Origin of the sequence: Roseisolibacter agri (genome assembly GCF_030159095.1) — a bacterium.
In the GTDB taxonomy this organism is placed as follows: Bacteria; Gemmatimonadota; Gemmatimonadetes; order Gemmatimonadales; family Gemmatimonadaceae; genus Roseisolibacter; species Roseisolibacter agri.
This window is the reverse complement of record NZ_BRXS01000001.1, coordinates 799,925-855,522: the sequence shown is the minus strand read 5'-3', so window position 1 is coordinate 855,522 and position 55,598 is coordinate 799,925. Positions and strand designations below refer to the sequence as shown.

At 74.6% G+C, this 55,598-nt stretch carries 54 protein-coding genes (2 of these 54 running past the window's edge); 16 read left to right on the top strand and 38 right to left on the bottom strand.

Annotated features, from left to right (window positions below; translation table 11 throughout):
• Both hrpB and rosag_RS03425 read right to left on the bottom strand, forming a co-directional pair.
• A protein-coding gene (gene hrpB, locus rosag_RS03430) for an ATP-dependent helicase HrpB (RefSeq protein WP_284348630.1) crosses the window boundary here: on the bottom strand, positions 1-2,491 show its 5' portion. The gene continues 77 nt to the left of window position 1, outside the view; only the first 2,491 of its 2,568 coding nucleotides appear in the window; its start codon is at positions 2,489-2,491; its stop codon lies off the left edge, out of view.
• 129 nt (positions 2,492-2,620) lie between these two features.
• Complete coding sequence (locus rosag_RS03425) at positions 2,621-2,992, bottom strand: hypothetical protein (RefSeq protein WP_284348629.1); 372 nt, start codon at positions 2,990-2,992, stop codon at positions 2,621-2,623.
• 310 nt (positions 2,993-3,302) lie between these two features.
• On the opposite strand from rosag_RS03425, the gene rosag_RS03420 reads away from it, so the two are divergent.
• The 3 genes from rosag_RS03420 to rosag_RS03410 are packed head-to-tail and all read left to right on the top strand — an operon-like array spanning position 3,303 to position 5,027.
• A complete protein-coding gene (locus rosag_RS03420) occupies positions 3,303-3,710 on the top strand; it encodes a hypothetical protein (protein WP_284348628.1) in 408 nt (135 codons plus the stop codon).
• A gap of 16 nt (positions 3,711-3,726) precedes the next feature.
• Positions 3,727-4,155 (top strand): VOC family protein, encoded by a 429-nt coding sequence (locus rosag_RS03415; protein WP_284348627.1) that lies wholly within the window; start codon positions 3,727-3,729, stop codon positions 4,153-4,155.
• A gap of 59 nt (positions 4,156-4,214) precedes the next feature.
• Positions 4,215-5,027 (top strand): FRG domain-containing protein, encoded by an 813-nt coding sequence (locus rosag_RS03410; protein WP_284348626.1) that lies wholly within the window; start codon positions 4,215-4,217, stop codon positions 5,025-5,027.
• A gap of 192 nt (positions 5,028-5,219) precedes the next feature.
• Here the strand turns inward: rosag_RS03410 and rosag_RS03405 are convergent, their stop codons facing one another.
• Positions 5,220-6,194, bottom strand: a complete 975-nt coding sequence (locus tag rosag_RS03405) for an MBL fold metallo-hydrolase (protein ID WP_284348625.1) — start codon at positions 6,192-6,194, stop codon at positions 5,220-5,222.
• Positions 6,195-6,303: 109 nt separating this feature from the next.
• Between rosag_RS03405 and rosag_RS03400 the strand changes: the two genes are divergently transcribed.
• The gene (locus tag rosag_RS03400; RefSeq protein ID WP_284348624.1) at positions 6,304-6,747 is read left to right on the top strand and encodes a DUF6526 family protein; all 444 of its coding nucleotides are present in this window, start codon (positions 6,304-6,306) and stop codon (positions 6,745-6,747) included.
• Between the two features lie 23 nt (positions 6,748-6,770).
• Here the strand turns inward: rosag_RS03400 and rosag_RS03395 are convergent, their stop codons facing one another.
• A complete protein-coding gene (locus rosag_RS03395; RefSeq protein WP_284348623.1) occupies positions 6,771-7,142 on the bottom strand; it encodes a hypothetical protein in 372 nt (123 codons plus the stop codon).
• 180 nt (positions 7,143-7,322) lie between these two features.
• On the opposite strand from rosag_RS03395, the gene rosag_RS03390 reads away from it, so the two are divergent.
• Positions 7,323-7,682, top strand: a complete 360-nt coding sequence (locus tag rosag_RS03390) for a cupredoxin domain-containing protein (RefSeq protein WP_284348622.1) — start codon at positions 7,323-7,325, stop codon at positions 7,680-7,682.
• 348 nt (positions 7,683-8,030) lie between these two features.
• On the opposite strand, the gene rosag_RS03385 is transcribed toward rosag_RS03390, so the two are convergent.
• From rosag_RS03385 to rosag_RS03325, 13 genes are all read right to left on the bottom strand, one after another.
• Positions 8,031-9,347, bottom strand: a complete 1,317-nt coding sequence (locus rosag_RS03385; RefSeq protein ID WP_284348621.1) for a DUF1501 domain-containing protein — start codon at positions 9,345-9,347, stop codon at positions 8,031-8,033.
• Between the two features lie 65 nt (positions 9,348-9,412).
• Positions 9,413-11,077 (bottom strand): DUF1800 domain-containing protein, encoded by a 1,665-nt coding sequence (locus rosag_RS03380; RefSeq protein WP_284348620.1) that lies wholly within the window; start codon positions 11,075-11,077, stop codon positions 9,413-9,415.
• Positions 11,078-11,205: 128 nt separating this feature from the next.
• Positions 11,206-11,640 carry a type II secretion system major pseudopilin GspG gene (gene gspG, locus rosag_RS03375; RefSeq protein WP_284348618.1) on the bottom strand — a complete coding sequence of 145 codons (435 nt, stop codon included), beginning with the start codon at positions 11,638-11,640 and terminating at the stop codon, positions 11,206-11,208.
• A 67-nt stretch (positions 11,641-11,707) separates the two neighbouring features.
• Complete coding sequence (locus rosag_RS03370; protein ID WP_284348617.1) at positions 11,708-12,913, bottom strand: type II secretion system F family protein; 1,206 nt, start codon at positions 12,911-12,913, stop codon at positions 11,708-11,710.
• Between the two features lie 22 nt (positions 12,914-12,935).
• Positions 12,936-14,495: a GspE/PulE family protein gene (locus rosag_RS03365; protein ID WP_284348616.1), complete on the bottom strand. Its 1,560-nt coding sequence runs from the start codon at positions 14,493-14,495 to the stop codon at positions 12,936-12,938.
• 2 nt (positions 14,496-14,497) lie between these two features.
• Positions 14,498-16,339 (bottom strand): secretin N-terminal domain-containing protein, encoded by a 1,842-nt coding sequence (locus rosag_RS03360; RefSeq protein ID WP_284348614.1) that lies wholly within the window; start codon positions 16,337-16,339, stop codon positions 14,498-14,500.
• 89 nt (positions 16,340-16,428) lie between these two features.
• Entirely contained in the window at positions 16,429-17,070 is a 642-nt protein-coding gene (locus rosag_RS03355) for a hypothetical protein (RefSeq protein ID WP_284348613.1), read from the bottom strand.
• Positions 17,070-17,720, bottom strand: a complete 651-nt coding sequence (gene gspM, locus rosag_RS03350; protein ID WP_284348612.1) for a type II secretion system protein GspM — start codon at positions 17,718-17,720, stop codon at positions 17,070-17,072. The genes rosag_RS03355 and gspM overlap by 1 nt, the downstream gene beginning before the upstream one ends.
• Entirely contained in the window at positions 17,717-18,919 is a 1,203-nt protein-coding gene (locus rosag_RS03345; protein ID WP_284348611.1) for a PilN domain-containing protein, read from the bottom strand. Before rosag_RS03345 ends, gspM begins: the two co-directional genes overlap by 4 nt.
• A 32-nt stretch (positions 18,920-18,951) precedes the next feature.
• Positions 18,952-19,746 carry a type II secretion system protein GspK gene (locus rosag_RS03340; protein WP_284348610.1) on the bottom strand — a complete coding sequence of 265 codons (795 nt, stop codon included), beginning with the start codon at positions 19,744-19,746 and terminating at the stop codon, positions 18,952-18,954.
• Positions 19,743-20,327: a prepilin-type N-terminal cleavage/methylation domain-containing protein gene (locus tag rosag_RS03335; RefSeq protein ID WP_284348609.1), complete on the bottom strand. Its 585-nt coding sequence runs from the start codon at positions 20,325-20,327 to the stop codon at positions 19,743-19,745. The genes rosag_RS03340 and rosag_RS03335 overlap by 4 nt, the downstream gene beginning before the upstream one ends.
• Positions 20,327-20,641: a type II secretion system protein gene (locus tag rosag_RS03330; protein ID WP_284348608.1), complete on the bottom strand. Its 315-nt coding sequence runs from the start codon at positions 20,639-20,641 to the stop codon at positions 20,327-20,329. The genes rosag_RS03335 and rosag_RS03330 overlap by 1 nt, the downstream gene beginning before the upstream one ends.
• Complete coding sequence (locus tag rosag_RS03325) at positions 20,638-21,051, bottom strand: prepilin-type N-terminal cleavage/methylation domain-containing protein (protein ID WP_284348607.1); 414 nt, start codon at positions 21,049-21,051, stop codon at positions 20,638-20,640. The genes rosag_RS03330 and rosag_RS03325 overlap by 4 nt, the downstream gene beginning before the upstream one ends.
• 175 nt (positions 21,052-21,226) lie before the next feature.
• Between rosag_RS03325 and rosag_RS03320 the strand changes: the two genes are divergently transcribed.
• The 5 genes from rosag_RS03320 (at position 21,227) to rosag_RS03300 (ending at position 24,501) form a co-directional block, all read left to right on the top strand.
• Positions 21,227-21,691 (top strand): MaoC family dehydratase, encoded by a 465-nt coding sequence (locus rosag_RS03320; RefSeq protein WP_284348606.1) that lies wholly within the window; start codon positions 21,227-21,229, stop codon positions 21,689-21,691.
• A gap of 5 nt (positions 21,692-21,696) precedes the next feature.
• Complete coding sequence (locus rosag_RS03315; protein WP_284348605.1) at positions 21,697-21,960, top strand: hypothetical protein; 264 nt, start codon at positions 21,697-21,699, stop codon at positions 21,958-21,960.
• Positions 21,961-21,988: 28 nt separating this feature from the next.
• Positions 21,989-22,474, top strand: coding sequence for a DinB family protein (locus tag rosag_RS03310; protein ID WP_284348604.1), 486 nt, complete (start codon positions 21,989-21,991; stop codon positions 22,472-22,474).
• Complete coding sequence (locus rosag_RS03305; RefSeq protein WP_284348603.1) at positions 22,471-23,130, top strand: phosphoribosylanthranilate isomerase; 660 nt, start codon at positions 22,471-22,473, stop codon at positions 23,128-23,130. Before rosag_RS03310 ends, rosag_RS03305 begins: the two co-directional genes overlap by 4 nt.
• A gap of 99 nt (positions 23,131-23,229) precedes the next feature.
• A complete protein-coding gene (locus rosag_RS03300; RefSeq protein ID WP_284348602.1) occupies positions 23,230-24,501 on the top strand; it encodes an ankyrin repeat domain-containing protein in 1,272 nt (423 codons plus the stop codon).
• A gap of 90 nt (positions 24,502-24,591) precedes the next feature.
• On the opposite strand, the gene rosag_RS03295 is transcribed toward rosag_RS03300, so the two are convergent.
• Positions 24,592-24,906, bottom strand: a complete 315-nt coding sequence (locus rosag_RS03295) for a GlsB/YeaQ/YmgE family stress response membrane protein (RefSeq protein ID WP_284348601.1) — start codon at positions 24,904-24,906, stop codon at positions 24,592-24,594.
• Between the two features lie 177 nt (positions 24,907-25,083).
• On the opposite strand from rosag_RS03295, the gene rosag_RS03290 reads away from it, so the two are divergent.
• The 3 genes from rosag_RS03290 (at position 25,084) to msrB (ending at position 29,200) form a co-directional block, all read left to right on the top strand.
• Entirely contained in the window at positions 25,084-27,498 is a 2,415-nt protein-coding gene (locus rosag_RS03290) for a 3-hydroxyacyl-CoA dehydrogenase/enoyl-CoA hydratase family protein (RefSeq protein ID WP_284348600.1), read from the top strand.
• A gap of 2 nt (positions 27,499-27,500) precedes the next feature.
• Entirely contained in the window at positions 27,501-28,676 is a 1,176-nt protein-coding gene (locus rosag_RS03285) for a thiolase family protein (RefSeq protein ID WP_284348599.1), read from the top strand.
• An 83-nt stretch (positions 28,677-28,759) separates the two neighbouring features.
• A complete protein-coding gene (gene msrB, locus rosag_RS03280; protein WP_284348598.1) occupies positions 28,760-29,200 on the top strand; it encodes a peptide-methionine (R)-S-oxide reductase MsrB in 441 nt (146 codons plus the stop codon).
• 76 nt (positions 29,201-29,276) lie between these two features.
• On the opposite strand, the gene rosag_RS03275 is transcribed toward msrB, so the two are convergent.
• The 13 genes from rosag_RS03275 to rosag_RS03215 all read right to left on the bottom strand — a co-directional run bounded on the left by rosag_RS03275 (position 29,277) and on the right by rosag_RS03215 (position 44,754).
• On the bottom strand, positions 29,277-29,537 hold the full coding sequence (locus rosag_RS03275; protein WP_284348597.1) for a hypothetical protein: 261 nt from the start codon (positions 29,535-29,537) through the stop codon (positions 29,277-29,279).
• A gap of 119 nt (positions 29,538-29,656) precedes the next feature.
• Entirely contained in the window at positions 29,657-30,529 is an 873-nt protein-coding gene (locus rosag_RS03270) for a DUF1206 domain-containing protein (protein WP_284348596.1), read from the bottom strand.
• A 432-nt stretch (positions 30,530-30,961) separates the two neighbouring features.
• Entirely contained in the window at positions 30,962-32,041 is a 1,080-nt protein-coding gene (locus rosag_RS03265; RefSeq protein WP_284348595.1) for a phosphotransferase family protein, read from the bottom strand.
• Positions 32,038-33,258 carry an acyl-CoA dehydrogenase family protein gene (locus tag rosag_RS03260; protein WP_284348594.1) on the bottom strand — a complete coding sequence of 407 codons (1,221 nt, stop codon included), beginning with the start codon at positions 33,256-33,258 and terminating at the stop codon, positions 32,038-32,040. Before rosag_RS03260 ends, rosag_RS03265 begins: the two co-directional genes overlap by 4 nt.
• A gap of 7 nt (positions 33,259-33,265) precedes the next feature.
• A complete protein-coding gene (locus tag rosag_RS03255) occupies positions 33,266-34,555 on the bottom strand; it encodes a hypothetical protein (RefSeq protein ID WP_284348593.1) in 1,290 nt (429 codons plus the stop codon).
• Positions 34,556-34,659: 104 nt separating this feature from the next.
• Positions 34,660-35,475, bottom strand: a complete 816-nt coding sequence (locus rosag_RS03250; protein ID WP_284348592.1) for a TMEM175 family protein — start codon at positions 35,473-35,475, stop codon at positions 34,660-34,662.
• Entirely contained in the window at positions 35,472-37,277 is a 1,806-nt protein-coding gene (locus tag rosag_RS03245; RefSeq protein ID WP_284348591.1) for a CPBP family intramembrane glutamic endopeptidase, read from the bottom strand. The genes rosag_RS03250 and rosag_RS03245 overlap by 4 nt, the downstream gene beginning before the upstream one ends.
• Positions 37,274-39,427, bottom strand: a complete 2,154-nt coding sequence (locus rosag_RS03240; protein WP_284348590.1) for a S9 family peptidase — start codon at positions 39,425-39,427, stop codon at positions 37,274-37,276. The genes rosag_RS03245 and rosag_RS03240 overlap by 4 nt, the downstream gene beginning before the upstream one ends.
• Positions 39,428-39,556: 129 nt before the next feature.
• The gene (locus rosag_RS03235) at positions 39,557-40,840 is read right to left on the bottom strand and encodes a serpin family protein (RefSeq protein WP_284348589.1); all 1,284 of its coding nucleotides are present in this window, start codon (positions 40,838-40,840) and stop codon (positions 39,557-39,559) included.
• Positions 40,841-40,903: 63 nt separating this feature from the next.
• Complete coding sequence (locus rosag_RS03230) at positions 40,904-41,536, bottom strand: DUF4864 domain-containing protein (RefSeq protein WP_284348588.1); 633 nt, start codon at positions 41,534-41,536, stop codon at positions 40,904-40,906.
• A gap of 240 nt (positions 41,537-41,776) precedes the next feature.
• Entirely contained in the window at positions 41,777-42,778 is a 1,002-nt protein-coding gene (locus rosag_RS03225) for a hypothetical protein (RefSeq protein ID WP_284348587.1), read from the bottom strand.
• Between the two features lie 63 nt (positions 42,779-42,841).
• Positions 42,842-44,086: a 4-hydroxy-3-methylbut-2-enyl diphosphate reductase gene (locus rosag_RS03220; protein WP_284348586.1), complete on the bottom strand. Its 1,245-nt coding sequence runs from the start codon at positions 44,084-44,086 to the stop codon at positions 42,842-42,844.
• Positions 44,087-44,205: 119 nt separating this feature from the next.
• Positions 44,206-44,754 carry an inosine/xanthosine triphosphatase gene (locus tag rosag_RS03215; RefSeq protein WP_284348585.1) on the bottom strand — a complete coding sequence of 183 codons (549 nt, stop codon included), beginning with the start codon at positions 44,752-44,754 and terminating at the stop codon, positions 44,206-44,208.
• 96 nt (positions 44,755-44,850) lie between these two features.
• Between rosag_RS03215 and rosag_RS03210 the strand changes: the two genes are divergently transcribed.
• On the top strand, positions 44,851-45,591 hold the full coding sequence (locus tag rosag_RS03210; protein WP_284348584.1) for a CGNR zinc finger domain-containing protein: 741 nt from the start codon (positions 44,851-44,853) through the stop codon (positions 45,589-45,591).
• Between the two features lie 18 nt (positions 45,592-45,609).
• Here rosag_RS03210 and rosag_RS03205 read toward each other — a convergent pair whose 3' ends face one another.
• Positions 45,610-46,188 carry a sigma-70 family RNA polymerase sigma factor gene (locus rosag_RS03205; RefSeq protein WP_284348583.1) on the bottom strand — a complete coding sequence of 193 codons (579 nt, stop codon included), beginning with the start codon at positions 46,186-46,188 and terminating at the stop codon, positions 45,610-45,612.
• A 126-nt stretch (positions 46,189-46,314) separates the two neighbouring features.
• Complete coding sequence (locus rosag_RS03200; protein ID WP_284348582.1) at positions 46,315-46,989, bottom strand: TetR/AcrR family transcriptional regulator; 675 nt, start codon at positions 46,987-46,989, stop codon at positions 46,315-46,317.
• A 108-nt stretch (positions 46,990-47,097) separates the two neighbouring features.
• Between rosag_RS03200 and rosag_RS03195 the strand changes: the two genes are divergently transcribed.
• On the top strand, positions 47,098-47,676 hold the full coding sequence (locus rosag_RS03195) for a GNAT family N-acetyltransferase (RefSeq protein WP_284348581.1): 579 nt from the start codon (positions 47,098-47,100) through the stop codon (positions 47,674-47,676).
• Between the two features lie 110 nt (positions 47,677-47,786).
• Positions 47,787-49,103, top strand: a complete 1,317-nt coding sequence (locus rosag_RS03190; protein WP_284348580.1) for a phospholipase D-like domain-containing protein — start codon at positions 47,787-47,789, stop codon at positions 49,101-49,103.
• A gap of 22 nt (positions 49,104-49,125) precedes the next feature.
• Here rosag_RS03190 and rosag_RS03185 read toward each other — a convergent pair whose 3' ends face one another.
• The 5 genes from rosag_RS03185 to rosag_RS03165 form a co-directional block, all read right to left on the bottom strand.
• Positions 49,126-49,614, bottom strand: coding sequence for a hypothetical protein (locus rosag_RS03185; RefSeq protein WP_284348579.1), 489 nt, complete (start codon positions 49,612-49,614; stop codon positions 49,126-49,128).
• 46 nt (positions 49,615-49,660) lie between these two features.
• Complete coding sequence (locus rosag_RS03180) at positions 49,661-52,423, bottom strand: DEAD/DEAH box helicase (protein ID WP_284348577.1); 2,763 nt, start codon at positions 52,421-52,423, stop codon at positions 49,661-49,663.
• A 200-nt stretch (positions 52,424-52,623) separates the two neighbouring features.
• Complete coding sequence (locus rosag_RS03175) at positions 52,624-53,829, bottom strand: hypothetical protein (RefSeq protein WP_284348576.1); 1,206 nt, start codon at positions 53,827-53,829, stop codon at positions 52,624-52,626.
• Between the two features lie 254 nt (positions 53,830-54,083).
• Positions 54,084-55,163 (bottom strand): 6-phosphofructokinase, encoded by a 1,080-nt coding sequence (locus rosag_RS03170; protein WP_284348575.1) that lies wholly within the window; start codon positions 55,161-55,163, stop codon positions 54,084-54,086.
• A 165-nt stretch (positions 55,164-55,328) separates the two neighbouring features.
• Positions 55,329-55,598, bottom strand: the end of a protein-coding gene (locus tag rosag_RS03165) for a M14 family zinc carboxypeptidase (RefSeq protein WP_284348574.1). Its footprint extends 2,697 nt past the window's final position; only the last 270 of its 2,967 coding nucleotides appear in the window; its start codon lies beyond the right edge, outside the window — the gene reads right to left on this strand; the stop codon is at positions 55,329-55,331.

Below are 55,598 nucleotides of genomic sequence, written 5' to 3'. Positions count from 1 at the left end.
GGCCGCGCAGGTCGCGCCGCACGTCGAAGTAGCTCGAGCGCCAGAAGCCCGCGAGATCGCGCGTCACCTGCACCGGCCGGTGCGCGGGCGACAGCAGGTGCAGCACGAGCGGCACGCGGCCGCGCGCGACGCGCGGCGTCTCCTCGAGCCCGAACAGCTCCTGCAGCCGCACGGCGAGCACCGGCGCCTGCGGGTCCGCGTAGTCCACGCGGATGCGCGAGCCGCTGGGCACCGCGACGTGCGTCGGCGCGACCTGATCGAGCACGCCGCGCCGCGACCAGTCGAGCCGCGCGAGCAGCAGCTCGCCCAGGTCCAGCCGCCGCAGCTCGTCCCACCGCCGCAGCCCGACCAGTGACGGCAGCAGCCAGTCCTCGGCCGACGCCAGCAGCGCGTCGTCACTCACGTCGGGCCACGCGTCGCCGTCCCACGCGCGCGCGAAGGCGAGCCGCTCCCGCAGTCGCACGGCATCGTCGCTCCACGGCAGCGCATCCAATCCCGCATCGCGCACCTGCGCGAGCAGCACCGCCGCGACGCGCGCCGGATCCGCGTCGCGCAGCGCCGACTCCTCGAGCGTCAGCGCGCCCAGGCGCACGGCGCGCCGCGCGCGGACGGCGCCCGCCTCCGCGTCCCACGCATACTCCTCCACGCGGTCCAGCAGCGCGCCGTGCTCGCTCACCAGCTCCTCGACCGACACGGGCGCCGCCAGCAGGATGCGTCGCTCCTGCGTCGCCCCGCCGCCCAGCTCCGCGGCCACCAGCCACGGCTCGCGCGCGAGCGGCTGGCCCTCGGGCAGCACCGCGCCGCGGCCGTTGCGCAGCACGTAGCGCCCCACGCCCGCCTCGCGCCGCCGCGCGATGCGGTCCGGATACGCGAGCGAGAGCAGCCGCCCCGCCGACGCCGCGTCGTCGTGCGACGCGGCACCGCGCACGTCGAGCGCCTCGCGCAGCGCGCGTGACTCCTGCCGCGCGCGCCGCACGCCCTCGCGATCGACGCTCCAGCCGAGGAGCGTGCCGGGGACGTCGCCGCGCAGCATCAGGTCGAGGCGCAGCCGCACGTCCGCGTCCGGCGGCCGCGGCCCGTCGCCACGCAGCACGTCCCGCTCCGCCAGCAGCGCGGCCAGATCGCACGCCAGCGCCGCGAGGCCCAGCGCCCGCGCGCGCAGCGTCATGTGCGCGAGCCGCGGGTGCAGCGGCAGCGCGGCCATCTCGCGGCCGTGCGTCGTCACGCGCCCGCCCGCGTCCAGCGCGCCGAGCTGCGCGAGAAGGGTGCGCGCCTGCGCGAACGCGGCGGCGGGCGGCGCGTCCAGCCAGCGCAGCTCCGCGGGATCGGCGACGCCGGCGGCGGCCAGCTCCAGCGCCAGCGGCGCGAGGTCGGCATCGAGCACCTCCGGCGTCGCGTGCGCCAGCAGGCCGACGTGCTCCGCCTCGGGCCACAGGCGGTAGCACGCGCCCGGCGCGACGCGCCCCGCGCGTCCCGCGCGCTGCTCCGCGCCCGCGCGCGAGACGCGCACCGTCTCGAGGTGCGTCATGCCGGTGCGCGGATCGAAGCGGGGCACGCGCGCGAGCCCCGCGTCCACCACCACCCGCACGCCCTCGATGGTGAGGCTCGTCTCGGCGATCGCGGTCGAGAGCACGACCTTGCGCTCGCCCGGCGGCGCGGGATCGAGCGCCGCGTCCTGCTCCTGCTGCGGCAGGTTGCCGAAGAGCGCGCGCACGCGCACCTCGCGCGGCAGCGCGCCGTCGTCCAGCAGCTCGCCCACGCGGCGGATCTCGGCCGCCCCCGGCAGGAAGACGAGCACGTCGCCGTCGTGCGCGGCGAGCGCGGCGCGCACCGTCGCCGCGACCGCGCTCTCGACGCCGCCCGGTCCTGGCCGCGGTTCGGGGCGGCGGTCGCGCCAGTGCAGCTGCACCGGGAAGCTGCGTCCAGCGCTGGTGACGACGGGGGCGTCGGCGCCCTCGGCCGCGCCCAGCAGCGCCGCCACGCGCGCGCCATCCAGCGTCGCGGACATCACCAGCACGCGCAGCTCGTCGCGCAGCAGCTGCTGCGACTGCAGCGTGAGCGCGAGCCCCAGGTCGGCGTGCAGGCTGCGCTCGTGGTACTCGTCGAAGATCACCGCGCCGTACGGCTCGAGCGCGGGATCGTCCTGCAGCAGCCGCGTGAGCACGCCCTCGGTGACGACCTCGATGCGCGTGCGCGGCCCGATGCGCGACTCGTGGCGGATGCGGTAGCCGACCGTCGCGCCCACCGGTTCGCCGAGGGTCGCGGCCATGCGCCGGGCGGCGGCGCGCGCGGCGAGGCGGCGCGGCTCCAGCATCACGATCCGCCGCCCCGCGAGCCACGGCTCGTCGAGGAGCGCCAGCGGCACGCGCGTCGTCTTGCCCGCGCCGGGCGGCGCCTGCAGGACCGCACAGGCGCGGGCGCGCAGGGCGTCGCGCAGCGCGGGAAGCGCGTCGTCGATCGGGAGCGGCGGGAGGTTCGGCGGGAGGGGCATGAAGACGCGTCGGGCGCCCGCGAAAGCTAGCGGGCGCCCGACGCGAAACAGCTATGAGAGCAGGTCCAGCCGGTACGACTCTATGACGGCAACTCTATGGACCGCGCCACGTGCGCACGCGGCAGCAGGTCAGATGGCCGTGCCCACCGTGTCGGCGGGCTTCGGCTCCTTGTCGCGACGGAAGATCCATCGCACGAACCAGACGACGAGGACGATCGGGACGACGATCTTGATGGCCAGCAGCCCGAGCGAGAGCACGGCGCCCAGCACCGCGACGATCATCCCCACCGCGCCGGCCACCAGCAGCAGCGGCAGCCCGATGATGCCCAGCACGAGCGCGATCGGCAGCGCCACGACGCCGAGCACCGCGAGGATCGGGAGGCCGACGACCTTGAGGACGCCCGCGAGCGGCAGCGCGATGACCGCGAGCAGGGCGACCACGCCGCCGAGGCTCTTGGTCGCGAACCAGCGCAGCAGGAACAGCTTGAGCAGAGCAGTCATGTCGGCCTGGGTGAGGACAGTGGGGCCTACGCTCGGCCCGTCCGAAAAGTGTCAACGGGCGCTGAGCCGCGAAGGACGATGGGGCGGAGGACGGAACGGCGGAGGACGATGGAGCGTGAAACGGTGGAGCGGCCCCTTGGAGCTGACGCTTCGAGCCGACAGGTCCGCGGTACCGTATCGCGCCGTTCCGTCCTCCGCTCCACCGGCCTCCGCCCCATCGTCCTCCGCCTATCGGGGCGTGACGAGCGGGTGCATGTTCGACCCACTACGCTGGCTCCCCGTCGTCCCGCCCCCACCTCGCGGAGGTCCCATGCTGCGCAGCATCGGCGCCATCGCCCTCGGCTTCCTCGTCATCGGCTGTCTCGCGTTCGGCACGGACGCGGCCATCCGCAGCACCGTCCCACAGCACTTCGGCGCGGGCGGGCGGCTGGACGACGTGGGGCTGCTGCTCCTGACGCAGCTGTACGTCTTCGTGTATGCGACCTTCGGCTGCTGGCTGACGGCGCGCCTCGCCCCCTCGCGCCCGATGCGGCACGCGCTGATCCTGGGCGCGCTCGGGCTGGCGTTCAACGTCGCGGGGACGATCGCGATGTGGGACACCGCGCCGGCGTGGTACCACGTCGTCGCGCTCGCTCTCGTGATGCCGGCCGCGTGGCTGGGTGGATGGCTCCGGGAGCGCCAGCTCGCCCGCGGCGCCGGCCAGCTGGCCGCGGCCTGATCGAAGGCACCGCCCCGTGGACGCCCCCGCCCCGCCGGCGCGGGTCCTGGAGAGCTGCCTCTACGCGGCCGACCTCGCGGCGGCCGCGCGCTTCTACGAGGACGTGCTGCGCCTGACGCCCTTCGCCCGGGTCGAGGGGCGGCACGTCTTCTTCCGCTGCGGCCCCGGCGTCTTCCTGCTGTTCGCACCCGAGGTGACAGCGACGACGCCGGGCGCGGTGGGCGGCGTCCCGGTCCCCGCGCACGGCGCGCACGGACCGGGGCACGTCGCGTTCGCGGTCGCCGACGACACGCTCGACGGGTGGCGCGCGCACCTCGCGGCGCACGCCGTCGCCATCGAGGCCGAGATCACGTGGCCGCGCGGCGGGCGCTCGCTGTACGTGCGCGATCCGGCCGGCAACAGCGTCGAGCTGGCGTCGCCGAGCCTCTGGGGGCTGGCGCTCTGAGGTCGCGCCGCGGCGCGGGACACCGGCAGGTGCACGCGCGTTGCACCTGCGCGCAGGTCATGAGCATCCGCACGACCGAAGTCACGTCGCTGGGCGAGCTGGTGGACCGGCTCACGCCGGCGGAACCCGACCCCGTCACGGGGCGCCATCGCGACACGGGCGTCTACCGCGGCGCGGGCGACGCGAGCTGGCCCCTCTACACGAGCCTCGATCGGCTCGGCGGCGTCCGACCGGCGCACACCAAGCGCGGGCTCGAGGAGCACATTCTCCGCAACTTCGTGCGCTACTCGCGGCCGCACTTCGCGCAGGCGCACAACGCGTGGGAGCTGCTGGTCGCGGCGCAGCACCACGGGCTCCCGACGCGCCTGCTCGACTGGTCGTACTCCCCGCTCGTGGCGGCGCACTTCGCGACGCGCGACGTGTCGCCGCAGGCACCGGCGAGCGAGTGCGACCGCGCGATCTGGCGGCTGGACTGGCGGCGCATGCACCAGCACTTCGGCTTCCCCGAGCTGGCGCTGCTGGCCGACGACCTGGATCGGCTGCGCGACGCCGACGGCGACGGCCACTTCTCGCCGTTCGAGCTGATGCGCGGCGAGGGGATCGCGCCGTTCGCGTGCCTGATGGAGCCGCCGACGCTCGACGCCCGCATCGCCGCGCAGGCCGCGGTGTTCACCGTGTGCTCCACCGCCGACCGCCCGCTGGACACGTTCCTCGAGGAGCACGGGATCGCGGACGCGCTCACGCGGGTCGTGATCCCGGCCGCGCACGTGAGGCGCGTGCGCGATCAGCTGGACATGGTGAGCATGGACGAGCGGCGGCTCTTCCCGGACCTCGACGGCGTGGCGGCGCAGATGCGGCGGTACTACGAGTGATGTGTGCGGGACCCGAACGACAACTACAGACAGGATTTACAGGATTAAACGGACAAGATCTGATGTACGCTCCTCGCGGCGCATGGAGCTACGCGCGGCAGAGGAAGTAATCCGATCTTGTCCGTTCAATCCGTCAAATCCTGTCAAAGCCGTTCGCGGTTCGGGTCCGGCGCGACGGATACACGCGGGCGGTCAGCGACTTCTCCGCACCGAGCCCGCCAGCATCCCGACCATCACCGCGGACGCCGCGATGCCGATCGACGTCGCGTCGGGCACGGGGGGCGGCAGCTCGACGACGCCGCTCTCGTTGGTGATCGCGGGACGCCGCGCGTAGCGGCCGTGCGCCGGACGCGCGACGTGGTCGAAGTCGCGCGCGACCGCGCGCAGCTGCTCGCGCAGCGCGTCGCCCCGCATCGGCTGGCCGTGGCCGGTGATCGCGAGCGACGGATCGAGCGCGGCGAGGTCGCGCACCGACTCGCGCGCCGCGTCCCAGTCGCACGTGTAGTACATCGGCGGCCCGTGCAGCTCCACGCGCTGCGTCAGCACCGCGGTCGCCGACTCCTGCTGCGTCGTCACGAACGCGTCGCCCACGACCACCGTGCGGTCGGCGTCGCGCACGAGCGACACGTGGCCCGGCGAGTGGCCCGGCGTCGCCTGCACGCGCCAGCCGGGCGCGCCCGGGACCGTGCCGTCGGTCGGCAGCGGGCGCACGCGGTCGGCGAAGTCGAACGGCCCCGGCGGATAGAGCGGCGACAGCCGCGCCATCGCGCCGCCGCCGACGGTCGGATCGGGCGGCGGATAGGCCGCGCGGCCCGTGACGTACGGCAGCTCGAGCGGGTGCGCGTAGATCGGCACGTCCCACCGGTCGGCGAGCGCGCGCAGCGAGCCCACGTGGTCGAAGTGCCCGTGCGTGAGCACGATCGCCGCCGGCCGCGTGTCGCCGTAGCGTCGTGCGGCCGCGTGCGCGATGTGCGTCGCGAAGCCGGGGATCCCCGCGTCCACGAGCACCCAGCCGCCGTCGCCGGCCTCGGGCAGCCCCAGGAAGACGACGTTCACGATCCCCGTGCGCAGCCACGCGACGTCGGGCAGGAGCGGGATCGGGGCGCCGGCGAGGTCGCCGGGCGGACGCAGGCCGGCGTCGGGGAGATGGAGATCGGCGAGTCGCATGGAATCAGGGAAGGCGCCAGCCCCGGGCGTTGCCCGCGTCACGCTCGGACGCGAGTATCCGGGACGTCGCGGCGGTACAAGCCGCGTGCCCCACTCCCCATCGCCTCGCATGTCCTCGACGCCGCGCTCGCAAGACTACGCGACCCATCGCCGCTGGAACCCGCTGGTCCACTTCGTCCTCACGCCGCTGCTGATCGCGAACATCGTGGTCGCGGGCCGCGCGCTCGTGCGCGCGCCGTCGGCGGGGACGGCGTGGGCCGCCACGATGGCGGTGGCGCTCCTGCTCCTGAGCTATGCGGCGCGCGAGCAGGCGCTCGCGGTGCAGAACCGCGTCATCCGCCTCGAGATGGCGCTCCGGCTCGCGCGCGTGCTCCCCGCCGACCTCGCGGCGCGCATCGACGAGCTGCGCGTCGGCCAGCTGATCGGGCTGCGCTTCGCGTCGGACGCCGAGCTGCCCGCGCTCGTGCGGCAGTGCCTCGCGGGCGAGCTGCGCGGCGCCGACGCGGTCAAGCGCGCGGTGCGGGACTGGCAGCCCGACACGCTGCGCGCCTGACCCGGCATGCGATCAGCGTTTGATCAGCGGCGGGCGCGCACGCGGTCCCAGGCGTCGCGTGCGGCGTCCTTCGCCTCGTGCCACGTCTGCCGCGACTCGCCGCGCGCCGTGTCCCAGCCGCGCTCGAGGTCGTCCGAGACGTCGTCCCACTCGCGCCCCACGTGGTGCCGGGCGGCCGAGTGGCCGTAGCGGTAGGCGGGGCGGTAGTGGTCGTAGCCGCGGTCGGCCTGCACGTACGGGCGGCTCGCGTGATGCTCGCGCCAGTGCGCGTCGTCCTGGCCCCAGAGCTCGTCGGAGACGCGATCGGTCTCGTGCATGCTGCCGGACGTGCCCATGTTGATGCCCGGGTTGCCGGCGGCCATGTCGGCCACGCTGTTCCTCGTGAAGTCGGCCATCGTGCTCCTCCTGTGATCGGTTCGGACCCGTCCCGAAGGGCAAGCGCTGCACCCGCGCGTTGACGTCCGACCGGGTCCCGGCGTCCAACCGGTGCCCCAGGATTCCTCCCCTCTCCGATGCCCCTCCCCTCCGTGTCCCCGCACCCCCTGCCGCGCCGTTCGGCCGCCGCTGCGCTCGCAATGCTGCTCGCCCCCCTCGCGCTCGTCGCCGCGTGCGGCGGCGGCGACAAGGGCACCCAGGAGCCCCCGTCGACGACCGCGGTGCTGGTCGACACGCTCTTCACCTTCCCGTCGCAGTGGTCGTCGCCGCAGCTGACGCTGAAGGCCGGCGGGACCGTCGTGTTCATGTTCGAGGGCGGGATCGCGCACAACGCGATCTTCCGGCTCAACCCGGGCAACCCGCCGCTCGCCGGCGCGCCGGCCGACATTCCCCCCACCGTGAACGCGGTCGTGCGGCGCACCTTCGCGACCGTCGGGACGTTCCCGGTGAACTGCACGATCCACCCGGGGATGGTGTCGGAAGTGGTCGTCGTACCCTGAGGCGGCGTCACCCGCTTCTCCGCGCGGGCACACGACGGTAGGCGCCCGCGAAGCACGACGCGCGGCCGACCCGAGCGCCGAGCGCGGAGCGCCGACCACCTGATGCGGAGGTCACCGTGCCCGCGACGATGCGTGGGCGCGCGCGGCGGGGTGCGGCGGAGGCGACCTGCGAGATCACCAAGGAGACTCGCGCGTCGCAGCGAGGCTCCGCCGTGTGAGATCGCTGGGAGCCGGAGCCGTGCCCCGCCGCGCGCGCCGGCACGAGAGATCCCTCGCTGCGCTCGGGATGACGAAGGGCCGGCCCTGCAGCAGCAGGAGCCGGCCCTCGTGTCACGCGACCCGGGAAGGCTAGGCCGCGACGACGCCCCGGAACGTGGGGGTGTAGTCCGGGAACACCGTCGCCACGTTCGGATTCCCGAGCCGCTTGGCGACGATCTCCGCCAGCACGTCGCGGTGGTCGAGCGTGACGCGCAGGTCCTGCCCCGACTCCAGCTGCTCGCGCGCGAGGCCCGGCCAGTTCACCGTCAGCACGCGCCCGCCCGCGATCGCCTTGCCGAGGACGAACATCGCGCCCGCGCGCCCGTGGTCGGTGCCCGCGCTGCCGTTCTCGCGCACGTTGCGGCCGAACTCCGAGATCGCGACCAGCGTCACGTTGTAGTTGCCGCCGCCCTGCATCACGTCGGCCCAGAACGCGCCGATCGAGTTGGAGAAGTCGGCCATCGTGCGGTACATCGAGCCGGTCGCGACGTTGGGCGCCTGGTTCTGGTGCGTGTCCCAGCCGCCGATGTCCACCTGCACCGCCTCGATCCCGACGTCGGCCTTGATGAGCGCCGCCGTCGAGCGCAGCGAGCGGCCGAAGCCCGAGTTGGGATACGCCGCGCTGTTGGCCGGCCGGTAGTTCGCGAAGTCGATCGTGCGCAGCAGCTTGAGCGTGTTCGACACGTCGAGCGCCGCGCTGCGCAGCGGATCGATCGTCAGCGAGTAGTCGCCGGTGAGCCACTCGGTGCGCGCGTCGCGCGAGGTCGCGCTGCCGGCGATGCCGAAGTTCGTCGGGTCGGCGATGGGGAGCGCGCGCGGCGCGCCGTAGAGCGACTGCTGCAGCCCCGCCGAGAGGCCGAGCGCCCGCAATGGCGCGCTGGTGCGCAGCGGCGGGACCGTCGCCAGGTGGCGGCCCAGCCAGCCCGTGATCAGGCTCGGGTCGTTCGCCTTCCCGACCTCGATGAAGCGCTGCATGTCGAAGTGCGAGCGGTTGGCGACCGTCACGCCCGTCGCGTGCGTCACCAGCAGCTGCTTCGCCTGGAACGCGGGCAGCAGCCCCAACATCGCCGGCGCGAAGCCGAAGCGGTCGTCGAGCGCCGTCAGCTTGTTGGAGGACAGGCTGTCGGGCGCCGGGATCGCGATGTTCGGGCGCACGCCGTAGTAGTTGTTCCCCTCGAAGAACGGCGTGCAGAGCGACAGCCCGTCGGCGCCGCCGCGCAGGAAGACGCTGACGACGATGTCGCGCGCGCTCGTCTGGCTCTGCGCCAGCACGACGCGCGGCAGCCACGCGGGGAAGGTCACCGCCGCGAACGCCGCGCCCGCGCCGGCGACGAACTGGCGGCGCGACAGCGAGTGGTACTCGTCGCAGCCGGTGTCGGGCGTCTCGAAGTCGGGCAGCTCGCTCATGGTCCTGTTCTGCGCTCGGGCGTCGGAAGGGCGTGCGGAACGGCTGGCAGCGGGTCAGTACCGGGCTAGTACCACTGGAACGGCGACGACGCGAGCGCGAGCCCCAGCGCCTCGCGGATGCGCGTGGCGTTGTTGGGCGCGGGGCGCAGGTAGGCCACCAGCTCCTCGCGCAGCCGGTCCTGCAGCTCGCCGCCGAACATCATGCGGCCGATCTCGCTCGCGATCGCGTCCGCGTTGTTGAGCGCCTGCAGCGCCGTCACGTTGACCTGCATCTCCGCGCTGTTGAGCGACGACAGCGTGCTGGCCGCGTTCCAGCGCGGCAGCAGGTTGCCCGCCCAGAACTCCACCGTGTCGGGATAGCCCTCGGGCGTCAGCCACTGGAAGAGCGCCTGCCCCATCGCCGGCAGCTGGCGCGTCGCGGTGCCGACGCCGGTGCCCACCGTCGGGTTGAGCGCGCGCAGCGCCGACACCAGGAAGTGGAACGGCCGCTTCAGCTTCGCGGGCGCCTGCTGGAGGTGCGAGAAGTCGAGCGACGCGCGCACCATCGCCTTGATGTCGCCGCCGGTGCGCGTGTACGCGCCCGCCACGCGCTCGATCATCGCCGCCGACGGCTCGTACCACAGCAGGTGGCGGAGCATCTTCGTGGCGATGAACTTCGCCGTGCTCGGATGCGCGATCAGCATGTCGAGGACGGCGTCGCCCTCGGTCACGCCGTCCATGTTCGTGTTGTTGCGCGAGTCCATCGCCGGGAACGTCCGGCCCAGGAACACCTTCTGCGCGTAGTCGTGCAGCGCGGGGCTGAACAGGAACTCGCCGCGCCCGCGGATGGTCCACCCGGTCAGGATGCGCGACAGCTCCGCCACGTCGTTCTGCGTGTAGCCGCCGTCGACGCCCATCGTGTGCAGCTCCAGCAGCTCGCGCGCGTAGTTCTGGTTCGGCGCGCCGCGGCGGCTGACGTTCTGGTCCAGGTACACCAGCATCGCCGCGCTGTGGGCGCTCGCCTTCACGAGGTCGCCGAAGTTCCCCAGCGCGTGCTTCCGGATCACCTCGCGGTCGTCGAGCGTCTTGAGGTAGCCGACTTCCGGATAGTAGATCGTGAAGTGGTCGGTCCAGAACTCGACCATGCGCTGGTACAGCTGCCGCTTCGAGAACGCCGCGCGGTACACCGTCGCGTCCTGCAGCTGCTGCTGCAGCACGCCCAGCTCCAGCGCCGCCATCTCGGTGCCGGTCATCGCCAGCGACGGATACGTGCGCGCGACGAACGCCTCGGCCGCCGAGTCGTCGATCTGCTCGTAGGCGAGCTGGTAGTCGAGATAGCCGTAGTAGCCGAGGCGCTTCGCGCGCGCCGACTCCTCCGGCGTGAGGCCGAGCGTGACGCGGCGGGCGAGGCGGAGCGCCCAGTTCTCCCAGTCGTGCGTCGGCTCCAGCAGGTAGCTCGGCTGCCGCGCCTGGTCGACGCCGGCGAAGCGCCGCGGCAGCATCGGCGGCTGCGCGGTCAGGCGCTTGGGCGCGGTGCGCGGCGCCTGCGGGACCCGGGTGACGGGCGGCTGCGCGTCGGCGGCGTCCGTGAGGGCGGCGACGCCGGCCACGCTGGCGAGGCCCGACGCCGCGGTCGCGGCCGCGCCGCGCAGCAGGTCGCGGCGGCTGGCGGACGACGGCGCGTCGGTCGTCGGGGCGTCCGCGACGGGGGCGGCGTTCGCGGCGTCGCGGTCGAGCAGCGGATGCGACATCGGCTCCCTCGGGTGGTGCCGCGGACCGCGGCGGGCAGGCGGGCGGCCGGAGCCGACCGGTGGTGGGACCGGTGCGTCAAGTTCCGGTCGCAGAGGACCGGGTGTCAAGCAGCCGTGAGATCCCGACGTCAGGGTACGACCAGGTCCGCGTCCTCGCCCTCGCCACCGGACGCGCCGTCGCGGCCCAGCGTCACGAGGTCGTAGCCGTCGGGATTCTTGCGCCCCGGGCTGCGGTACTCGTAGGCCCGCCCCCAGGGGTCCAGCGGCACGTCCTTGCGCAGGTACGGCCCCCGCCAGCCGGCCGGCACCGGCGCACGCGTCGGGCGCTCCCGGAGCGCGCGCAGCCCCTGCTCGGTCGTCGGGTACCGCCCGTTGTCCAGTCGATAGCTGTCCAGCGCGGTGCCGAGCAACTCCAGCTGCGCGCTGGCCGCCGTGCCGCGCGCCTGCGACACGCGCCCGAGGATCTGGGGGGCCACCAGCGCCGCCAGCAGCGCGATGACCACCAGGACCACGAGCACCTCGAGCAGCGTGAACGCGCGACGGGAGCGAAGCCTGTGGAGCATCGAGCACCGGGTGGACGGCGGGGTGGGACGCGGCATCGACCCGAACGTTAAGCGAGGCATCGGCGGCTCACATGCGGCCGGGATCGACCGCGTAGACGGCCTGCAGGAGCGCCAGCGCGACGAAGCCCACGATCGCGCCGAAGAGGACGATCATCGCCGGCTCCAGCAGGGCGACCGCGGTCCGAAGCGCGCGCCGCACCTCGACGTCGTAGACGTCCGCGACCCGCTCGGCCATCGGGCCGAGGCGGCCGGTCTCCTCGCCGACGGCCAGCAGCTGCGCGGCGAGCGGCGGCACCACGCCCGAGAGCGCGGGCGAGAGTCGTTCCCCTTCGGCCACGCGGTCGGCGGCGCGCGACACGCCGGCCCCGAAGGCGAGGTTGGGCGAGGCGCCGGCGGCCACGCGCAGCGCGGGGAGCAGCCGCTCGCCGCCCGCCAGCAGCAGGCCGAGCGTGCGCGCCACGCGCGCGGTCGCCCAGCGGCGCTCGAGCGTCCCCACCACGGGGAGCCCGAGCCGCGCGGCGTGCCAGCGGACGCGGTTGGCCGGGACGGCCAGCCAGCCGCGCGCGCCCGCGACGCCGGCGACGGCCAGCAGCAGCCACGCCCACCATCCGCCGACGAGGACGCGGCTCGCCGCGACCAGCGCGCGCGTCGAGAGCGGGAGCGTCCCGCCCACCTCGCCGAGCATCGCGACGAAGCGCGGGACCACGACCAGCAGCAGCACCGTCACGCCGACCGCCGCGACGCCGGCCATGAGCGCGGGATAGAGCAGCGCCGCGCGCACCTGCGCCCGCAGCTCCGCCGCCTCGTCCAGGTGGTCGGCGAGGCGCGCGGCCGCCGGCGCGAGCGCACCCGCGGCCTCGCCGGCGCCGAGCATCGCGACGGCGAGCGGGCCGAAGACGGCGGGATGCTTCGACAGCGAGGCGGAGAGCCCCGCGCCGCCGCGCACCGCCTGTCGCACGTCGCCCAGCGCCGCAGCGACCGCGGGGTGCGCGGCCTGCTCGGTCGTGAAGGCGAGCGCGCGCTCCAGCGGCACGCCCGCCTCCAGCAGCGTCGCCAGCGTGCGCGCGAACAGCGCGGCGGATTCGGCGCGGCCGGCGCGCGGCGCGAGCAGGCGGCGCGCGGAGCGCGCGGGCGCCGCGTCCGCGTCGTCGAGCGCGATCGGCACCAGCGCGCGGCGGCGCAGGTCCTCCAGCGCGGCCGCGCGCGACGCCGCGTCGAGCGTGCCGTCGACCTCCCCGCCCTCGGCCGTCGCCGCACGGTAGCGGAAGCGCATCGCGCCGCCGTTCACGCGCCGGTCACGCCGCGTCGTCGAGGTGCGCCACGCGCAGCACCTCGTCGAGCGTCGTGCGTCCCGCGCGCGCCAGCCGCAGCCCGTCGGCCGCCAGCGGCACCAGCCCGTCGCGGCGCGCCTGCGCGCGCAGCGCGTCCTGCGGCGCGCCCGCGGCGATCAGCGCGCGCATCGCCTCGCTCACCGTCAGCAGCTCGTAGATGCCGGTGCGGCCGCGGAAGCCGGTGTGCGCGCAGGCCGCACAGCCGACCGCACGGCGCCAGCGCGGCGTCGCGTCGTCGATCGCCTCGCCGGCCAGCGCCTCCAGCGTCGCCAGCGTCGCCAGCGGCGACGCGTCGGGATCAGCCGGCTGCGCGCAGGCGTCGCACAGCACGCGCACCAGCCGCTGCGCGACGATCCCCTGCACCGTCGCGGCGATGAGGAAGCGCTCGACGCCCATGTCGGCCAGCCGCGCGACGCCGCCCACCGCGTCGGTCGTGTGCAGCGTCGAGAAGACGAGGTGGCCCGTGAGCGCCGCCTGCACCGCCGTCTCCGCCGTCTCGCGGTCGCGCATCTCGCCCACCAGCACGACGTCGGGATCGTGGCGCAGGATCGCGCGCAGGGCGCTCGCGAAGGTCAGCCCCACCGCCGGCTGCACCGCGACCTGCACGACGCCGGGCATGCGGTACTCGACCGGGTCCTCGACGGTGACGACCTTCACGCCGGGCGTGGCGACGCGCGCCAGCGCGGCGTACAGCGACGTCGTCTTGCCGGAGCCCGTCGGCCCGGTGACGAGCACGAGCCCCGTCGTGCGCGCCAGCAGCCGCTCGAAGCGCGCGCGCACCGGCTCGGGCATGCCAAGCGCCTGCAGGTCGCGGGCGCCGCCCCCGCCGCCGTGGTCGAGGATGCGCAGCACGACGCTCTCGCCGTGCAGCGCCGGCAGCGTCGCGACGCGCAGGTCCACCTCGCGCGGCGCGCCGTCGGCGCCCGCCACGCGCAGGCGCGCGCGCCCGTCCTGCGGGCGTCGGCGCTCCGCCACGTCGAGCCCCGCGAGCACCTTCACGCGGCTCACGACGCCCGCGCGCAGCGCGGGCGCGACGCGCTCCACGTCGCGCAGCACGCCGTCCAGGCGGAAGCGCACCCGCACGCCGTCGGCGGCGCTCTCGAGGTGCACGTCGCTCGCGCCGAGCCGCAGCGCGTCGCGCAGGAGCGCATCCACGACGGTGACGACGGGCGCTTCGTCGGCGAGCGCGCGCAGGTCCGACGTCTCCTCGCCGACGAGCAGATCGTTCGCATCGGCCGTCACCGTCGTCGTCTCGCGCGCGGCGGCGAGCACCGCGGCGCGCAGGTCCTGCGGCGGCACCGGCACGAGGCGCACCGGTCGCGCGAAACGGCGCGCCAGCGCGTCCACCACCGTCGCGTCGGGCTGGCCGCCGGCCGCGACGCGCAGCGCGCCGTCCTCCGCGAGGCCCAGCGGCAGCACGAGGTGCGCCTCCAGCCACGCCGACGGCAGCTCGCGCGCCATCGCGCCCGCCGCCGCCGCGCGCAGCTCGGCCGCCGCGTCCGACGCTTCGGGCGCGTGCTCCACCGTCACTCCTCGGGCGGCGCGGACGGCACGCTGTCGATGCGCCGCCGCGCGCGCTCGCGCAGCCGGTCCGCGTCGGCGTCCGCGCGCACGACGTGCGGCGTCACGAAGATCGCCAGCTCCGTGCGGTTGCGCGTCACGCTCGACTTCCGGAACAGGTTGCCGAGCCAGGGGATCTCCATCAGCAGCGGGATGCCCGTCTGCTCGACGAAGCGCTCGTCGCCGATCAGCCCCGCGATGACGACCGTCTGCCCGTCGCGCAGCACCGCGCGCGTCGCCGCCTCGCGCGTCGTGATCACGGGCGCGTTGAGCGCCGACGGCAGCGTCTGCGACGTCAGGGCGCTGACCTCCTGCAGGATCTGCACGCTCACGTAGTCGTCGTCGTTCACCGTCGGCACGATGGTGAGCGTGGTGCCGACGTCCTGGTACTGCACCGCCTGGTCGCGCGAGAAGTCGCCCAGCCGCGACGACGCCACGAACGGCACCTTGCTGCCCACCAGGATACGCGCCTCGCGGTTGTTCATCGCCAGGATCTCGGGCGTCGAGAGCACCTTCACCTGGTTGCGGGTCGAGACGGTGCGCAGCAGCGCGCGCACGTCGAGGTCGTCGAAGCGCAGCAGCCGCCGCACCAGCAGCCCCGGATTGCCGACGGGCAGCGTGTCGGCGACGCGGTTGCCGTACTGCGCCGCGCTGTTGGCGACGCCGCCGGTCGTGTTGCGCCCCTCGGCCGCCCAGTCGATGCCGAACTCCGTGCCGCGCCCCAGCGCGACCTCGGCGACCGTGACCTCCAGCATCACCTGCACCGGCCGCGCGTCCAGCGCCTCGATCGTCTCGCGCAGCAGCGGGAAGTTGGGCGGCTGCGTGCGGATGATGAGCGCGTTCGTCGGCGCGTTGGCGACGATCACAGTCTGGCCGACCAGCGCGCCCGCCGCCTGCGCGCCGCTGTCGGGGCGCGTGCCGTACGCGGTGGACGGCGGCGCGTCCGACGGCGTCCCCGCCGCGCGTGGCGCGATCGGCTGCGACGCATCGCGCGTGATCGCGCCCGGCGACGGCACCAGCTGCCGCTGCGTGAACTGATCGAGCTCGCGCTGCCGAAAGGTGTCGAGCGCGCGCCCGAGGCCGCGGTCCGCGAGCGAGCCGCCGCGGCCGCCCGCGCTCCCCAGCCCGAACAGCTGCCCGAGCGTCGCCGCGAGATCCTCGGCGCCCGCGTACTTGAGCGGCACGACGTAGGTGCGCAGCCCCGCCTCGCCCTGCGCGGGCGCGTCGAGCCGCGCCAGCACCTCCAGGTAGCGCGCGACGTTCGCGCCGCGATCCGTGATGAGCAGCGCGTTCGAGCGCGCCACGGGCTCGATGCGCGCCGTCGGCGACGCGAGCTGGCGCAGCGTGGCCGCGCCCTCGTCCGCGCGGATCCCCTGCAGCGGCACGAGCTGCGTGATGAGCCCCAGCGGCGGCGGATCGGACAGCGTCATCCCGACGCCCACGGGGCCCGTCGCCGGCGCGCGGTCGGCGGGCAGCACGCGCGCGACCGCGCCCTGCTGCACCAGCACCAGCCCGTGCGCCTCCAGGAGCGACTCGAGCACGCTCCCCACCTCGCGCGCGCCGAGCGCGGTCGCGGAGGTGAAGGTGACGCGGCGGTCCGGGACGTCGGAGAGCACGACGTTCAGCCCGAGCGCCGCGGCCAGCGACCGGATCGCGTCCGACAGCCGCGCGTCCACGAGGTTGAGCCGCGTGCCCGGCGTGACCACGGGCTGCTGCGCGCGCACCGTGGGTGGCGCGACGGCGAGCAGCGCAGCGGCGAGCACGTACGGTCGCGCGGACGCGAGCGCGTGACGGAGGGTTCGACGCACGGGAGGCGGAAGGGGGAACGAGCGTGGCGCAGGGACGTTCGCGCCGTGCAGGGGTGCGGCGGAAGGGGGCACGCGCCTCGCTTCCCGACTCACGGCACGCCCGGTCGCGGCATGCGCAGCGTCACGGTGCGCCCGTGGCCAACCAGCGTCACACGATCCGCTTCGACGCGCTGGACGCGCCAGCCGCCGGCCTGCGCGCCCTCGGCGTACAGCTGCGCGCCGGGCACGCGGGCGTCCAGCCGCAGCAGCGCGCGCGCGCCGTCCGCGCCGATGACCGTGCCGAAGAGCGCCGGCACCTTCCGGTCGCGCGCGCGCGCCGTGGCCTCGCGCGCGGCGTCGCGCGGCGCCTCCTCACCCACCGCGGCCGGCGCAGGCGTGGGCGGCTCCAGCGCGGGCAGCGTGCCCGGGACGTCCACGCTCGGATCCGGCAGCAGCCCTGGCGGCGGCGCCTGCGAGATGGTGACGTCGGCCATCGGGCCGAGGGCGTCGGGCGGGACCCAGCGCGCGCGCGGCGCGGTGCGCGTGGGCGCGAACGGGTTCGACTCCGCCACGCGCAGCGCACGCGCGGGATCTGGCGGCTCGGCACCGGCGCCGGTTGCGGGCGCGCTCGCGAGCACGGGCCGCAGCGGCGCCACGTCCACGCGCGCGGGCCAGAGCCAGAGCGCGGCGCCGATCGCGCCGATCGCCAGCGCGGCCACCGACAGCGCGTCGGCCAGACGTCGCGGCGCCATCATCGTGCGCCCCCCGACGCGGCCCACGGCGCGCGCACGCCCACCGTCATCTGCATCAGCGACTCACCACGCGGTCCCACGGTCGCCTGCACGCCGAGCGAGGTGACCTCGAGCAGCGTGGGGCCGTGCTGCAGCGCCTCGAGCAGCGCGGTGAAGCCGTAGACGTCGCCGATCGCCGAGAGCGTCGCGGGCACCGTCGCCGCGTCCTCCTCGGCCGCCGCGTCGCCCGCCACGTCGACGCGCTGCACCTGCACGCCGCTCTGCGCGGCGGCCTGCTGCAGCGCGGCCTGCAGCGCCGCGGCGGCCAGCGCGGACGTGCGCGCCGTGATCGGTCGCGCAGCCGCCGCCTCGGGCCGCGCCTCGCGCAGCCGCACCGCGGCGGCGAGCGACGACTCGGCGGCGACGAGCCCGCGCACGCGTGCCAGCTGCGCCGCGCGCGCGTCGATCGCCGCCTCGCGCGCGCTCCACCGCTGCGCGAACGGCAGCGCGACGTACGTGAGGAAGAGCGCGGCCGCGACGACGATCACGCCGATCGTGAGCGTGCGCCGCTCGCGCCGGCTGATGCCGCCGGCGATGCCGACGTTGCCGAGGGCATCGCGCGTGCGCGAGGCGAGCGTTGCCTCGCTCGCGGGTTCGAGCGGCGCGCTCATCGCGTGCGCCCGTCGGCGCGGAACGCGATCGAGAACGTCTCGACCGGCGTCCCGCGCTCCACGTAGCGGCTGCTCGGCGCCAGCGCTCTTACGTCGGCCAGGCGCGGATCGCCCGCGAGCCGCGGGACCAGCGCTGCCGCGTCGCGCGCCGTGCCCTCGACCGTCCAGGCGTCGCCCTGCATGCGGAGCGCGGTGATCGCCGCACCCTCGGGCAGCCGCTCGCCGAGCGCGGCGACGACGGCCAGCGGATCGACGCGGCTCGCGAGCAGCGCGGCGCCCGCGCTCGTGCCGGCGTCGAACGCCGTGAGCCGCGCCTGCAGCGACTCGGCTGGCGCCGCGCGCTGCAGCTCGGCGCGCAGCGCGCGCGCCAACGCATCGGCCTCGCGCTGCCGCTGGCGGTCGGCGGCGGCGAGCGCGAGGCCCACTGCCAGCCCGCACAGCGCGGCCGCGCGCGTCACGGCCGCCGCGCGCCGGCGCGACACGCCGTGCGCCAGGTCCTCGGGCAGCAGCTGCACCGCGACCGGTGCGCCGTCGACCCCCAGCGCGGCGCCGCGCGCGACGCGCCACGGATCGGCGGCGACCGAGAGAGCGGGGTTCTCGTCACCCGCGACCCAGCGCGGTGCGCGCCGCACGCTCACGACCTGCCCGCCGCGCACCTGGACCACGCCCTCCTCGTCGGCGGCCGCGGGGAGCCGGTGCTCGCCGTCGGTGGGCGTGCTGCCGACGGCCAGCGCGCGCGCGAGCGCCGTCGGCGCCGGCTCCACGCTCTCCACCGGGCCCCACGTCTCGAACGCGGCCGTCCACCGGCGCACCAGCTCGCGCGGCACCGCGAACGCCGGCTCGCCGCGCTCCGCGTCGGTGCCGGTCGGCTTCGCGGGCGCCGCGTCGTCCGCCAGCGCGACCACCACCGGCTCGCGCAGTGGGAAGACGCGCGACGGGTCGAGCGCGATCATGCGGCGGCGCGCGTCGCCCTTCACCGGCGGCAGCGACACGCGCTGCACGTCGAGGAACGCGAGCCCCACCGCGATGCCGATGCGCCGCGCGCTGCCCAGCGCCGCGCGCAGCTCGGCCACCGCGGCGTCGGGGTGCGCGGGATCCCACGCGACGTCCGCCGTGGCGCGCGCGGCGCGGCCGCGGCGGTCCAGGGCGACGGCGCGCACGCGGTCGGCGAGCAGCTCGAGGCCGATGCGATCGGGCATTCCGGAAGGCGAAGGGAGAGAGGTCGAACGGATCAGAGGTCGCGCTCGCGCCACCGCACGAACGCCAGCCGGTCGCCGCGCACGGCGTACACCGCCTGGATCTCGTGCGTCAGCGGCGAGCCGTCCCGCCACCCGCGGCTGACGACGAGCAGCCGCGTCGGCTCGCGCACGGTCTCGCCGCGCGCGGCCGCGCGCACTGCCGCCGAGGCACCGGCCACGTTCACGCGGCCGTCGCCGTCCACCGTCAGGTGCGGCGCGGCCGCGCGGGCCAGCGCGGGAGAGACGCCCGGGACCCGTGCGAGGTCATCGAGCGACCGGAACTGCCGCCGCCGCGCCACGCCCGCGACGCCTGCGGTGGCCCCGACGCCGTCGCGGGCGCCCTCGGCCCCCAGCCACGCCTGCACCGCGCGCGCGGCCCCGCGCCCGCCGTCCGGCGCGCCCACCTGCGCGAACAGCGCCGCCAGCGCGTCCTCGCCGGCCAGGTTCAGGTCGAGGCGCGCGCTCGCGTCCACGAGCGCGACCTGGAAGCGCGCGTCGCCGAGCGGCTGCGCGTCGGTCGTCGCGAGCGCGCGGTCGATCGCGTTGAGGTAGGTGCGACGCGCCAGCGTGTCGGGGCGCGCCGCCAGCTGCGCCTCCAGCTCCGCCACCGCCGCCTCGACGCCGCTCTCCGCCGCATAGCGCGCCGCGGCGCGCGCGCGGACGTTCACGGCGACGTTCGTCGCGCCGCGCGCGTGCAGCGCGACCGCCGCGCCGACGGTCGCCAGCAGCACGACCAGCCAGAGCACGAGCATCAGCGCGACGCCGCGTCGTGTGCGGGTTGGCGTCACGGCGACTCCTCCGCCTCGCCAGCCGGACGCGTGTGCGCCAGCAGCGCCGGCGCGAGCTCGCCGCCCGCGGCGTCGCGCAGCTGCACCGACACGGCTGCCGGGACCGCCGACGCGCGCGGCCACGCGTCCGTCCACGCGCCACCCGCGTACGGCAGCACGCGCACGCTGACGCCGCGCGCCTCGCGCACCAGCACCGACACGACGTCGCCCGTGGCGCCCTCGGCCGGCGACGCGGTCAGGCGCACGCCCTCCGTGGTGGGCGCGAGCGTCACCAGCCAGCGCTCGCCGGTGCCGTGCGGCGGCACGACGCCGCGCGTCAGCAGGCGCAGCGTGTCGGCGGCGAGCACGAACACCGCGTCGTCGTCGGCCACGCCACGCTCCACGTGACGGATCGCGTCGCCCAGCAGCGCGCGCCATGCGGTGAGCGCGTCCGCGGCCGCACGCCGCTCGGCCAGACGCGCCTCCGTGTCGAAGCCCGCCTGCGCGGCGCCGTATGACAGCGTGACGACCATCGCCGTCACCACGAGCGCGACGAGCACCTCGAGCAGCGTGAAGCCCCGGCGCGTGCGCCTGCGGGTCATCAGCGGCGCACCAGGCGGTGCAGCGTGAGCTCGCCGCCGTCGGGCAGCGTCACCGTCGCGGACACGACGTCCAGGCGGCCGCGCGTCGCACCCGTCCACGGCTCGCGCGCAACGCGCGGCTGCCAGCGGGCGAGCGAGTCGGGCGGCGGCGCGTCCAGCAGCGCGCCCTCCAGCGTCACCTCCGCGGCGGCGACGGCGGCCGACCAGTCGGCGGCCTCGCGCGCGGTGCGCCCGCCGGCGCGGAAGCCCTCCAGGAACCCGGTCGCGGCGAGGCCCAGGATCACCAGCGCCACCAGCGCCTCGAGCAGCGTCACGCGCCGCCTCGCGCGGCCGCGCGCGACTGCGGCGCGCACGCCGCCGCGTCCCACGCCGGCGCGGCCGCGTCGTCCGCTGGCTCCGGGACGCAGACGCCGAGCGGCGAGATGCCGAGACGGAGCGGCGTCGCGGCGGGCAGCCGGCCGTCCTGCAGCACCGAGTCGCGCGCCAGCAGCCGCCAGCGCCCGTCGGCGTCCACCTCCAGGCGCAGCGCCTCGGCGCGTCGCAGCGCCTGCGCGCGCGCGCTCGCGACGGTGCGCGCCAGCGGATCGTCCTCGTCCGGGCCGCGCGGGATTGCGATGCGCGGCAGCGTCAGCGCGACGGCCAGCCCGAGCAGGAGCAGCACGACGAGCAGCTCCAGCAGCGTGACGCCACGGCGCGCACGACGGGCGGCGGTCGGGAGGGACATCGGTCGCGGCGAGTGGAGGGGAGGTTGGAAGCTCGCGCGCGTGGTCGCCCGCTGTCAACGCGAGCCCCGCACGAGCGCCGTAGGACCAGCCGACGGCTGGACGCGCGCGCCCCACGCGGTGAGCTTACCGCGCACGCTCCGCCCCGCCCTCCCTCGCCCACCGCTTCAGAGACGGATGCCCACCACGCACCTCGACTCGACCGCCGCGCTCGCCCAGCACCTCGGCCAGGAGATCGCCGTCGGCGACTGGGTGGAGGTCGGCCCCGAGCGCGTGCGGCGCTTCGCCGACGCGACCGACGACCACCAGTGGATCCACCTCGACGCCGAGCGCGCCGCGGCGGAGTCGCCGTACGGCGGGACGATCGCGCACGGGCTGCTGACGCTCTCGCTGATCGTCGCGCTGGTGCAGCAGGCGGTCGTGATCGACGGCGTGCGGATGACGGTGAACTATGGCTTCGACAAGGTGCGCTTTCCGAGCGCGGTGCCGGTCGGCGCGCGCGTGCGCGCCCGCGTCGCCGTCGGAGCGGCCGAGGCGGCGAAGGACGGCAGCATGCAGGTCACGTGGCGCGTGACGATCGAGCGCGAGGGTGGCGACAAGCCCGCCGTCGTCGCCGACTGGATCGTGCGCCTCTACGCCTGACCGTCGTGTCCGCGCCCACGCCGCCGAAGATCACCGCCGCGCCCGAGCTGCGCCGCCACCTGCTGCACATGGTGCTCGGCGTCGTCGCGGTGCATGCGATCGCGATCGCGCTCTACTACGCGCTCGACGTCGAGCACCGCCCGGCGAACTTCCGCCGCATCTTCACCGCCGTGTGGATGGTGGCGACGCTGCCGGTGGTGCTGGTCGGCCTGTCGCGCGTGCGCAAGGCACGCATCCGCGCGCGGCACGCACGCCGCGTCGGTCGCTGACGTCGCTCACTTTCGGGAGATCGCGTCGATGATTCCCCTGCTGCGGAGCGTGCTGCGCCGCTCCTTCGACGGCCACTCGTGGCACGGCCCCTCGCTCGCCGACGTGCTGGACGGCGTGGATGCGCGCACCGCGCTCGCGCACCCGGTCGCCGGCGCGCACTCGATCTGGGAGCTGACGCACCATCTCACGGCGTGGACGCGCGAGGTCACGCGTCGCCTGGAGGGCCAGCCCGCGGCCATGCCGCGCGAGGGCGACTGGCCGGAGCGCGTCGACGATGCCGGCGACGTCGAGGCGCGCTGGCGCGCGCTGCGCGACGAGCTGACCGCCGCACGCGGCGCGCTGCTCGCCGCCGTCGAGGCGTTCCCGCCCGCCCGGCTGGACGAGCGCGTCGGCACGAGCGACGACGCGGCGGTCGGCGGGCAGGCGACGTTCGCGGGGATGCTCGTGGGACTCGCGGAGCACAACGCGTATCACGGCGGGCAGATCACGCTGCTGCGCCGGGCGTTGTCGTGAGCGCGCGCGTCCGGCTCAAGGTCTGCTGCATCGCGTCGCACGGCGAGGTCGCGCTCGCGGTGGCGCACGGGGCCGACGCGGTCGGCCTCGTGTCCGCGATGCCGAGCGGTCCCGGCGTGATCGACGAGGCGCTGATCGCGGAGCTGGCGCCACGCGTGCCGCCGCCGGTCGCGACCTTCCTGCTGACGTCCGGCACCGACGCCGCGACGATCATCGCGCAGGCGCGCCGCTGCGCGGTCAACACGCTGCAGCTCGTGGACGCGGTCTCGCCCGACGCGCTCGTGACGCTGCGCGCCGAGTTGCCCGCCGTGCGGCTGGTGCAGGTGATCCACGTGCTCGACGACGCGTCGGTGCGCGAGGCGCTCGAGGTGGCGCCGCTCGTCGATGCGCTGCTGCTCGACTCCGGCAATCCGCGCCTCGCGGTCAAGGAGCTCGGCGGCACGGGCCGCGTGCACGACTGGGCGTTGAGCCGCGCGATCCGTGACGGCGCGGGCGTCCCGGTGTTCCTCGCGGGCGGCCTGCGCGCGGAGAACGTCGGCGAGGCGGTGGCCGCGGTGGCGCCGTTCGGCGTGGACGTGTGCAGCGGCGTGCGCACCGGCGGGCATCTGGACGCCGCGAAGCTCGACGCGTTCGCGCGCGCGCTCGCCGCATCGTGAGCGCGCTGCGACACCGCGAGTGACGCAGCGCCGCGGTGCGGCGTCCTCGATGCGAGCCGCCGCCCCCGCGCGGCGATGGTCTCTCCCTCTCGCATCACGATGCCGCACGCACGTCCCAGCCGCCGTTCCGCCGCCGTCGCGCTCGCGCTGACGGCGATCGTCGCCGCCCCGCTGCACGCGCAGCCCAAGAGCGCCTTCCAGCAGGCCGTCGAGATGGCGACGGCCTCGATGACCAACGATTCCGCCGCCGTCGCGCGCCTGCTCGACGGCGGCGCACGCCCCGACACGCCGCGCGACGGCAACGTCACCGCGCTGATGTCGGCGGCGAGCTGGGGACGCGTCGGCATCGCGCGCCTCCTGCTGACGCGCGGCGCCGACGCGCTGCTGGAGAACGCCAAGGGCGAGACGGCGCGCGACATCGCGACGAAGGCGGGCCACCTCGACGTCGCGCGCCTGCTGGAGGCGGCCGAGCGCGGGCAGCCGCTGCCCGAGATCCGCGTGCCGAAGAACGGCCGCACGAACTTCGAGATGGCGGTCGACCTGAAGAGCGCCGCCGGGCTGCTTGGCGACCTCGCGCAGGTGCGCCGCCTGCTCGACCAGGGCGCGGATCCGAACTTCCCCACCGGCGACGGGAGCACCGCGCTCGCCTCGGCCGCATACTGGGGCCGCATCGACATCGTGCGCGAGCTGCTCGCGCGGGGCTCGGACCCGAAGGTCGCGGATGAGCGCGGCCGCACCGCGCTCGATCAGGCACGCTCCCAGAGCCACGCCGACGTCGTGCAGGAGCTGCAGCGGGCCATGGGCCTCGCGGTGGACCAGCCGCGTCGCCGCCAGCCGCCGGGCGCGGCGCCCGCGAACACGCCAGGCAACGCTCCCGCGAACACTCCCGCGGCGCCCGCGCAGCCGGTGCGCAAGGAGCCCGCGCCTGCCCCGGCTCCGGCTGCCGACGGGCCCAACACGCAGCTCCCGCCCGAGGAGTTCAAGCCCACCGGAATCACGCCGCGCGGCGGCGTGTGGGAGGGCCGCGTCTCCAACGGCAACGCGCTGGTGCGCTTCACCGTCGCGCCGGACGGCCGCACGATCACCGAGATCGAGTTCGAGGGCGACATCAAGTGCAGCGAGACGGGCGCCGGGATGGGCGGCACGTATGGCCGCACCCAGCGCGCCGACTGGATCACGCGCGGCGCGCGGCTGGTGATCGACCGCGGCGCGGTGAACGGCAAGTACGCGGACGAGAAGGCGGGCGTGCACTGGCACCTGCAGGGCCAGTTCGTCGGCGCGACGGCGGCGCGCGGCAAGGTGCGCATCGGCGCGCATTCCGGCACGTGCGACACGTGGGGCCTGCAGTGGACCGCGTCGCGCGTGCGCTGAGCGCCGCGCGACCCGCGTGAACGTGCGAAGGGCCCGGTGCAATCGCACCGGGCCCTTCGCCGTACTGCGTGTGCTACGAGCGGACGAGAGTTACACCACCCGTCGACGTCCGCCGCGGATCATGCGCAGGACGAACAGCAGGACGACCGCGCCGATGAACGCGACGAGGATGGTGCCCGCGAGACCGCCGAGCGGCGTCGCGACGCCGAGGGCGCTGAACAGCCAGCCGCCGACGAACGCGCCGATGATGCCGATGATGATGTCACCGATCAGGCCGTAGCCGACACCGCCCATCACGAACGAGGCGAGGAGTCCGGCGACCAGTCCAACGATGAGCCAAGTAAGCAGCGTCATATCGATTCTCCTGGAGGGCCCGTCGCACGATTGCGCCGGGGCGCCTTCCACCAAGGCAACGGGCGTGCCCTAGGTTCTCGGGTCGACGGGCCCGACGCGCCCGATCGGTGCCGTCCATCACCCGATCGGGCCCTTCCGTCGGCGCGGACCGGGTGGGATGTTTCGCGGGCCGGCGAGCGCGCCCGCGCCGCCCGCCCTGACCTCGCACCTGAGGAGCGCCGCCCCACGATGTCCCAAGAGACCTCCACGGCCGGACCCAGCCGAACGGCGTTCACCGGCCTCGACCTCGGCTTCGACCTCGGCGAAGCCACGCCGACGCCCGCCGCCCGCCCGCGCATCCGCTCCGTCGGCGTCATCGGCGCCGGCACCATGGGCAGCGGCATCGCCGCGCTGGCCGCCTCCGCCGGCCTGCCCGTCGTCCTGCTCGACATCCCGGCCGAGGGGCCCGACCGCGGCGCCATTCCCAGGGGCGCCGTGCAGAAGCTCCTCAAGGGGAAGCCGGCCGCCTTCATGGACGCCGACCGCGCGGCGCTCGTCCGCACCGGTAACACCGAGGACGACCTCGCGCTGCTGAAGGACTGCGACCTCGTGATCGAGGCGATCATCGAGCAGCCCGGCCCCAAGCAGGCGCTCTACGAGAAGCTCGAGGCGATCCTCAAGCCGACCGCGATCGTCTCGTCCAACACGTCGGGCATCCCGATGCAGGTGCTGACGCAGGGGCGCAGCGAGCGGTTCAGGAAGCACTTCCTCGGCACGCACTTCTTCGCGCCGCCGCGCTACATGCACCTGCTGGAGCTGATCCCCACGCCCGACACCGATCCCGCGGTGCTCGACAGCGTGCGCGCGTTCGGCGAGACGCTGCTCGGCAAGGGCGTCGTGGTCAGCAAGGACGCGCCGGGCTTCATCGCCAACCGCCTCGGCGTGTACGGCATGAACCGCACGATCGCGCGCATGGAGGAGTTCGGCCTCACGATCGACGAGGTCGACGGCCTCACCGGCGCGCTGCTCGGCCGCCCCAAGTCGGCGACGTTCCGCACGGGCGACCTGTCGGGCATCGACGTGCTGGTGCACGTCACGAAGGGCCTCGCGCAGGCCACCGGCGAGCGCTTCCCGCTCCCCGCGTGGTTCGAGCAGATGGTGGCCGAGAAGCGCCTGGGCGACAAGACGCAGGGCGGGTTCTACAAGAAGGTCGGCAAGGACATCCAGACCTGGGACTTCCGCGCCAACCAGTACGTGCCCCAGCAGCGGCTGGAGACGCCCGAGCTGAAGGCCGCGATCAAGGCGCCGCTCCCGCAGCGCATCGCGGGGCTCAAGACGCTGCCGGGCAAGTACGGCGACTTCCTGCGCGCGACGCTGCTCGACAACGCGCGCTACGCGCTCACGGCGTCGCCGTCGCTCGCGTTCGACATCCCGAGCGTGGACCGCGCGATGGAGTGGGGCTACGGCCACGAGGCCGGCCCGTTCCGCGTCATGGACATGCTCGGCCTCGACTTCCTGCGCGCCGAGTTCGAGAAGCGCGGCGAGGAGGTCCCCGAGTTGCTGCGGAAGGCCCAGGGCTCGTTCTACCGCCAGGGCGCGCAGGGCGAGGAGGTGCTCGGCTTCGACGGCACGTATCGCCCCGTCGCGCCGATCGCCGGCAATCTGCGGCTGTCGAGCGTCGCGGCGCAGCCGGGCAAGGTGCTGGCGCAGAACGAGGGCGCGCGCCTGCTCGACCTCGGCGACGGCGTCGCGCTCCTCGAGTTCCGCAGCAAGTCCAACTCGCTCGGCTCCAAGGTGCTCGACCTGCTCGCGACGTCGCTGGAGCGCGTGGAGCGCGACGGCATGGCGGGCCTCGTGATCGGCAACGACGATCCCAAGTTCTTCAGCGCCGGCGCCGACCTCGCGGAGAGCACGGGCGCGGTGATCGCCGGCATGTGGGACCTGATCGACAAGTCGATCCATCGCTTCCAGCAGGCGACGCAGAGCATCCGCTACGCCCCCTTCCCCGTCGTCGTCGCGCCGGCCGGCATGGCGCTCGGCGGCGGCGCGGAGTTCACGCTGCACGCGGACGCCGTGCAGGCGCACGCGGAGCTCTACATGGGCCTCGTCGAGGCGGGCGTGGGCCTGCTCCCCGGCGGCGGCGGCACGAAGGAGCTGCTCTTCCGCTTCACCAAGGAGCTGGAGCCGTACGAGGAGGCGGATCCGTTCGAGGCGGTGAAGCGTGCCTTCAGGATCATCGCCACCGCGCAGACGTCGACGAGCGCGCTGGAGGCGCGGCGCATCGGCTTCCTGCGCGCGCACGACCGCATCTCGATGAACCGCGACCGCCTGATCGCCGACGCAAAGGCGCGCGTGCTCGACCTCGCGCCGGGCTACGTCGCGCCGACGCCGCGCACCATCCGCGCGCTCGGCAAGGAGGGGATGGGCAACCTGTCGTACGCGCTCTTCTCCTTCCACGAGGCCGGCCAGGCCAGCGCGCACGACGTCGCCATCGGCCACGAGATCGCGTACGTGCTGTGCGGCGGGGACGGCCCGCCGCGCATGGTGACGGAGCAGGACATCCTCGACCTCGAGCGCGAGTCGTTCCTCAAGCTCCTCGGCAACGAGAAGACGCAGGAGCGCATCACGTACACGCTGAAGACCGGCAAGCCCCTGAGGAACTGACCATGCACGAAGCCGTGATCGTCTCCGCGGTCCGTACCGCGGTCGCCAAGGGCAAGGCCGACGGCGCGCTCGCGCGCGCGGGCGTCTCGCCGATCGACATCTCGTCGCTGACGATGCGCGAGGCCGTGCACCGCAGCGGCATCGACCCGCGCGACATCGACGACGTGATCCTCGGCTGCGCGATGCCCGAGGCGTCGCAGGGGCTCAACGTCGCGCGCCAGGCCGCGCTGAAGGCCAACTTCCCGGTCGACGCGTCGGCCGCCACCATCAACCGCTTCTGCTCCTCCGGGCTGCAGAGCGTCGCCAGCGCCGCGCAGGCGGTGATCGCGGGGATGCAGGACGTCGTCGTCGCCGGCGGCGTCGAGATGATGTCGCAGGTGCCGATGTCGGGCTACCACACGCGCCTGCACCCCGAGATGACCGAGAGCTACATCGGCATGGGGTTCACGGCGGAGCGCGTGGCGGAGCGCTTCGGCGTGAGCCGCGCGGACCAGGACCAGTTCGCGCTCGAGAGCCAGCAGAAGGCCGCGAAGGCCGTGGCGTCGGGCGTGTTCGGCGACCAGATCGTCGGCGTGCCGGTGCAGGACGTGACGTGGAACGGCGCGAAGAAGACGGTGACCGACCGCGTCTTCGACCGTGACGAGCTGCCGCGCGCCGACACGTCGCTCGAAGGCCTCGGCAAGCTGCGGCCGGCGTTCAAGACGAACGGCACCGTCACCGCCGGCAACGCGAGCCCGTACTCGGACGGCGCGGCGGCGCTGGTGGTGACCAGCCGCGAGAAGGCCGAGTCGGTGGGCGCGAAGCCGCTGGCACGGCTGCTGACCTACGCGGTGGCCGGCATCGATCCGGACATCATGGGCGTCGGGCCGATCAACGCCATCCCGAAGGCGCTGAAGAAGGCCGGCATGCAGCTCTCGGACATCGACCTGTTCGAGTTCAACGAGGCGTTCGCCGCGCAGGCGCTCGCCGTCGCGCGGCACCTCGGCATGGACCTCTCGAAGGTCAACGTCAACGGCGGCGCGATCGCGCTCGGCCACCCGCTGGGCGCGACGGGCGCGAAGCTCACGACGCAGCTGATCCACGAGCTGCGCCGCCGCGGCGGCGGCATCGGGATGGTGACGATGTGCGTCGGCGGCGGCATGGGCGCGGCCGGCATCTTCCAGGTCGAGGCAGCCTGACGCGGGGAACCGCGACACGCCTCGCGCACTAACAGAAGGGGCGCCGGACGGTCCGGCGCCCCGCTTTCGCACCCGAGGTCTCGATGCCAGAACTCTTCGCCACCGGCGAGCCCCAGCTCAAGAAGCCGCACGAGGAGTGGCGCCGCGTGCTTACGCCCGAGCAGTACACGGTGCTGTTCGAGGAGGGCACCGAGCGCGCCTGCACCAGCCCGCTCAACGACGAGAAGCGCGCGGGCACCTACGTCTGCGCCGCCTGCCACGCGCCGCTCTTCAGCACCGACGCCAAGTACGACAGCGGCACGGGCTGGCCGAGCTTCTTCACGCCGATCCCGGGCGCGCTCGGCACCAAGAAGGACTTCAAGCTCTTCTGGCCGCGCACCGAGTACCACTGCGCGCGCTGCGGCGGCCACCAGGGCCACGTGTTCGACGACGGCCCCGCGCCCACGGGCCAGCGCTTCTGCAACAACGGCGTCGCGCTGACCTTCGTCCCCCTGGGGGAGCCGCTGCCGCCGCTGCGCGACTGATCCGGCGACCACCGAACGTGACACGGCCCCCGGCGTCCTCGCGGATACCGGGGGCCGTGCCGCGTGCGCCGTCGCGTCAGACCGGAGCGGATCGCGTCGCCCAACCGCGGGCGATCATCCCCAGGCCGACCAGCAGCGCCACCGTGGCGATGACTGCGAGCGTCGTGCTGTACGTGTCGCGCAGCAGGGTCGCGCCCTGCGTCGCCGCGCCGAACGCGAAGACGATGTAGCCGGGCGCCGCGCGGCGCCCCGCCTCGGAGCGCCCGTTCACCCGGATCGCCGCGAAGATCGCCGCCAGCGAGAGCACGCCCATCAGGATCGCGACGGTCGAGTTCATGGTCCGCGCCTCCGTTGGGGAACCCGCGCGCCCGGCCGGGAGGGGCCGGGCGTCCTGGGCCTACGCTGCTTCAGGAATCGTGCGCGCGCAACCACGCGGCGCGCACCGCCGAGTCCGCCTCAGTCCACGGGCTGCAGCACGCGGTAGCGCGCCTGCACGATCTGGAAGAGCCCGAACGCGAGCAGCCCCAGCGCCACCAGCCCCATCAGCCATGGGCCCCACGGCGCGGCCTGCAGCGCCTCCAGCGCGCCGGGCAGCCCGGCCGCCTGGGTCGGGTCGTTGCTTCGCGCCGCGAGGACCAGGAACGCGCCCGCGATCACGAAGACCACCGCACGCGCCCCGGTGCCGAACTGCCCCAGACGCAGGACGTTGCGCCGCGCGTCCGGCCCCAGCTCGCGCAGGTCCAGGTGGCGGACGACCTTCCCCTTGAAGGCCTTCCGCATCTGCTGGCCGGCGTACACGAGCATGCCGATCCCGACCGCCGCGACGAGCAGGCGCCCCCACGGCAGCGCCATCAGCCGCGCCGTCCAGTGCTCGGTGCGGGTCTCGTCGCTCGTGTCCTGGGCCGCGCCCTGCAGGAGACGGATCGCCTGGATCGCGAGCGAGCCGTACAGCAACCCGCTGCCCGCGTGCGCGAGCCGGAGCCCGATCCCCTTCGCGTCGCTCCCCTCGCCCTCGGCGCCGCGCGCCGCCTCGATCAGCCGCCACGCCGCGTAGCCCAGCAGGCCGATGGCGATCACCACGAGCAGGAACTGCCCCAGCGGCTGTGACGCGATCTCGCGCAGCGCACCGCGCTGCCCTTCCGCCTGCCGCCGGCCCAGCGCGGCCTGCAGCGCGATCAGCGCGAGCGTGACGTAGACCACGCCCCGCGCCGCGTAGCCCAGCCGCGCGGCGCGCGTCAGCCACGGCGCGCTCTCGCCGATCGCCCGCCGTGCGCCGCCCGCCGCCTGGCGGGCGGCGTCTCCCAGCATGCCGTTCACGTTCTGGCCCATGCGTGCCTCCGGTGGGTGCTCGTCTCGGGATACGGACGCCCACTAGGGAAGGAACGCGCCAGCGCGGCGGCGGGACCTGAGGATGGGCCGCACGAAACGCCACGCGGCCCGCGCCGGAGAACCGGATGCGGGCCGCGTGGCTCGAGAGCCTGCCGGGAAGGTTGTTTTGAAGCCCCGATGCATTGCATCAGTTGGGCGACCGGCCCCCCGCCTTCCGCCTTCCCCGCACTGGGGCATGACGTCAACGGGATGTGGAACGACGCCCGGCTTCAAGAGTGTCGGGTCAAAACAGGAGTCTTCCCGACCGACCGCTCGAGTTGCCTGAAATATAGCGCGCGCAGCGCGCGCATGAAACACGATCGACCGACGTGCAGGTAACGGCGTGTGATGCGAGATACGCGATGCATCGCTCCGCATCGCGACGCCGCGCCGTCACCCCAGCCGGTCGATGCGCCCGAGGGTGATCGCCCGCTCGGCCAGTCCGCCGAGCGCGCGCACCGCGCCGTCGAGCGCCGCGAAGCGAGGATCGCGCGTGTGGCCCTGCACGTACCGCGCGAAGATCTGCTGTGCCACCACCGCGAGCTTGAACAGCCCGAACACGTAGTGGAAGAGCGCGTCCCCGACGTCGCGACGAGATATACTCGCGTAGCGGGCCACGAGTTCCGCGCGCGTGAGATTTCCCGGCGCGGCGGTGAGCCCCAGCCGGAGCGCGCGCAGCGCCGGCGGATCGTCGGGATCGACCCAGTACCCCAGGCTCGTGCCGAGGTCCATCAACGGATCGCCGAGGGTCGCCATCTCCCAGTCGAGCACCGCGACCACACGCGTCAGGTCCGCCGGATCGAGCACCAGGTTGTCGTACTTGAAGTCGTTGTGGATGACCGACGCGCCACCGTCCGGCGGGCGCTGCGCGGCGAGCCACGCGGCCGCGCGCTCGATGCTCGGCACGTCGCCGGTGCGCGCCGCAAGCCAGCGCCGCGACCAGCCGTCCACCTGCCGCGCGACGTAGCCCTCGGGACGGCCCAGCTCGCCCAGCCCCGCCGCGCGCCAGTCCAGCGCGTGCAGCGCCGCCAGCTCGTCGACGAAGCGCTCGGCGAGCCCGCGCATCGTCGCCGCCTCCGGCACCGGCTCGCCCGGCGCGCCGCGCAGGATCACGCCCGTCACGCGCTCCATGACGTAGAACGGCGCGCCGAGCACCGCCGGGTCGTCGCACGCGGCCACGGTGCGCGGCACGCGCCCGAACGCGGGGCGGAGCGCCGTCAGCAGCCGGTGCTCGCGCAGCACGTCGTGCGCGCTGCCGGCCTTCACGCCGCGCGGCGGCCGGCGCAGCACCAGCTCGCGGCCGCCCGCGCGCACTAGGTACGTGAGGTTCGAGAAGCCGCTCCCGAACTGCGCGACGTCCAGCATCTCCGGCCGCACGTCCTCCCAGCCCGGCGCCGCGCGCGCGAGGAAGGCGGCGAGCGGCGCCGGGTCCAGCTCCTCGCCGCGGCGGACCGCGCGCGGCTCGTCGATCACTCGCGCGCCTCCATCCCGTAGCGCTTCAGGATGCGCTTCGCGAGGCTGGCCTTGTGCACCTCGTCGGCGCCGTCGTAGATGCGCGCGCCGCGCTCGTGGCGGTACCAGTACGCGAGCGGGGTGTCGTCCGTGACGCCCAGCGCGCCGTGCACCTGGATGGCGCGGTCGAGCACGCGCTGCAGCACGCCGGCGACGTGGAACTTGATCCCGCTGATCGCGTCGCGCGCGGCGGCCGCGCCCTCGGCGTCGATGCGCCGCGCGGTGTCCAGCACGTACAGCCGCGCCGCGTCGATCTCGCTGCGGCTCTCGGCGATCCAGAACTGCACCTGCTGCTGGAGGCCGAGCGGCTTCCCGGGGGAGAGCTCGCGCGAGACGGCGCGGCGGCACATCAGGTCCAGCGCGCGCTCGCAGATGCCGATCCAGCGCATGCAGTGGTGGATGCGGCCGGGCCCCAGCCGCTCCTGCGCCAGCGCGAAGCCCTCGCCCTGCCGCCCGATGCGGTTGCCCACGGGCACGCGCACGCCCTCGTACTGCACCTCGGCGTGGCTCGCCCAGTCGCTGCCGGCCTCGCCCATGATGCGGACGTTGCGCACGAGCCGCACGCCGGGCGCGTCCATCGGCACGACGATCTGCGACGCGCGGCGGTGCGGCGGCGCGTCGGGATCGGTCACCGCCATCACGATCGCGAACGCGGCGCCGTCGGCGCTGGACGTGAACCACTTGCGGCCCGTGACCACGTACTCGTCGCCGTCGCGCACGGCGCGCGTGCCCATCCAGACGGGATTGGAGCCGGGGAACTCCGGCTCCGTCATCGAGAAGCAGCTGCGGACGTCGCCCGCCACCAGCGGCGCCAGCCAGCGCTTCTGCAGCGCGGGCGAGCCGTGCGCGTGCAGCAGCTCCATGTTGCCCACGTCTGGCGCCTGGCAGTTGAACACGTAGTGCCCCACCGGCGACGTGCCGAGCACCGCGCTCACCTCCGCGTACTCGGCCAGCGACAGCCCCAGGCCGCCGAGCGACGCCGGGAGGAACGGCGCCCACATCCCCTGCGCCTTCACCTCGGCGCGCAGCGCGGCGAGCCGCGGCAGCAGGTCGCGGAACTCGCGCTGCAGCAGCTCGGGCTCCAGCGGCAGCACGCGCGCCGCGAGGAACGCCCGGATCGCGTCGAGCAGCGCGGGCAGCCGGTCGTGCGTCGCGGGCGCGGTGGCGGGTGCGGTCACCGGGCGGTCACCAGTCGGAGGTCGAGGCGCTGATCGTCGGGCCACGCGTGGCCGTCGGGAGGCGCGGCGCGAAGAGCGACGGCGGCGGTGTCTGCGTCACGGTGATCGCCGTCTGCGTCTGCTCGGCCGTCATGCCCTGCAGCTCGGCCAGCAGCCGCACCAGGTCCTCCGCGTCACGGCGCGGGCGGTTGGTGGGGAAGGTCGGCAGGCGCGCGGCGATCAGCGTGCCCAGCCCCGCCAGCAGCACCGCCTTCATCGACGGCGAGCCGCCGCGGATGCGCCGCGCCTCGTCGGCGGCGCTGGCGTTCCAGCGCGGCACCTCGAACGCGCTGTCGAGCACCTGCGCCACCGTCGGGTAGACCGTCGCGAACGTCCGCTTGTGGTGCTGGTTGACGAAGAACAGCGACTCGCGCAGCGGGTTGTCGATGGCGAAGCTGCGCTCCGTGTAGCCCGACGCCTCCGCGACGCGCTTCTGCGAGCGCTTCACCGTCGCGTAGTGCTCCACCACCGCCGCGTCGCTCAGCGTGCGCGTGCGCGACAGCTTCGTGCCCTTGCTCAGCAGGAACTGCGTGCACAGGTGCTCGCCGAGCGCCGCGACCTCGGGCAGGTAGGAGTCGTTCTCGACGGCGCTGTTGTGGCGCCCGGGCATCGGGTAGACCGTCGCCGTGCCGCCGGCGAACGCCGTCGTCAGCGGCTGCAGCAGCAGCTCCTTGGCCGTGGAGATGCCGCCCACCATCTGCTCCATGAGCAGCACGGAGGTGCTCTTCACCGCCTCGGGGAGCGTGTTCAGCTCCTCGGTCCAGTTCCAGCTGTTGACCAGCTTCGTGCCCGGCACCGGGTCGAAGAGGAACAGGTTGATGCTCGTCACGCCGCGCCTGGCGAGCGCGTTGGCGATGCCGATGCACGTCACCGCGCCGCGGCTCCACCCGGCGAGGTTCACGGTCGTGAGCCCCGGCGCGCAGACGGCGCTGACCTCGCGCTCGGCCGCCGCCACGTTGAGGTGCATGCTCATGCCCGTGGCGGTGTCCACCACCTGGCCGAGGTTCACGCCGGCCGCGCCGGCGACCACGCCGAGGCCGGGCATCACGCGCTTCATCGTGCTGTCGACGGTGTTCACGACCGCACCGTGGCGCTTGACCGCGCCGGCGGAGCCGGGCCCCGCGTAGAAGAAGCGGTCGACGCCGGGCCGTCCCTCGGTCGCCGCGTACAGCTGCGCGATGACGTCCTTGCTGTTCTCGTCGTAGTCGGTGCCGGCGCAGAAGACGCTGACGACGTTCGGCTTCGGGGGGCTGGCCATCGGGGAACGCGGGGGCACGGGTGGACGGCGCCCACCCGGGCGCCGCACACAAGGTGCAAGCGGACGCGTCCGGACTCCAGGGTCGAGCGACCCTGGAGACGGGGTCAGGCCGGCGCGATGACGGGAGCGGCCGCCGCGGCCCCCGCACGCAGCGCCGCCTTCTCTCGGTCCAGCCGCCGGCCGAGCACCGCCTGGAAGGGCCAGATCAGCATGTACGACCACCCGGCGAAGAAGCCGGTGGCGTAGATCGGCACGCCGACGCCGTAGGCCAGCACCACCAGCACGACGAGCGACAGCACGGCCACGAGCACGAAGACGAGGTTCTCGTAGACCGCGTAGCGCGTGATGAGCGCCTCCATGTCGTCCAGCCCCAGCTCCGCGCGCCGCGACAGCGCATGCGAATGCAGCAGCGCGAAGAGGCCGTAGATCGCCGCGTAGCCCACCGCGTAGATGCACATCAGCGCCGGCCACTGGTCGCCGCGGATCGCCGCCTGCGACGCCTTCCCGATGGGCGCCAGCCACGCGACGTCCAGCTTCCAGCCGATGATGCCGAGGATCAGCCCGATGAAGGTCTGGAAGAGGAACTTCAGCGGGTAGATGTAGAACAGCACCACGAACAGCAGCGCGACGGTGAGCACGATCGTGCGCGTGTCCTCCAGGCCGTAGCGGCGGAAGAAGCGGTACTGCGCGAACCAGACCAGGATCAGCAGCGTGAAGGTCGCCGCGAACGCCGGCAGGCCGAGCATCATCGCGGCCAGGTCCGTGAAGGTGTCCGGCACGTCCAGCGACACCACCAGCAGCGTCACCGCGAAGCCGAACACCGCGTCGCTCAGCCCCTCGATGCGCGACACGCCGTCGCCGCGCCAGCGGAAGTCGCCGTCGCGCTCGGGATGGGCCTTCATCAGCTGCTCGCGGATCACGACGGCGACTCCTGGCGGGGGACGGGGGCGATCGGCGCCCCATCATGCGCCCCGCCGGTCGGCGCGGCAAGCGCGCGGCGACCGCGCACCAGCGCCGCGACGCCCGCGACGAGCGCCGGCAGCAGCGGCGCGGAGACGGTGAGCAGCGCGGCCAGCCGGACGTCCGGATGCGCGCTCGCCAGCCGCGGCCAGTTGAAGATGAACAGGTCCGCCGTGAGGTGCGACGTGACGACGGTCAGCGCGTCCCAGCGCAGGAACGCCCAGCCCCACACGCAGCCCACCAGCGACATCACCAGCGCGCGCCCCCAGAACGGCTCCTGCGGCGGCAGGAAGGAGAGGCCGGTGTGCGTGAGCCCGTAGACGACCGCGGGCACCACGATCGCGATCCACGGCCGCCGCCACGTGCGCAGCAGCCAGCTCCCCGCGAACAGCCGGTAGCCCAGCTCCTCCAGCAGCGCGATGTTCGTGAAGAAGAGCAGCGTCGCCAGCGACGGCACGCTGCTGTTGAGCGCGTAGAAGAAGAAGCCCGTCGGCTGGACGCCCGCGTACGCGCCCGCCCACCGCTCCAGCCCCCACACGGTCGCGGCCATCACGCCGCCGCACAGCAGCCCGACGGCGAAGCCGCGCAGCGACGCCAGGCCGACGGCCGCGTCGGCGATGCCGCCGCGCCCCAGCCGCCAGAGCGTCGCGCCGCGCCCCCCCGCATCGCCGGCCCCGGTCACCTCGCGGTCCAGCGCGTCGCCGGCGGCGATGAAGGCGAACAGCAGCACGAACATCCACGCCGTGCCCTGCGACTGGTTGGCGAGCGACGTGAAGCGCGCCACCCAGCGCGGCCAGAGCGGGTCCCAGCCGGCCAGCAGCGCGTAGTCCGCCAGCACGCCGGTCAGGAACGCGCACGCGAACACGATCGCGCTCCAGTAGGCCGCGCGCCCCAGCCGCGCCGAGCCGTCGCGCAGCCGCAGCAGGAAGACGGCGAGCGCACCGATCGCGCCGATCACCAGCAGCGCGAAGCCCGCCGTCTGCAGCGCGCGCACGGGCGCCTCGCGCGCGCGCGCCGCGCGGTCGCCGGCCGCGGGCACCACCATCCACCGCCGCGCCGACGTCACCCGGTCGCCGCTCACCGTCACCACCGCGCGCTCGCGCAGCTCGCCCGCGTGCCGCTTCGGATCGCGCAGCAGCCGCTCGTAGGTGAACGAGTGGTCGGTGCGCGCCGGTCGCTCACGCGAGGCGGCGCCGGTCTCCGCCCACGGCACGTTGCGCCACGCGGTGTCGATGTCGTCCTCCTGGGGCTCCGGCGCCCACGCACCGCGATGGAGCGCCCGTCCGAAGCGGCGCAGGGCCGTCTCCGCCAGCGGACGCGCCGCGTCGAGCGCGAGCCGCGCGCCAGCCGCGTCGTCCTGCACGCCGCGCAACCAGCCGAGCAGCGAGCCGTCGGGGTGGAGCGCCACCCAGCGCGCGTCGGGATCGCCGGCGCGCTTGAGCAGCACCTCGTGCTCCACCAGCGCGGAGCCGCCATGGATCAGCGCCTGCGCAGCGTCGCGCCCGAACGTGCGCTCGACGTAGTCCAGCGCGCCCTCGTCCGTCGCGAGCCGCGTGGCGATGGTGAAGTCCGTCGTGTCCGCGGCGCGGGCGAGGAGCCCCTGCGCCCGAAGCGCGTGCGCCGCGCGCGACACCAGCGTCGCACGCGGCACCGTCAGGTCCGCTGCCGCCAGCGGCCAGAGCCGCCCCAGCGAGAGGAAGAACAGCGCGCCCGCGATCGCGGCGAGCGGCCAGAGCCAGCGGTCGTCGCGGAGCGGCCTCACATCGCCGTCCGCGGCGCGTCCGCGGGCTGCAGGTACTTCGTGAACCAGCCCTGCATCTCCTTCCACCACAGCTGCTGGTTCTGCGGCTTGCCGATCCAGTGGCCCTCGTCCGGGAACACGACCAGCCGGCTCGGCACGTTCTGCCGCTGCAGCGCGGTGAAGAGCGACACGCCCTCGTAGTACGGCACGCGGTAGTCGATCTCGCCGTGCAGCACGAGCTGCGGCGTCTTCAGCCGCGCGGCCCCGAGGTGCGGCGACCAGCGGCGGTACTGCGACTGCATCGCCTTCGGGTCCCAGTACGGGCCGCCCATCTCCCACTCGGTGAACCAGATCTCCTCGGTCGCGCCGTACATGTTCTCGAGGTTCCAGATCCCGGCGTGCGTCGCCAGCGCCCTGAACTTCTCGGGCGCGTGCGTGGCGATCCAGTTGGTCATGTAGCCGCCGTAGCTGCCGCCCGTCGCGCCCATGCGCGTGCGGTCGATCCACGGATGCTTCGCGAGCGCCGCGTCCATGCCCCGCATCAGGTCCGTGTACGCTCGGCCGCCCCAGTCACCGGTCACCTGGTCGACGAAGCGCTGCCCGTAGCCGGTGGAGCCGCGCGGGTTCACGACGATGAGCGCGAAGCCCGGCGCCGCGAGCATGTTGTAGTTCCAGCGCCCGTGCCACTGGTCGAGCCACGCGCCCTGCGGCCCGCCGTGGATCAGCAGGATCCCGGGGTACTTGCGCCCGGCCTGCCAGTTGGGCGGCCGCACGACGAAGCCGTGCACGCTGTCGCCGTCCGCGCCGCGGAACCAGAAGTCCTCCGCCGGCGCGAGCGCGAGCTGGCTCACGAGGCCGACGTTGTACTGCGTGAGCTGCCGCGGCTCGACCTTCGCGCCCGCGGTGCTCGCGACGTACACCTCGGCCGGCCGGTTGGCCGCGTCGCGCAGCCAGGCCACCGTGCCGCGGTCGCGCGAGAAGGAGAACGCGACGTTGTTGTGGTCCCCGATCACGAGCTGCGGCGCGCCGGCTGCGCGCCCGTCGCGCAGCGCGACGCGGAACAGCTTGTCCCGTCCGCGGTCGCCCGTCGTCACCCACGCCGCGCTCATGTCGGGCGCGAAGACGTACGCGTCGGCGTTGCGGTCCCACCCGGTGAGCAGCTCGCGGCTCTGGCGCGTCGCGCGGTCCAGCAGCATCAGGCGCCACCGGTCGCTCTCGAACTTCGCGCGGCGCTGCGACGCGTAGGCGATGTGCTTCCCGTCGGGCGTGTAGACCGGGTTCTGGTCGGCGCCCGCGTTCGCGGCGGTGAGCACGGTCGGCGCGCCGCCCGCCATCGGCACGACGTACAGGTTCACGTCCGTCGACCACGCCTCGTCCCTCGTCGGCGCCTTGGCCGAGAACGCGACCTCCTGCCCGTCGGGCGAGACGGCGTAGCCCTCCGAGCCGCCGAACGGCCCGGGCGGCACGTCGTAGCCGGCGCCCGGCACGAGGTCGCGCGGCGCGCCCGCGTTCCCCTGCCCGTCGATCGCCACCGCGAACAGGTGGTTCCGCGTGCCGGCGTCGACGCTCGTCCAGTGGCGGTAGAGCAGGCGGTCGGCGGTGTACGCCTGCACCTTGCTCGCCGCCTTCACCGAGTCGCGCTGCCGGTTGCACGCGTCGTCGTTGCCGCCCGTCGTGCACTCGGGCCACACGGTGGACGTGAAGACGATCGCGCCGCCCGTGGGCGACCACACCGGGCCGGTCGCGCCGCCGTTGAGCCGCGTGACCTGGCGCCGCGTGCGCCCCTCGACGTCGCGGATCCAGAGCTGGCCGCCCGCGACGTAGGCGATCCAGCGCCCGTCCGGCGACCACCGCGCCTCCGACGCCGCGCCGTCGTGGATGGCGGCGGGATGATCGCCGGCGGTTTCCGCCAGGTACGTGGTCGTCGTGCGGCGGTTGCCGGCGACGTCGGTCGTGCGCACCGCGTACAGCACGTGCCGCCCGTCGGGCGAGAGCTGCGGGTCGCTCACCGCCTGCACGGCGGCGAAGTCGGCGAAGGTCATCGGGCGGCGCGCGGCGCCCTGCGCGGTGGCGCCCTGCGCGAGCAGCGCCGCCGGACGCGCGGCGGGCAGCGCCGACAGCGTCGCGAGCGCGCACGCGACCCGGCGCGCGCGGAGGAGTGGCTGGGACATGATCGGTGCGGGAGGGACGAACGGGGAGCGGGAGGCTCCTACGCCCCCTGCTCCCCGAACGTTCCGGCCTCCGACCGCCCCGGCGCAAGCCCGCGCGCCGTCACCGATTCATCGGATCACGGGATCGCGTCACGGGATCGCGGCGATCTTGCCGACGAACAGCAGCGCGCCGGTCGTGCGCTCGCGGATCGCGAACACGAACGCGCGGTCCACCTTCAGCTCCTGCGGCATCGAGACGATGCCGACGCCGACCGCCGTCACCGCGCCGGCCTCGGTGCCCTTCTCGTTCACGCCGACGAACGTCTTCTGCTTCACGAACTCGATGAAGAGGCGCTTGCCGGCGGGCGACATGCGCGTGAAGTCCGCCACGCCGCCCTGGAAGGCGACGCCCATCCCCATCGCGGTCAGGACGTCCTTCCACTCGTCCTCGTACGTCAGCGTGAAGCGCGGCAGCGACAGCTGCAGGTCGCGCGGGCGCAGCGAGTCGGTGAGCTGCTGCCAGCGCGGCGCGGTGAGCGACGCGACGAGCTGGTCGAGCGAGCGGCCGCTCGCGGGGAGCACGACCGTCATCGCGAACTTCCCCGCGCCGTACGGCAGCTCCACCGCCTCGAGGTCGCTCGCGCGCCAGTACGGATACATCGACCGATGCGACATCAGGTCGACCTGCTGCGTGCTCCCGTCGGCGCGCGTGAACGGCGCCTTCCGCGTCGCGGCGGTCTCGAAGGGGCTCGACCAGTCGCCCTTGAAGTAGAGCGCGTTGACCAGGAACATCGCCTGGTCGCCGGCCCGCACCTCGTCGAGGATGCGCTCGATGCGCCCGGCGGTGCGGTCGCGCGCCCACCCGTTCACGCGCGCGAGCGTCGCCGGCGCGTTCGCGAAGTCGAGCCCCTCGACCTGCGCGTCGAAGTACTTGCGCGTGGTGTCGAAGAACGCGGGCTGGAACGTCAGATCCTTGTTGTAGAAGATCGCGTTCGCGTTGACGAAGCGGACGCTCGTGTCGGCCGCGGCCAGCCGGTGCGCGAGCAGGCGGTGGCTCTCGTTCACCTCCTCCAGCGTTCGCCCGGGAACGCCGAGGGCGCGCTGCATCGCCTCGGCCGTGGTGCCGGCGGCGCCGTTGAGCGTCATCCCCAGCGCGACCGCCGCGCTGTACGGCGAGATGAAGAGCGTGCGGCCGGCGCGCAGCCGGCTCACCTCGCGGAAGAGCGCCAGGCTGAAGTCGTTGGTCGCCTGGATCGTGCGCGACTCGGCCGCCGTCAGCTGCGCCGGCGCGGGGCTGCCGGGCGGCAGGCGCGGCGTGCTGTCGATGGGCGTCGGGTCGCCGTCGGCGTCGACGGGCGTGCTGCCGCAGGCGGCGGCGGCGAGCGCGAGGCCGGCCGCGAGCGCGGCGCGGAGGACGGGACGGCGGGCGGGCATGCGACGCTCCAGGGCGGGAGGACGACGGATCACGCCCTCCCTACCCCGCCGAGCACCCGGACGTCACGCGCCCGGCGCGCGCTCCGGCGACGCGGCCAGCGCGACCTGCGGCGGCGCCAGGCTGCTGGGCGGCTCGCGCGTCACGCGCTCGGTCATCCAGCACCCCCGGTACTCGCCCTCGGCCTGGCGCGCGAGCCGGAAGGTGTACGCGACCTGCGCGCCGTCCACCGTGGTGACGACGACGCGCTGCGTGGCGTGGTCGCCCTCGATGCTCATCTCGCTGCGCACCGCGCGGCGGTGGCCCAGCAGCGGCCGGTACGAGCCGTCGCGCACGACGTCGGAGAAGCGCTCCACCGAGCCGATCACGGCGCGGTTGGCGGGCGCGGTGAACGCGTACGCGATGTCGATGCCCGACGTGGGCAGGTTCGGCTCGACGCGCGCGAACGCCTCGAGCACGATGGTGACGACGGAGTCGGGCGCGAGGCGCGGATCCGGCGCCGGCGCATCCGCACGCACGGTGCGCACGCCGCGCTGCGGCGCCTGCGCGACCGTGGCGGCGGTCGAGGCGGCGCCCTGCGCGTGCACGGAGGGCGCGGGAGCCAGGAGGAGCGACGCCGCGAGCGTCAGCGCGACGTGCGCGCGAGCGGCGTGGAAGGGCGAGAAGCGTGCGGCGCGAACGGACGGCTGGTTGCGCATGATCGTCTCGATGCTCTCGGAACAGTGCCGCGGGGCCCTGTCGTGCCGGCCGTGCCGGCGAGGCCGCGTACCCGCCGGCGCGTCCCTGCCCTCCCCTAGTGCAGACTTCCGGCCACGATGCGCCGCGACGCCGCGCCATCCCTCGCGCGCAATTGGTCGCGCCGTGTACAAAAGGCGGGCGCGTGCATGCGCGAGCGCGCGCCGCGGATGCGGCGCACGCGGCACGAGGTCACACGCGCGTCAGCCGGTGGTGCGGCGCCGCCCGCGCCAGCGCAGCGTCCACTGCCGCACCTCGCCCGGCGCCAGCCACGCCGCGCCGCCCCACTCGCCGAGCGCGGCGTCCAGCGGATCGGGCGCGCCGATGCACGGCTCGAACGCGAGGTTGCGATAGCCGCGGCGCTCCGCGAACGGCGTCCACGCCCCGTGGTTCAGCCAGAGCCCCATGTGCGGCACCTCGCGCGCGTCCACCTCCACCTCCAGCCGCGCGCCGTCCTGCTCCACCGCGAGCCGCACGACGTGCGTGCTCGGCCGCGGCAGGTCGAGGAACAGCTTGCACGCGTACGGCTCGGCCCCGCGCGCGGGAAAGGTGAAGTCGCGCTCGCGCGCCGGTCCGCCATCGCCGTCGCGCACGCGCAGCACGGGCCAGCGATGCTCCGCGCGCTCGCCGCCGAGGTCGACGCCGTGCTGCGCCCACACGCGCACGCGCGCGGCGATCGGCAGCTCCAGCCGCGTGTCGGGCGTCAGCGGCAGCAGCGGATGCGACGACCAGAGGAACGGCAGCGGCGCGTCCGCACGCGACTCCAGCGTGTACTGCATGCGCACCGCGCCGTCGGGCTCGATCGAGACGGCGCGTGAGAACTGGTACGCCATCCGCCGCCCGCGCCAGCGCGTGACGACCTCGGGATTCGCGCTGCCGTCGACGCGTTCGGTGGCCGCGAACTGCGACCAGAGCTCGCCATGGTCGGGGAGCGCCAGGCCACCCACGCCGGCCACGTCCGCCGGCAGTCGGCACGCGCCGACGGTGGGCAGGCACTCGTCGTAGCCGCCCGTGTCCGCGAGCTCGACGTACGAGGCCGCATCGTCGGCGGCCAGCCGCTCATCCGGCGCGGCCCACGGGAGGACGTCGCTCGTCCAGAGCCACTCGTGATCGGCGAGCCGCAGCGAGGCGATCTTGCCGCCCAGCGCGGGGATGATCTCGACCTGGGAGCCGTGGGCGGCGAGCGTGACGGGTTCGAAGGCCATGCCCGTCCAAGCGCACGACTCGCGCCCGCCGCGAGCCGGCGCCGGATCCGTCCCGGACGCGTCCTAGGCCAGCGTGGCGGCCTCGACGCCGCGCATCGCCAGCAGCCGCGACACCATCTCGCCGATCTTGCTGTTGGGCGTGCTGGCGCCCGCCGTGATCCCCACGCGCGCCGGGCCCGCCGGCAGCCAGTCCCGCGCCTCGGCCTCCTCGGTGTGGCGGCCGACCGGGCGGTAGCGCACCACGCCGCGCTCCATGTCGATCGCCTCGGGCGACTCGATGTGGTACGTCCGCACGCGCTCCGAGCACAGCGCCGCCAGCGAGATCGTGTTGCTCGAGTTGTAGCCGCCGATCACGAGCATGACGTCGAGCGGCTCCTCCAGCAGCGCCTTCACGGCGTCCTGCCGGTCCTGCGTGGCCGAGCAGATCGTGTCGAACGAGCGGAAGTGCTCGGCGCGATGCTCGGTGCCGTGCGCGCGCTCCATCGCCGCGCCCACCTCGTCGGCGATCGCGAGCGACTCGCGCGCCAGCATCGTCGTCTGGTTGGCGACGCCCACGCGCACCAGGTGCAGGTCCGGATCGAAGTCGGGCGACGCCGCGTGCGCGTACTTCGCGAGGAACGCCGTGCGGTCGCCGCGCCCCTCGATGTACTCGCACACCTCGCGCGCCTCGGCCATGTCGCGCACCACCAGGTAGCGCCCCTCGGGGTGCTTCTGCACCTGCGACGCGGTGGCGCGCGTCTCCTCGTGGTAGTGCTTGCCGTGGATGAGCGCGGTGAAGCCGTCGCGCGCGTACGCCTCGACGCGCTTCCAGACGTTCAGCACCGAGCCGCACGTCGTGTCGACGACGACGCTGCCGAGCGCGCGCAGCACCTCGAAGTCGCGGATCGTGACGCCGAACGCGGGGAGGATGACGACGTCCTCGGGGCGCACGGGCGCGTAGTCGAACGCGGGCAGCGCGTCGCGCGCGCCGGGCGCGTCGAGCGGCGTGGCCGACAGGAAGCCGATCCCCATCTCGCGCAGCCGTGCGTTGACGTGCGGGTTGTGGATGATCTCGCCCGCGAGCCAGACCGTGCGGTCGGGGAACTTGTGCCGCGTCTGGTAGGCGTAGTCGACCGCGCGCTCAACGCCGTAGCAGAAGCCGAACTCGCGGGCCAGGCGCACCGTGAGCCCACCCGCCTCGAGCGTGTAGTCCCGCTCGCGCATGAGGTCCACCAGCCGGCCGTCGTAGTCGGCGGCGAGGGTGGCCTGGACCTCGGACTTGAGGCCGAAGCCCTTGCGGACGTACAGGGAGGAATCGAGGGTCGCCATGGCGTGCAATCTAACGGCGGCCGGCCCGGCGGACGGGCTGGCCACGCCATGGCGGGCGCGGCGACGCGGCATGCGGGAGCGGGCGGTGGGGAGGCTTCCCCACCAACGCCGCGCCGCGGTCAGGCGTGCCAGTCGGCCGGCGCGAGGAAGCGCGCGAGGGCGTAGCTCAGGATCACCTCGTAGGCCCGCTGGCGGTCCACGAGCCCGGCCGTGAGGACGGCCACCGCCCCGCCCCGGTGCTTGGTCCCCGACTCGCCCGTCAGCCCGTCGATCGCGTGGCCCAGCTCCTCGCCCGCGCGCAGCCGCCGCGCGACCGCGGCCGGCAGCGGCATCGCGAGCGACCCGCCGATCCCCTCGGCCCCGTCGGGCCCGACGACGGCCGCCCAGGCGCACGACCGCACGCTCCCGTCCGCCTCGGCGACCACGCCGCCCTCGAAGCCGACGCCCAGCTCCGCGCCGGCGCGCTCGCGCGCCCCGGCCGCCCGGGTCCGCGCGCCGCGCCGCGTCTCGTCGTCGCCCCACGGCTGGTCCGGGACGCCCGACGGCACCTCGACGCCGCTGACGACGGCGTCCGGCGCGATGCGCGCCAGCACCGCGCGCGCGGCGGCCACCTTCACGGGATTGGCGGAGCCGACGGCCACGTGGCGCACGCGGGACAGATCGAGCACGGATGCGGAGGGCTGGGGTCGCGGACGGTGGGGACGTGCGGTGCGACACGCGGCGCGCTTGCCGGCCCCTGTCCCCAGCCCTATGCTAGCCGACCAATGGCCACCGCGCCCACCCTCCTCGCCGCGGACGTCGCGCCGCGCGCGCTGTCGCCGCGCGCGCACGTCGCCGACGTCGTGCTCCCGCCGCACGCCGCGCTGCGCGCGGACGCGAGCCCCGCGGCCGACGGCGCCGCGCGCACCGCCGCGCCGACGTGGCTCGCGTTCGTCAACACCGACGACGCGCGGCGCGGCGACGGTGGCCGGCGCGCCGACGTGCTGCTCGACTTCGACGTGTTCGTCGACTGGCTGCAGGCGAGCGACGTGCTCGACGCGGAGCGCGCGGCGGGCATCCGCCGGCGCGCGTACCAGCAGCCCGCGGGCGCGGCGGCGTCGCTGGTGGATGCGCGGCGCGTGCGCGCGGCGCTGCGCGCGCTGGCCGAGCGCGGCTCGGCGTCCGCGAAGGCACGCGGCGACGCGCTGACCGAGATCAACCGCGTCCTCGGTCGCAGCGCGGGCACGCGGCGGCTCGAGGAGCGCGCGGACGGCGGCTACGCGCGCACGTTCGTGACGGTGGGCGACGCGTTCGCCGCGCTCATGGTGCCCATCGTGGACTCCGCCGCGGAGTCGCTGATCGCGGGCGAGCTGGCGCGCGTGCGCCGCTGCGCGGATCCACGCTGCGCGCGCGTGTTCCTCGACACGACGAAGAACGGGCGCCGCCGCTGGTGCGACATGGCGACGTGCGGCAACCGCGCGAAGGCCGCGCGGCACCGCGCGCGGCAGCACGCGCTGCCGCGCTGAGCGCGACGGCCACCGCCGTCACGCCGCGGTCGGCGCGAGCTTGAGGTAGCCCATCTCCACCGCGTAGCCGGCGAGCTTGCGCTGCAGGATGCGGCGCCCCCGGAAGAGGCGCGACTTCACCGTCCCCTCGGGCACGTGCAGCACCTGCGCGATCTCGGCGTAGCGCAGCCCCTGCACGTCGCTCAGCACGACGGCCGCGCGGTACTCGACGGGGAGCGCGGCGATGGCGCGCGTGATCTCCTCGTCGAGGAACGAGTCGTAGAAGGTGCGCTCGGGGTCCGCGTCGCCGATCGCCTCGTGCGCGCTCCAGCCGTCGCCGTCGTCGTGCGGCTGCACCTCGCGCGCGTCGATGCGCCGCTTGCGGCTCACGAACACGTGGTAGAGGATCGTGAACAGCCAGGCGCGGATGTTGGTGCCGAGGCGGTACTGCTCCCACCGCTCGAACGCGCGCAGCAGCGTGTCCGACACGAGATCCTCGGCGTCGTCGCGCGCGCGCGAGAGCTTGAGCGCGAAGCCGTACAGCGCATCGAGGTGCTGGAGCGCCTCGCGCTCGAACTGCGTGCGCGCCGCGCGGCGCGCGTCCTGGCTCGTCCCCATGTCCCCTCCCGTCCCCTCGGACGACCGGTGGATCCCCCATGGATCCCACCGACCGTCCCGCCTCAGGTTACGTCGCCAGCGGTCGCTCGGGATGGGCGCACCGGTGGACGACGCGTGCTCGCCTGCTCAGCCGCCCGTCACCCGCTCGCCACCCGCTCGTTCGCCCTGCTCCGCACGCGCGCCGACTGGCGCCGGCGGCGCGGTGAGCGCCGCCGACGGCTCGCGCACGTGCATCGCCACGAAGCGCCGCAGGTCGTGCGCGATGCCCTGCAGCGCCGCCGGGTCGCGGTCGACGCGCGACATCAGCAGCGCGCCTTCCAGCGTCGCGATGACGAAGCGGGCCAGCCGGCCGGTGTCCACGTCGTCGTGCAGACGCGGCCGCGCCTCCCAGAGCAGCGACTGCAGCTGCGCCGACCAGCGCGCGAACACCACCTCGATGCGCTCGCGGAAGCCCTCGTGCGCGTCCGCCAGCTCCGCCGCCAGCGACCCGAAGGGCGAGCCGCCCGCGAAGCCGCGCGCGATCTGCAGCGCCACCAGCGTGTCGATGAAGAGGGCCAGGCGCTCCAGCGGGTCGATCATCGGCTCGCGCAGGATCGCCAGGCCACGCTCCGCGAAGCGCTCGAACTGGCGCGAGAGCACCGCGTAGCCCAGCTCCTCCTTCGACTTGAAGTAGTGGTAGAAGTGGCTCTTCCCGCTCAGCCCCGCCTCGCGGATGACGTCCTCGATCGAGGTCGGCGCGTAGCCGCGCTGGCCGATCAGATTCGCGGCGGCATCGACGATTTGGGTGCGGCGGTCGCTCACGGACGACAGATTAGGACCGGTCGGTCCAAACGTCAAGCGGCCGTCGCGGCGCGTTATCCTGCAGGCCCCAGCGCCGCCCGCCGGTCCGCGCCTGCCCCCATCCGCCGAATGACCGAGCCCGCCCCCGACACGCTCGAGGTGGTGCGCACCTACCTCGAGCTCGCCACGCCCGAGCAGCTGCGCCCCGCCGACTTCCCCGCCGGCCCCCCGGAGCTACGCCTCGTGCGGCGCCCCGGATGTACGGTGGCGGAGTACCGCTGGCTGTACGACGCCGTGGGGCGGGCGTACCGCTGGCGCGACCGCCTGGCCTGGAGCGACGCCGAGCTGGCCGCGTGGCTCGCGCGCGACGACGTCGCGGTGTGGGTGCTGGAGCGGCGCGACGCGACGGACGCCACGTGGCGCCCGGCCGGCTACTACGAGCTCGCCCGGGACGCCGACGGCGGCGTCGAGATCGTGTACTTCGGCCTCCTCGCCGACGCGCACGGGCGCGGGTGGGGGCGCGCGCTGCTGTCGCACGCGGCCTGCGAGGGCTGGGCGATGGGCGCGAACCGCGTCTGGCTGCACACCTGCACGCTCGACGGGCCGGCGGCGCTGCCGAACTACCTCGCGCGTGGCTTCCGGCCAGTGCGCGAGGAGCGCTACCACGTGCCCGCCAAGGTGCCGAGCGAGGCTGGCGACGGCGCCTGAGTCTCGCCGGCGAGGGCGCGCTCCGGACTGGCCCGGTTCTTTCCCTTGAGCCCGGCGTCAGGCGTGGGCCACGACGACCGTCGTGGCTCGCCGCCTTCGTGCACCCGACCATGACCTGGCTCCTCTACGTCGCGGGCGGTCTCGCGACGCTCGTCCTGCTGCTGCTCGCGGTCATCGGCGCGCTCTACATCACGCGCGGCACGCCCGTGCGGCGCGTGCGCGCCTCCTCCGGCGGCGAGCTGCCCGGCGCCGCGGAGGAGGAGTTCCGGTCGACGGTGGAGCTGCTCACGAAGACGGAGCTGCGCCCCGGCCACGCCGTGAGCGTCTACTCGTGCGGCGACGATCTGTATCCGAAGCTGTGGGAGGACCTGCGCGGCGCGAAGCGCTCGATCACGCTGCAGCTGTACTACTGCCAGGGCGGCCGCATGGCCGACGAGTTCGCGGAGATCATCGTCGAGCGCGCGCGGGCGGGCGTGAAGGTGCTCTTCCTGCGCGACGCGTTCGGCTCCGCGCCGGTGCCGGAGGACTACTGGAAGCGGCTGCAGCAGGCCGGCGTGCGCGTCGCGGTCTTCCGCCCCACGCGGCCGTGGGAGCTGCACAAGGTGCAGCACCGCTCGCACATCCGCGTCGTCACGGTGGACGGCCGCATCGGCTACACGGGCGGCTTCGGGATCGACGACAAGTGGTACGGCGACGGCCGCCATCGCGACCAGTGGCGCGACACGACCGCGCGCTTCGTGGGACCGGCCGTGCTGCAGCTGCAGGCGACGTTCGCGGCGGGGTGGGCCGAGGCGACGGGCGAGCTGCTGGCGGGCGACGTGTTCTTCCCGCTGCAGGAGAACGGCGAGCCGGAGCCCGCGCGCCGCGCCGGTGAGGACGCGTGGGCCGGCCTGCTCCACTGCTCGCCCACCCTCGGCTCCACGCCGGCGGAGCGGTTCATGGCGCTCTCGATCGCGGGCGCGCGCGAGCGGCTGTGGATCAGCAACTCGTACTTCGTCCCCGACGAGCACTTCTGCGGCATGCTGGCCGAGACGGCGAGGCGCGGCGTGGACGTGCGCATCCTCGCGCCCGACCGGCAGAGCGACGTCAAGACGACCTACTGGGCCGGGCGCACGAAGTACGAGGCGCTGCTGCGCGCCGGCGTGCGCCTGTTCGAGTACTCGGCGGCGATGATGCACGCCAAGACGCTCGTCGCGGACCGCGCGTGGGCCGCGGTCGGCACGAACAACTTCGACAACCGCTCGATGGCCTTCAACGACGAGACCGTGCTGATGGTGCACGACCGCGCCGTGGCGTGCGGCATGGAGCGGCTGTTCGAGTCGGACCTGCAGTACGCGCGCGAGGTGACGCTGGACGTCTTCCGGCGCCGCCCGATGAACGAGCGCGTGCTGGAGTGGGGCGCCTCGCGGATCTCGCGCTGGCTCTGACGCCGATGCCGGTCGCGCGCGTCTAGCTCGCGACGAAGCAGAGCTCCTTCGTGCCCGACACCGCGAGCTGCGCCGACGCCGTCGGCGCGGCGCGGCGCGCGGCCCGCAGCACCCCACCGTCCGCCGTGAGCGCGAGCGCGCGCGGCGTGCCCGGGAACTCCTTCACGTCGGTCGCGCGCAGCGCGCGCAACGCGCGCACCTCGGCCGACGCGTTCCCCGACCGCTGCCAGAGGAAGAGCGCCGTCGCCGTGGACGACGCGGGCACGCTGTCGACGGCCAGCAGCGTGCCGGGCGCGCCGACGGTGCGCGCGGGCACGCAGCGCAGCACCGGCGGCGGACGGTTCCGCTGACGCTCACGCTCCAGCTCCGCCTGCGCGACCTGCAGACGCAGCGGGATCGAGCGCACGGCGGCGATGGCCCGCATGCGGTGCGCCGGCGAGCCCACGATCACCGCGCCCAGGGCGATCGCCGCCACGGTGCCCACGCCCGTCAGCACGAGCAGGGCGCGCACGACCCGCCGACGCCGGGTCGCAGGAGCGCGTGGCGCGCTCACCGGCTCACCCGCGTCGCCGCTTGCCGCCCGGGCGCGCGCCCGAGCGTCCGCCGCCCGCACGTCCACCACCGGAGCGTCCGCCGCCGGCGCGCCCGCCGCCGCCATGACGTCCCATCGCCTTGCCGATCGCCCGCTCGCCCCGCGCGCGCCCGCCGGCGTGCCGCGGCCCACGGTCGTCCCGTCCACGGTCGTCGCGCCCGCGGTCGTCGCGCCCGCGGTCGTCGCGCCCCCGCTCCTCGTACTCGCCGGGCGTCCACGGCAGGTCGAGCTGCGCCTGCAGGTCGTCGAGCGTGTCCGCGCGCACCGCGCCGCGCTGGCCGCGCGTCACCACGAAGCGCACCGGCCGGTCGAGCACCGGCAGCTCCTCCTCGACCAGCGTGCGCGCGAGCTTCTCGGGCAGCCGCAGGCGCACCACGCCCACCGGCGCGCCGGCCTCGTCCTCCTCGACGTCGTACTGCAGCTCCACCTCGCGCCCGCGCACGCTCGCCACGCCCGGCAGCGCGAGGTACGCCGCGCGCTCCGCGGGCGACACCAGCGCGTCGAGATCCAGCTTGAGCGGCCGCGCGCGGAACTCCTCCAGCGACGTCACGCCCTCCAGCTGCGCCTCGTACAGGTCCGCGAGCTCGCGCATCCCGAGCTTCGGCGTGCGGCCGCCCGAGCGGCGCCACGTCTCGCGCACCTCCTCGATCACGCGCTCGTTGCGGCGCACGCCCACGTGGCGCGCCTCGCCGCGCGCGAGCGCCTCCGCGAGCACGCGGCGCGCGGGCGCCGCCAGCTCGTCGCCCCACTCCGACAGCGCCTCGATCTCGCGCTCCAGCTCGAAGCCGAAGTACTCGACGCGGCGCGTGACGACGAGCGTCTTGCGGCGCGGGTCGTAGTCGAGCGCGGGATCGCTGCGATGCGCGTAGCGGCGCAGCAGGTCCATCGGGATCTGCGTCCCCTCGATCGACGCGCGCGGCACGCCGAAGCGGTCGGCGAAGTAGCGCAGCGTGCCCGCGATCGCGCCCCAGCTGCCGCAGACGCTCGTCTTCGAGACGCGCGCCTCCTCGCCCCACACCGTCTCCTCGTCGATCACGAGGTCGAACGGCATGAAGCGCGCGAGCAGGTCCGCGAAGCGGCGGTGCACGCGCTCGGCCGCCCACGGCATCGACGTCGGCAGGTCGAGCCCCACCGAGCGGTAGACGCTGGCCATCGCCAGCGCCGCGTCCTCGACCGACTTCACCAGCACGCCGCGCCGCTCGGCCCACGCGGCCACCTTCTCGCCGTCGAACAGGTGGCGCGGCAGCCCGTACACCTCGCCGATGTAGCCCGCCTCGCGGTACGCCTCGGCGTACAGGTTGTAGGCCGTGAGGTGGTCGCTGCCGTGCACCAGCACCCCGTCCAGGTCGCGCTCCTCGCGCGTCATGCGGTGCAGGCTCTCGATGCTGCTCATCACCGAGAGGAACGGCAGCAGCTCGTCCTCGGCGTTGACGATCAGCTCCGCCCACGCGCGCTCCACCGGCAGCGCCTCGACCGCGCGCCCGTACTGCGACAGCTTCCCGTGCTCGTCGATGACGTTGCGCGACTGCAGCCGCGTCAGCGCTCTCCGATACGACGTGCGGTCGAGCGGCACCGGCAGCTCGAGCTCGTCCGCGCGCACGCCCAGCGCCGCGGCGGTGAGCGCGACGCGCTCGGAGTCGCCGGCCAGCTGGAACTCGGGCTCCGTCGGCCGCAGCGCCGAGAAGTCGATGTCGCGGTCGCTGAGGATGAAGACGCGGCCGCCCTCCACGCGCCCGTGCACGCGCCCCGCCATCTGCAGGATCTCGTTCGCGCCCAGGTGCAGCCGCGTGAGCACGTTGCGCCCGCGCTCCACGACGTTCGCGAAGCGCGTGTCGTCGATGACGACGGTGTCGAGCCCGCGCACGTTCAGCGCGCTCTGCCCCGCGGCGGTCATCGCGAGGACGTACGGCTTCGCCTCCTCGCCCTCGAGGAACGGGCGGATGACGCGGATCGGCTCCCCGCCGTGGTAGTACGCCGCGTTGATGCGCGGATAGCGGACGCCCACGTGCTCCGCCGCGCCCTCGACGCCCGCGCGCGTCGGGAGGAAGACGCCGACGCCGCGGTGCCCGCGCTGCACGCCCTGCAGGAACTTGTCGTCGAGGAAGTCGAGCGGCCCGCGGTTCACGACGGTCACCTTCGCCGCCTTCTTCGGGTCGAACGAGTAGACCTCCAGCACGTCGCCCGAGTCGAGGTAGCGCGCGTAGAACGTCGGATCGACCGTCGCCGACAGCCAGATGAACCGGCAGCCCACGCGCTTGCCGAGGGCGAGGCAGAGCTCCAGCTCCGCGGAGGTCTGGTGGATCTCGTCGACGATCAGCGTGTCGGTCGGCAGGATGTCGCCGTCCTGGAACCAGCGCCGCGCGATGCCGGTGGTGACGATGACGACGTTCCACGTCGGCGTCTCGGGCGTCGCCTCGCGCTCGCGGTTGATGACGCCCACGCGGAGCGGCGTCCCCACGATCTCCTCGGCGATCGGGCGGATCGCCAGCGTCTTGCCGGTCCCCGTGCCGGCGACGATGCCGAACCCCTGCCCGCTGCGCGCCAGCTCGCGCACGCGCGCGCCGTGGTGCTGCTCGAGGTACGTGTCGAGGTGCAGGCCGACCGCGAGCTCGATGGTCTCGCACGCCGCACGCGTGGGCGCGATGACGATGACGCGGCCGGTGGGCGGCTCCGCGGCGACGAAGGCCGCGTGGTCGGGCGGCAGATAGCGGTCTATTGGAGTGCGCACGGCGGGGAATGATGCAGAAGCGGCGCCAGCGGCTGTAGTGCCGGAACCGAGGAGCGGAGGACGGAACGGCGGAGGACGGTGAAGCGGAGGACGAAGGGGCGTGAAACGGAAAGGCGGACCTTCGAGCTCGAAGCTTCGAGCCTGAAGGGTCCGCCCCACCGTCTCACGCCGTTCCGTCTTCCGCCGTATCGTCCTCCGCTTTATCGCCCAAGCAGCTTCACCCGGCGTCCGTTCCGATAGATCTCGACCCGGTCCGCGGTGCCGTCGCCGTCGCGGTCGGTCCAGGCCTGCAGCAGCGCGTTGGTGTTCGCGTCGTACCAGAGGATCCGGTACGGCGTCCCGCCCGCACGGCCGCCGCTCGGACGCGCCACGACTTCGGCCGTGCCCAGCCAGCGGATCGCCTCGCGCGAGCCGCGGCCGCCCTGCACGTCGCGGCCGGCGGTCATCGACGGCAGCGTCGTCGGGTACGGCGCCGACGCGTCCTCGGGGTAGTCGTCGCAGCGGCCGTCGCCGTCGAGGTCGCGGCAGACCGGCGCGCCGAAGCGCGGGTCGTCGCACCAGCCGTCCTGGTCGCGGTCGAGGCACACCCCGTTGGCGCGCCCCGGCGGGGCGTAGCGGCCGTTGTTGAAGTAGCGGGGGTCCTCGCCCTGGGGCACGACGACCGCCGTCGTCCCCGCGCGGCCCGCCCCGCCCTGCCCGCCCGGCCCGCCCGTGACCGCGACGCCGCGCACCCGGGGCGCCCGGCCGCGCAGCGCGTCCTCGTAGCCCGCGCGATAGCCCGCGTCGTACTCGTCCTCGGGGTCCTCGATCTCCTCCAGGCGCTCGCTGCCGCGCGGGACCGGACGGGGCTGCGTGACCGGCCGGCGCTGGCGCGGGTCGCGGCGCACCGAGTCGCGGGGTGGCTGCACGGCCGGCTCGAACGCGAGGACGCCGGGAGCGATGCTCCCGGCGTCCTCCGCGTCGTCCCTCGCCGCCAGCGGCGCGTCCTCGGCCGACGGGCCGTGCGGACGCTCGCCGCTCTTCGGCTTGCCGCGGTCCTTGCCACGCTCGCGGTCGCGGTCGGCCACGTAGTCGTCGCCGAACAGGACGCGGCCGTTGGCCGGACGGTTCCGCACCGCGACGCTGCACTCCGTGGGCGCCGGCTGCTTGTCGGGCGGCACGTTGTCCAGCCAGACGCGGCACATGCCCGGCGGCGGCCGGTGGCTCGCGGGCACCGCGGTCGTGTCGGCCGCACGCGCGCGCTGCGCCTCGCCCCCGCCCGTCAGGTCACGGACCGACGGACGGGACGGCAGCTTCGGGATCTGTGGGAGCTGCGCCTGGGCGACGCTCGCGCCCGACGTCAGCGCGACCAGCAGCCCCAGCACGAGCCCCGTGCGGCGAACGCGCGGGATGACCAGACGGACCATGCACACCTCTCGACGACTCGGCGGAGGCCCCCTTCGGGCCCCCACCCCCGGTAAGGCAGGGGCGGTGCCACCCGCCGGACAGCCGGACGGTGGCGACAAGCGGTTGCGGCATCGGCACTTACGCGACACGCACCAGCCTCGCGCCCGCGCCGACGTCCGGCCCCGGGGACACGCACGTCCCGGCACAAGGACGATCGGGCTCCGGCCGGGTCAACGCCATACCCCGCGCGCCCGGCGTCGCCCCGGCCAGCCGCTCAGTCGCCGAAGCTGATCCCCATCTCGCGGGCCGTCATCACGATGTCGCCGTCCGGGTCCACGCGCTTGGTGTGGCGCAGCACCTCGGGGATCGGCACGAACACGATGTGCGGCGACTGCAGCGCCACCATGTGCCCCCACGCCTGCTCCTCGATCGCGCGCACCGCCGCGCCGCCGAAGCGCGTCGACAGCAGTCGGTCGTAGCTGGTCGGCTGCCCGCCGCGCTGCAGGTGGCCCAGGATCAGCGAGCGCGTCTCCTTGCCCGTGCGCTTCTGGATCTCGCGCGACAGCGGATCGACCACGCCGCCCAGGCGCTTCGCCTGCCCGGGCATCGACTCGCCGAGGATCGACTCCGTGCCGCCCACTGGGATCGCGCCCTCGGCGACGACGATGATCGAGAAGCGACGGCCCGCGCGCTCGCGCGCCATCACCTTCTCGCAGACCTTGTCGATGCTGAACGGGATCTCCGGGATCAGCACGACGTCCGCCGTGCCGGCCATGCCCGCGTAGAGCGCGATGAAGCCGGTGTCGCGCCCCATCACCTCGACGCACAGCACGCGGTCGTGGCTCTCCGCCGTCGTGTGCAGCTTGTCGAGCGCCTCGACGACCGTGCTGACCGCGGTGTCGAAGCCGAACGTGTTGATCGTGCAGGGCACGTCGTTGTCGATCGTCTTCGGCACGCACACGACCTTCATGCCGCGATCGACCAGCTGCTGCGCGATCTTCAGCGAGCCGTCGCCGCCGATCGAGATGATCGCGTCGATGCCGAGCGCCTTCGCGTTCGCGATCAGCTCGTCCGAGCGGTCGACGTACTTGATCGAGCCGTCGGCCTGCACGATCGGGTAGTTGAACGGGCTGCCCCGGTTCGTGGTGCGGAGGATCGTCCCGCCCGTGTGGCCGATGCCGCGCACGGAGTCGCGCGTGAGCGGGATGACCTCGTCCTCGCCGAGCAGGCCGGCGTAGCCGCGCTTGATGCCGAGGACGTCCCAGCCGCGCTGGAGGGCCGCCAGCACGCTGGCGCGGATCACGGCGTTGAGGCCCGGGGCGTCGCCGCCGCCGGTGGAGATCGCGATGCGCATCGATCGGAGGAAAGGGCCGGCCGAGCACTCGACACGCCGATGATGCCGGACAGGAGTGGTCGACCGCCCACAAGCTAACCGGCGCCCGGGCTCCGGCGGAACGGCCGGAACCCGGACGCCGACTGGCGTTCGTTCACGTCGTGAACGAATGCGCCTGCGATCCCTCTACGGCTGCGGCGCGCGCTGCGCCGCGCCCGGACCGCCGCGCGTACCGGACTGGGCCGCACCAGCCGCCGCCGCGGCCGTCGCCGCTCGCGGCGTCGCGATGGGCGTCGTGAGCGCGTTCCAGTTGGCGATCGCGTTCAGCGCGAGCGCCCACGAGCCCTGCGTCTGGTGGCGCCAGAACGGACGGATCGCGAACGACACCACGTGCCCGTTGCCGAGCGGCGCGTCGACGACCGCCGGACGGCCCTGCAGCTCCTGGGGGTTGTTCAG

Excerpts from the sequence above, each read along its gene's own strand:
- rosag_RS03425 (WP_284348629.1), bottom strand. The coding sequence starts at position 2,992 with ATGACTGCTCTGCTCAAGCTGTTCCTGCTGCGCTGGTTCGCGACCAAG.
- rosag_RS03420 (WP_284348628.1), top strand. The coding sequence starts at position 3,303 with ATGCTGCGCAGCATCGGCGCCATCGCCCTCGGCTTCCTCGTCATCGGC.
- rosag_RS03410 (WP_284348626.1), top strand. The coding sequence starts at position 4,215 with ATGAGCATCCGCACGACCGAAGTCACGTCGCTGGGCGAGCTGGTGGAC.
- rosag_RS03405 (WP_284348625.1), bottom strand. The coding sequence starts at position 6,194 with ATGCGACTCGCCGATCTCCATCTCCCCGACGCCGGCCTGCGTCCGCCC.
- rosag_RS03400 (WP_284348624.1), top strand. The coding sequence starts at position 6,304 with ATGTCCTCGACGCCGCGCTCGCAAGACTACGCGACCCATCGCCGCTGG.
- rosag_RS03395 (WP_284348623.1), bottom strand. The coding sequence starts at position 7,142 with ATGGCCGACTTCACGAGGAACAGCGTGGCCGACATGGCCGCCGGCAAC.
- rosag_RS03390 (WP_284348622.1), top strand. The coding sequence starts at position 7,323 with ATGCTGCTCGCCCCCCTCGCGCTCGTCGCCGCGTGCGGCGGCGGCGAC.
- rosag_RS03385 (WP_284348621.1), bottom strand. The coding sequence starts at position 9,347 with ATGAGCGAGCTGCCCGACTTCGAGACGCCCGACACCGGCTGCGACGAG.
- rosag_RS03380 (WP_284348620.1), bottom strand. The coding sequence starts at position 11,077 with ATGTCGCATCCGCTGCTCGACCGCGACGCCGCGAACGCCGCCCCCGTC.
- gspG (WP_284348618.1), bottom strand. The coding sequence starts at position 11,640 with ATGCTCCACAGGCTTCGCTCCCGTCGCGCGTTCACGCTGCTCGAGGTG.
- rosag_RS03370 (WP_284348617.1), bottom strand. The coding sequence starts at position 12,913 with ATGCGCTTCCGCTACCGTGCGGCGACGGCCGAGGGCGGGGAGGTCGAC.
- rosag_RS03355 (WP_284348613.1), bottom strand. The coding sequence starts at position 17,070 with ATGGCGCCGCGACGTCTGGCCGACGCGCTGTCGGTGGCCGCGCTGGCG.
- gspM (WP_284348612.1), bottom strand. The coding sequence starts at position 17,720 with ATGAGCGCGCCGCTCGAACCCGCGAGCGAGGCAACGCTCGCCTCGCGC.
- rosag_RS03345 (WP_284348611.1), bottom strand. The coding sequence starts at position 18,919 with ATGCCCGATCGCATCGGCCTCGAGCTGCTCGCCGACCGCGTGCGCGCC.
- rosag_RS03335 (WP_284348609.1), bottom strand. The coding sequence starts at position 20,327 with ATGACCCGCAGGCGCACGCGCCGGGGCTTCACGCTGCTCGAGGTGCTC.
- rosag_RS03325 (WP_284348607.1), bottom strand. The coding sequence starts at position 21,051 with ATGTCCCTCCCGACCGCCGCCCGTCGTGCGCGCCGTGGCGTCACGCTG.
- rosag_RS03320 (WP_284348606.1), top strand. The coding sequence starts at position 21,227 with ATGCCCACCACGCACCTCGACTCGACCGCCGCGCTCGCCCAGCACCTC.
- rosag_RS03310 (WP_284348604.1), top strand. The coding sequence starts at position 21,989 with ATGATTCCCCTGCTGCGGAGCGTGCTGCGCCGCTCCTTCGACGGCCAC.
- rosag_RS03300 (WP_284348602.1), top strand. The coding sequence starts at position 23,230 with ATGCCGCACGCACGTCCCAGCCGCCGTTCCGCCGCCGTCGCGCTCGCG.
- rosag_RS03290 (WP_284348600.1), top strand. The coding sequence starts at position 25,084 with ATGTCCCAAGAGACCTCCACGGCCGGACCCAGCCGAACGGCGTTCACC.
- rosag_RS03285 (WP_284348599.1), top strand. The coding sequence starts at position 27,501 with ATGCACGAAGCCGTGATCGTCTCCGCGGTCCGTACCGCGGTCGCCAAG.
- msrB (WP_284348598.1), top strand. The coding sequence starts at position 28,760 with ATGCCAGAACTCTTCGCCACCGGCGAGCCCCAGCTCAAGAAGCCGCAC.
- rosag_RS03275 (WP_284348597.1), bottom strand. The coding sequence starts at position 29,537 with ATGAACTCGACCGTCGCGATCCTGATGGGCGTGCTCTCGCTGGCGGCG.
- rosag_RS03270 (WP_284348596.1), bottom strand. The coding sequence starts at position 30,529 with ATGGGCCAGAACGTGAACGGCATGCTGGGAGACGCCGCCCGCCAGGCG.
- rosag_RS03255 (WP_284348593.1), bottom strand. The coding sequence starts at position 34,555 with ATGGCCAGCCCCCCGAAGCCGAACGTCGTCAGCGTCTTCTGCGCCGGC.
- rosag_RS03240 (WP_284348590.1), bottom strand. The coding sequence starts at position 39,427 with ATGTCCCAGCCACTCCTCCGCGCGCGCCGGGTCGCGTGCGCGCTCGCG.
- rosag_RS03235 (WP_284348589.1), bottom strand. The coding sequence starts at position 40,840 with ATGCCCGCCCGCCGTCCCGTCCTCCGCGCCGCGCTCGCGGCCGGCCTC.
- rosag_RS03230 (WP_284348588.1), bottom strand. The coding sequence starts at position 41,536 with ATGCGCAACCAGCCGTCCGTTCGCGCCGCACGCTTCTCGCCCTTCCAC.
- rosag_RS03225 (WP_284348587.1), bottom strand. The coding sequence starts at position 42,778 with ATGGCCTTCGAACCCGTCACGCTCGCCGCCCACGGCTCCCAGGTCGAG.
- rosag_RS03220 (WP_284348586.1), bottom strand. The coding sequence starts at position 44,086 with ATGGCGACCCTCGATTCCTCCCTGTACGTCCGCAAGGGCTTCGGCCTC.
- rosag_RS03210 (WP_284348584.1), top strand. The coding sequence starts at position 44,851 with ATGGCCACCGCGCCCACCCTCCTCGCCGCGGACGTCGCGCCGCGCGCG.
- rosag_RS03205 (WP_284348583.1), bottom strand. The coding sequence starts at position 46,188 with ATGGGGACGAGCCAGGACGCGCGCCGCGCGGCGCGCACGCAGTTCGAG.
- rosag_RS03195 (WP_284348581.1), top strand. The coding sequence starts at position 47,098 with ATGACCGAGCCCGCCCCCGACACGCTCGAGGTGGTGCGCACCTACCTC.
- rosag_RS03190 (WP_284348580.1), top strand. The coding sequence starts at position 47,787 with ATGACCTGGCTCCTCTACGTCGCGGGCGGTCTCGCGACGCTCGTCCTG.
- rosag_RS03175 (WP_284348576.1), bottom strand. The coding sequence starts at position 53,829 with ATGGTCCGTCTGGTCATCCCGCGCGTTCGCCGCACGGGGCTCGTGCTG.
- rosag_RS03170 (WP_284348575.1), bottom strand. The coding sequence starts at position 55,163 with ATGCGCATCGCGATCTCCACCGGCGGCGGCGACGCCCCGGGCCTCAAC.